General features: G+C 46.1%; 56 protein-coding genes (1 of these 56 running past the window's edge). 19 read left to right on the forward strand and 37 right to left on the reverse strand.

Features of this window, described 5'->3' with window-relative positions; translation table 11 throughout:
- Nucleotides 1-832 precede the first annotated feature (832 nt).
- Nucleotides 833-3,382: a TonB-dependent receptor family protein gene (locus FNE76_RS02350; RefSeq protein WP_185962969.1), complete on the reverse strand. Its 2,550-nt coding sequence runs from the start codon at nt 3,380-3,382 to the stop codon at nt 833-835.
- Nucleotides 3,383-3,685: 303 nt separating this feature from the next.
- On the opposite strand from FNE76_RS02350, the gene hemH reads away from it, so the two are divergent.
- The 16 genes from hemH (at nt 3,686) to FNE76_RS02430 (ending at nt 22,318) form a co-directional block, all read left to right on the forward strand.
- A complete protein-coding gene (gene hemH, locus FNE76_RS02355) occupies nt 3,686-4,648 on the forward strand; it encodes a ferrochelatase (RefSeq protein WP_120955560.1) in 963 nt (320 codons plus the stop codon).
- 43 nt (nt 4,649-4,691) lie between these two features.
- Nucleotides 4,692-5,318, forward strand: a complete 627-nt coding sequence (locus FNE76_RS02360; RefSeq protein WP_120947945.1) for a SoxW family protein — start codon at nt 4,692-4,694, stop codon at nt 5,316-5,318.
- Between the two features lie 6 nt (nt 5,319-5,324).
- Complete coding sequence (gene ccsA / locus FNE76_RS02365) at nt 5,325-8,156, forward strand: cytochrome c biogenesis protein CcsA (protein ID WP_120947944.1); 2,832 nt, start codon at nt 5,325-5,327, stop codon at nt 8,154-8,156.
- 121 nt (nt 8,157-8,277) lie between these two features.
- Complete coding sequence (rho, locus tag FNE76_RS02370) at nt 8,278-9,579, forward strand: transcription termination factor Rho (RefSeq protein WP_120947943.1); 1,302 nt, start codon at nt 8,278-8,280, stop codon at nt 9,577-9,579.
- Nucleotides 9,579-10,343 carry a glutamate racemase gene (murI, locus tag FNE76_RS02375; protein WP_120947942.1) on the forward strand — a complete coding sequence of 255 codons (765 nt, stop codon included), beginning with the start codon at nt 9,579-9,581 and terminating at the stop codon, nt 10,341-10,343. Before rho ends, murI begins: the two co-directional genes overlap by 1 nt.
- A 101-nt stretch (nt 10,344-10,444) precedes the next feature.
- Nucleotides 10,445-13,054, forward strand: a complete 2,610-nt coding sequence (gene alaS, locus FNE76_RS02380; protein ID WP_120947941.1) for an alanine--tRNA ligase — start codon at nt 10,445-10,447, stop codon at nt 13,052-13,054.
- Nucleotides 13,054-13,251 (forward strand): cbb3-type cytochrome oxidase assembly protein CcoS, encoded by a 198-nt coding sequence (ccoS, locus tag FNE76_RS02385; protein ID WP_104758728.1) that lies wholly within the window; start codon nt 13,054-13,056, stop codon nt 13,249-13,251. The genes alaS and ccoS overlap by 1 nt, the downstream gene beginning before the upstream one ends.
- 1 nt (nt 13,252) lies before the next feature.
- Nucleotides 13,253-14,209: an NAD(P)-binding domain-containing protein gene (locus tag FNE76_RS02390; RefSeq protein ID WP_143928359.1), complete on the forward strand. Its 957-nt coding sequence runs from the start codon at nt 13,253-13,255 to the stop codon at nt 14,207-14,209.
- Nucleotides 14,210-14,295: 86 nt separating this feature from the next.
- Entirely contained in the window at nt 14,296-14,844 is a 549-nt protein-coding gene (locus FNE76_RS02395; protein WP_120947939.1) for a YbhB/YbcL family Raf kinase inhibitor-like protein, read from the forward strand.
- 85 nt (nt 14,845-14,929) lie between these two features.
- Nucleotides 14,930-15,412, forward strand: a complete 483-nt coding sequence (gene fabZ, locus FNE76_RS02400) for a 3-hydroxyacyl-ACP dehydratase FabZ (protein ID WP_120947958.1) — start codon at nt 14,930-14,932, stop codon at nt 15,410-15,412.
- Nucleotides 15,409-16,215 (forward strand): acyl-ACP--UDP-N-acetylglucosamine O-acyltransferase, encoded by an 807-nt coding sequence (gene lpxA, locus FNE76_RS02405; protein ID WP_120947938.1) that lies wholly within the window; start codon nt 15,409-15,411, stop codon nt 16,213-16,215. Before fabZ ends, lpxA begins: the two co-directional genes overlap by 4 nt.
- Nucleotides 16,212-17,519, forward strand: coding sequence for an ATP-dependent protease ATP-binding subunit ClpX (clpX, locus tag FNE76_RS02410; protein ID WP_120947937.1), 1,308 nt, complete (start codon nt 16,212-16,214; stop codon nt 17,517-17,519). Before lpxA ends, clpX begins: the two co-directional genes overlap by 4 nt.
- Nucleotides 17,520-17,539: 20 nt before the next feature.
- Nucleotides 17,540-18,577: a rod shape-determining protein gene (locus FNE76_RS02415; protein ID WP_006016944.1), complete on the forward strand. Its 1,038-nt coding sequence runs from the start codon at nt 17,540-17,542 to the stop codon at nt 18,575-18,577.
- Nucleotides 18,578-18,585: 8 nt separating this feature from the next.
- Nucleotides 18,586-19,443, forward strand: coding sequence for a rod shape-determining protein MreC (locus FNE76_RS02420; protein ID WP_120947936.1), 858 nt, complete (start codon nt 18,586-18,588; stop codon nt 19,441-19,443).
- Nucleotides 19,443-21,545, forward strand: a complete 2,103-nt coding sequence (locus tag FNE76_RS02425) for a tetratricopeptide repeat protein (RefSeq protein WP_143928360.1) — start codon at nt 19,443-19,445, stop codon at nt 21,543-21,545. The genes FNE76_RS02420 and FNE76_RS02425 overlap by 1 nt, the downstream gene beginning before the upstream one ends.
- A gap of 2 nt (nt 21,546-21,547) precedes the next feature.
- Complete coding sequence (locus FNE76_RS02430) at nt 21,548-22,318, forward strand: hypothetical protein (RefSeq protein ID WP_120947933.1); 771 nt, start codon at nt 21,548-21,550, stop codon at nt 22,316-22,318.
- On the opposite strand, the gene rlmN is transcribed toward FNE76_RS02430, so the two are convergent.
- The 7 genes from rlmN to rsmA form a co-directional block, all read right to left on the reverse strand.
- Nucleotides 22,302-23,390 carry a 23S rRNA (adenine(2503)-C(2))-methyltransferase RlmN gene (gene rlmN, locus FNE76_RS02435; RefSeq protein WP_120947932.1) on the reverse strand — a complete coding sequence of 363 codons (1,089 nt, stop codon included), beginning with the start codon at nt 23,388-23,390 and terminating at the stop codon, nt 22,302-22,304. The genes FNE76_RS02430 and rlmN overlap by 17 nt on opposite strands.
- Complete coding sequence (glmS, locus tag FNE76_RS02440; protein ID WP_120947931.1) at nt 23,387-25,201, reverse strand: glutamine--fructose-6-phosphate transaminase (isomerizing); 1,815 nt, start codon at nt 25,199-25,201, stop codon at nt 23,387-23,389. The genes rlmN and glmS overlap by 4 nt, the downstream gene beginning before the upstream one ends.
- Nucleotides 25,202-25,210: 9 nt before the next feature.
- Nucleotides 25,211-25,450, reverse strand: a complete 240-nt coding sequence (locus tag FNE76_RS02445) for a DUF2443 domain-containing protein (protein ID WP_013890678.1) — start codon at nt 25,448-25,450, stop codon at nt 25,211-25,213.
- Between the two features lie 9 nt (nt 25,451-25,459).
- Entirely contained in the window at nt 25,460-26,425 is a 966-nt protein-coding gene (locus tag FNE76_RS02450; protein ID WP_120947930.1) for a KpsF/GutQ family sugar-phosphate isomerase, read from the reverse strand.
- Nucleotides 26,425-27,396, reverse strand: a complete 972-nt coding sequence (msrB, locus tag FNE76_RS02455) for a peptide-methionine (R)-S-oxide reductase MsrB (protein WP_120947957.1) — start codon at nt 27,394-27,396, stop codon at nt 26,425-26,427. Before msrB ends, FNE76_RS02450 begins: the two co-directional genes overlap by 1 nt.
- Nucleotides 27,397-27,479: 83 nt before the next feature.
- The gene (locus FNE76_RS02460) at nt 27,480-29,459 is read right to left on the reverse strand and encodes a ribonuclease J (RefSeq protein WP_120947929.1); all 1,980 of its coding nucleotides are present in this window, start codon (nt 29,457-29,459) and stop codon (nt 27,480-27,482) included.
- The gene (rsmA, locus tag FNE76_RS02465) at nt 29,452-30,339 is read right to left on the reverse strand and encodes a 16S rRNA (adenine(1518)-N(6)/adenine(1519)-N(6))-dimethyltransferase RsmA (protein WP_120947928.1); all 888 of its coding nucleotides are present in this window, start codon (nt 30,337-30,339) and stop codon (nt 29,452-29,454) included. The genes FNE76_RS02460 and rsmA overlap by 8 nt, the downstream gene beginning before the upstream one ends.
- 83 nt (nt 30,340-30,422) lie before the next feature.
- Between rsmA and FNE76_RS02470 the strand changes: the two genes are divergently transcribed.
- Nucleotides 30,423-30,977: a phosphorylase family protein gene (locus tag FNE76_RS02470; protein WP_120947927.1), complete on the forward strand. Its 555-nt coding sequence runs from the start codon at nt 30,423-30,425 to the stop codon at nt 30,975-30,977.
- A 305-nt stretch (nt 30,978-31,282) separates the two neighbouring features.
- Here the strand turns inward: FNE76_RS02470 and FNE76_RS02475 are convergent, their stop codons facing one another.
- The 5 genes from FNE76_RS02475 to glyS are packed head-to-tail and all read right to left on the reverse strand — an operon-like array spanning nt 31,283 to nt 39,058.
- Nucleotides 31,283-31,567, reverse strand: a complete 285-nt coding sequence (locus FNE76_RS02475) for a DUF3240 family protein (RefSeq protein WP_120947926.1) — start codon at nt 31,565-31,567, stop codon at nt 31,283-31,285.
- Entirely contained in the window at nt 31,567-34,629 is a 3,063-nt protein-coding gene (locus tag FNE76_RS02480; RefSeq protein ID WP_162983062.1) for an efflux RND transporter permease subunit, read from the reverse strand. The genes FNE76_RS02475 and FNE76_RS02480 overlap by 1 nt, the downstream gene beginning before the upstream one ends.
- Nucleotides 34,629-35,702 (reverse strand): efflux RND transporter periplasmic adaptor subunit, encoded by a 1,074-nt coding sequence (locus tag FNE76_RS02485; RefSeq protein WP_120947924.1) that lies wholly within the window; start codon nt 35,700-35,702, stop codon nt 34,629-34,631. Before FNE76_RS02485 ends, FNE76_RS02480 begins: the two co-directional genes overlap by 1 nt.
- Nucleotides 35,699-36,967 carry a TolC family protein gene (locus tag FNE76_RS02490; RefSeq protein ID WP_185962971.1) on the reverse strand — a complete coding sequence of 423 codons (1,269 nt, stop codon included), beginning with the start codon at nt 36,965-36,967 and terminating at the stop codon, nt 35,699-35,701. Before FNE76_RS02490 ends, FNE76_RS02485 begins: the two co-directional genes overlap by 4 nt.
- A 3-nt stretch (nt 36,968-36,970) precedes the next feature.
- Nucleotides 36,971-39,058, reverse strand: coding sequence for a glycine--tRNA ligase subunit beta (glyS, locus tag FNE76_RS02495; protein WP_235852211.1), 2,088 nt, complete (start codon nt 39,056-39,058; stop codon nt 36,971-36,973).
- A gap of 105 nt (nt 39,059-39,163) precedes the next feature.
- Between glyS and FNE76_RS02500 the strand changes: the two genes are divergently transcribed.
- Nucleotides 39,164-39,970: a hypothetical protein gene (locus tag FNE76_RS02500; RefSeq protein WP_143928361.1), complete on the forward strand. Its 807-nt coding sequence runs from the start codon at nt 39,164-39,166 to the stop codon at nt 39,968-39,970.
- A complete protein-coding gene (gene gpmI, locus FNE76_RS02505) occupies nt 39,970-41,457 on the forward strand; it encodes a 2,3-bisphosphoglycerate-independent phosphoglycerate mutase (protein WP_120947922.1) in 1,488 nt (495 codons plus the stop codon). The genes FNE76_RS02500 and gpmI overlap by 1 nt, the downstream gene beginning before the upstream one ends.
- On the opposite strand, the gene FNE76_RS02510 is transcribed toward gpmI, so the two are convergent.
- From FNE76_RS02510 to FNE76_RS02625, 24 genes are all read right to left on the reverse strand, one after another.
- The gene (locus FNE76_RS02510) at nt 41,454-42,173 is read right to left on the reverse strand and encodes a metallophosphoesterase (RefSeq protein ID WP_120947921.1); all 720 of its coding nucleotides are present in this window, start codon (nt 42,171-42,173) and stop codon (nt 41,454-41,456) included. The two genes, gpmI and FNE76_RS02510, sit on opposite strands and share 4 nt — an antisense overlap.
- Before the next feature lie 6 nt (nt 42,174-42,179).
- Nucleotides 42,180-42,377 carry a sulfur carrier protein ThiS gene (gene thiS / locus FNE76_RS02515; protein ID WP_120947920.1) on the reverse strand — a complete coding sequence of 66 codons (198 nt, stop codon included), beginning with the start codon at nt 42,375-42,377 and terminating at the stop codon, nt 42,180-42,182.
- Between the two features lie 48 nt (nt 42,378-42,425).
- Nucleotides 42,426-42,881 carry a thioredoxin-dependent thiol peroxidase gene (gene bcp / locus FNE76_RS02520; protein WP_120947919.1) on the reverse strand — a complete coding sequence of 152 codons (456 nt, stop codon included), beginning with the start codon at nt 42,879-42,881 and terminating at the stop codon, nt 42,426-42,428.
- Nucleotides 42,882-42,924: 43 nt separating this feature from the next.
- Complete coding sequence (locus FNE76_RS08415) at nt 42,925-43,473, reverse strand: DUF2846 domain-containing protein (RefSeq protein ID WP_205585514.1); 549 nt, start codon at nt 43,471-43,473, stop codon at nt 42,925-42,927.
- Complete coding sequence (locus FNE76_RS02530) at nt 43,455-44,099, reverse strand: LutC/YkgG family protein (RefSeq protein ID WP_120947918.1); 645 nt, start codon at nt 44,097-44,099, stop codon at nt 43,455-43,457. The genes FNE76_RS08415 and FNE76_RS02530 overlap by 19 nt, the downstream gene beginning before the upstream one ends.
- Nucleotides 44,092-45,534 (reverse strand): LutB/LldF family L-lactate oxidation iron-sulfur protein, encoded by a 1,443-nt coding sequence (locus FNE76_RS02535; RefSeq protein WP_120947917.1) that lies wholly within the window; start codon nt 45,532-45,534, stop codon nt 44,092-44,094. The genes FNE76_RS02530 and FNE76_RS02535 overlap by 8 nt, the downstream gene beginning before the upstream one ends.
- Entirely contained in the window at nt 45,531-46,274 is a 744-nt protein-coding gene (locus tag FNE76_RS02540) for a (Fe-S)-binding protein (RefSeq protein ID WP_120947916.1), read from the reverse strand. The genes FNE76_RS02535 and FNE76_RS02540 overlap by 4 nt, the downstream gene beginning before the upstream one ends.
- 49 nt (nt 46,275-46,323) lie before the next feature.
- Nucleotides 46,324-47,433 (reverse strand): DNA type IV secretion system protein ComB10, encoded by a 1,110-nt coding sequence (locus FNE76_RS02545; RefSeq protein ID WP_120947915.1) that lies wholly within the window; start codon nt 47,431-47,433, stop codon nt 46,324-46,326.
- A complete protein-coding gene (locus FNE76_RS02550) occupies nt 47,433-48,398 on the reverse strand; it encodes a TrbG/VirB9 family P-type conjugative transfer protein (protein ID WP_407925309.1) in 966 nt (321 codons plus the stop codon). The genes FNE76_RS02545 and FNE76_RS02550 overlap by 1 nt, the downstream gene beginning before the upstream one ends.
- A gap of 30 nt (nt 48,399-48,428) precedes the next feature.
- Entirely contained in the window at nt 48,429-48,791 is a 363-nt protein-coding gene (rplS, locus tag FNE76_RS02555) for a 50S ribosomal protein L19 (protein WP_120947914.1), read from the reverse strand.
- On the reverse strand, nt 48,788-49,519 hold the full coding sequence (gene trmD / locus FNE76_RS02560) for a tRNA (guanosine(37)-N1)-methyltransferase TrmD (RefSeq protein ID WP_120947913.1): 732 nt from the start codon (nt 49,517-49,519) through the stop codon (nt 48,788-48,790). Before trmD ends, rplS begins: the two co-directional genes overlap by 4 nt.
- 11 nt (nt 49,520-49,530) lie before the next feature.
- Nucleotides 49,531-50,052 (reverse strand): ribosome maturation factor RimM, encoded by a 522-nt coding sequence (gene rimM, locus FNE76_RS02565; RefSeq protein ID WP_120947953.1) that lies wholly within the window; start codon nt 50,050-50,052, stop codon nt 49,531-49,533.
- Nucleotides 50,052-50,345 carry a KH domain-containing protein gene (locus FNE76_RS02570; protein ID WP_120947912.1) on the reverse strand — a complete coding sequence of 98 codons (294 nt, stop codon included), beginning with the start codon at nt 50,343-50,345 and terminating at the stop codon, nt 50,052-50,054. The genes rimM and FNE76_RS02570 overlap by 1 nt, the downstream gene beginning before the upstream one ends.
- Before the next feature lie 3 nt (nt 50,346-50,348).
- Nucleotides 50,349-50,588 carry a 30S ribosomal protein S16 gene (rpsP, locus tag FNE76_RS02575; protein WP_120947911.1) on the reverse strand — a complete coding sequence of 80 codons (240 nt, stop codon included), beginning with the start codon at nt 50,586-50,588 and terminating at the stop codon, nt 50,349-50,351.
- Nucleotides 50,589-50,611: 23 nt separating this feature from the next.
- Nucleotides 50,612-51,601: a beta-ketoacyl-ACP synthase III gene (locus FNE76_RS02580; protein WP_185962972.1), complete on the reverse strand. Its 990-nt coding sequence runs from the start codon at nt 51,599-51,601 to the stop codon at nt 50,612-50,614.
- 10 nt (nt 51,602-51,611) lie between these two features.
- Nucleotides 51,612-52,655, reverse strand: coding sequence for a phosphate acyltransferase PlsX (gene plsX, locus FNE76_RS02585; protein ID WP_120947910.1), 1,044 nt, complete (start codon nt 52,653-52,655; stop codon nt 51,612-51,614).
- Nucleotides 52,656-52,663: 8 nt separating this feature from the next.
- Nucleotides 52,664-52,813 carry a 50S ribosomal protein L32 gene (gene rpmF, locus FNE76_RS02590; protein WP_120947909.1) on the reverse strand — a complete coding sequence of 50 codons (150 nt, stop codon included), beginning with the start codon at nt 52,811-52,813 and terminating at the stop codon, nt 52,664-52,666.
- 14 nt (nt 52,814-52,827) lie between these two features.
- Nucleotides 52,828-53,211, reverse strand: a complete 384-nt coding sequence (locus tag FNE76_RS02595) for a DUF177 domain-containing protein (protein WP_120947908.1) — start codon at nt 53,209-53,211, stop codon at nt 52,828-52,830.
- A gap of 8 nt (nt 53,212-53,219) precedes the next feature.
- Nucleotides 53,220-53,624, reverse strand: coding sequence for a nucleoside-diphosphate kinase (gene ndk, locus FNE76_RS02600; protein WP_120947907.1), 405 nt, complete (start codon nt 53,622-53,624; stop codon nt 53,220-53,222).
- An 82-nt stretch (nt 53,625-53,706) separates the two neighbouring features.
- The gene (locus tag FNE76_RS02605) at nt 53,707-54,744 is read right to left on the reverse strand and encodes a PTS sugar transporter subunit IIC (RefSeq protein WP_120947906.1); all 1,038 of its coding nucleotides are present in this window, start codon (nt 54,742-54,744) and stop codon (nt 53,707-53,709) included.
- Nucleotides 54,745-54,754: 10 nt separating this feature from the next.
- Nucleotides 54,755-55,771: a branched-chain amino acid aminotransferase gene (locus tag FNE76_RS02610; RefSeq protein WP_120947905.1), complete on the reverse strand. Its 1,017-nt coding sequence runs from the start codon at nt 55,769-55,771 to the stop codon at nt 54,755-54,757.
- Between the two features lie 118 nt (nt 55,772-55,889).
- A complete protein-coding gene (locus FNE76_RS02615; protein WP_120947904.1) occupies nt 55,890-56,456 on the reverse strand; it encodes a ComF family protein in 567 nt (188 codons plus the stop codon).
- Nucleotides 56,456-57,634, reverse strand: coding sequence for a capsular biosynthesis protein (locus FNE76_RS02620; protein WP_120947903.1), 1,179 nt, complete (start codon nt 57,632-57,634; stop codon nt 56,456-56,458). Before FNE76_RS02620 ends, FNE76_RS02615 begins: the two co-directional genes overlap by 1 nt.
- Nucleotides 57,634-57,671, reverse strand: the final stretch of a protein-coding gene (locus FNE76_RS02625; protein ID WP_185962973.1) for a hypothetical protein. 1,204 nt of this gene lie beyond the right edge of the window; the window shows 38 of its 1,242 coding nt (coding positions 1,205-1,242); its start codon lies off the right edge, out of view — the gene reads right to left on this strand; it ends in the stop codon at nt 57,634-57,636. The genes FNE76_RS02620 and FNE76_RS02625 overlap by 1 nt, the downstream gene beginning before the upstream one ends.

A 57,671-nucleotide genomic window follows, 5' to 3' on the forward strand; every position in this document is an offset into this window, starting at 1 on the left:
ATACTTTCCTAGCTCTCAAATCTGCTCTACTTGTGGGAGCAACACAGGTAAAAAGCCACTGCACATTAGGAATTATGTCTGTCCTTGTTGTCAAACACACCATCACAGCAGACTAACGCCAGTATCAATATTAGAAAGGCTATATTTCTTTACAGAAGAGGGAAATGTTTTAACCATAGACTAAAATTGCCCACTAAAAATGAATCTCCCGACTTTAATTTTATGGAAAACTATATCAAATCACTGCCCTATTCTAAATCGCTAGAATAATTGTTTGTTCTTAGAAAATAAATCATATATTTATTTTAGTAGAATCAAATAAAATAGAAGCCACGCGGTTAAATGTTTTTATAAATCAATACTTTTTACAGATAGAGCCATTTTATTTTATTGGTTGATATGGTGCTTGATCGCTATGGCTATCAGCTCTAGACTGTGTTGTAACTGACCCTTCACTCAGATCAAGCAGACCTGCAACAAGTGAGGTGCAAAACGTTTGATGAGGGTTTTTGCCATATTTTGCGAAACGCTTTGGCAGATGTGATCGGGGTTTGGGTTTAAGTCTATAGAGGATAGGATAAGGACTCACACCAAGCAAGCCAGGCAAAGTGTGGGCGTTTTGCTTGGCTCTCATCAATCAAAAGTTCCATCCACTCAAAACGCACGCTCAACTCACAAAACACAAGCACAACCCGATCCAACACCAATTTGCAAACAAGTAGCTTTAAACCCTTGTGCGACCTTGATATAGAACTTTTGTATCCAAACCCCCAGTCTGGCAAAATTATAGCACCGCCTCGTAAATTGGGGGCGGGCAGAGCCCAAACAAGATTTAAAAAGTGTAGTTTAAGTAAGCCGTAACCGAGCGTCCGGGGCCGGGTTGCAAGCCAGCCGGGCTAGAGCCAATCCCAGTAAAATAATACTTCATGTTGAAAAGATTATTGACCTGCAAGCTCCCCACAATCTTATGCCGTCCGCTTTCCCAGAAAATTTGACTCACCTCAACATTCCACACCCAATACCAAGGCAAGAGCCCTTCATGTTGGGTCATACACCACGCGGTGCATTGCCCCCCATTAATGGCATTGCTATAAAATTGCTTCCCATAATAACCCCCTGCTGCACTGTTGCCAATCCCGCTATAAGCCCGGCTATAAAAGTAGCTAGAAAGCCCAAAAGTGGTTTTGGCATAAGTGTAGCGCGCATCTAAGATGAATTGATAGGGGCTTACAAAGGGGAAGTGTTTGTTATAGCTAGTCCCGGGTAAAATATCGCCATTCAGGTCAGTCAGTCTGTAATGACTGGTAACACGGGTATCAATGTAGTTAAAGGCGGCATGGAATTGCAAGCCTTTAATGGGTCTGTAATATATCTCCAATTCCACGCCTTGAGAATAGCCATTTACCGGTTGCACCTGACAATTCCCCGCTCCCAGTGTGCAAGGAAGCTTGACAGCAAATTGCCCAGTGGCAAAATTACGCGCCCAAATTCTAAAGAAATCAGCATTAAAGCTAAGCTTGTCTTTGTAGGTGTAGCGTGCGCCCACTTCCACGCTGTCAAAGTGCTGGGTGAAGTATTCGGCTCCCCCATAGCTCAACACATCTAATTGCGGGGGGACAAAAGAGCGTTGGTAGTTAAAGTAGGTAAGCAAAGTGTGATCACCTTGCACAGGGATAAAGCCAATATTGAGCGAGGGCATCCAGTTATTCATGTGCTTGATTTTGGCTAGATCGGCTTTGGTGAATGATGCTGCCCAATTAGAGGCGTTCTCATTGTTATATTGCACGAAAGCATAACGCAACCCGGGCACGATGAAAAAACGCCCATCCCATGTTTCAATGCGATCGCTCAAATAAACGGCCGTGTAATTGTTGCGCCAGTTATTCCAGTTATGATATTTGCCATGCTTAGTATGGGGGTGCCAACCACTCATCACATTCGCTCCATCGCACAAAACCCCCGCCCCTTCTCCGGTAGTTTTGGTCGCACACTCATTGGTGTTAAAGTATTGGCGCTGTAAAAAGGTTGTTGTCATGAAGCGCAAGCCGGCAATAAAGGTTTGTTTAACCTTGCCGGTATTAACCACTAAATTTACTTTAGGCTCAAAGGCGTTATTGATAGAGCGCACAGGGTTTTCCACCTCCGTCCAGCCAGCATAATTGGTAGCGTAATAGGGCACGGCGGCTGTATAGCCGGGTAAGCCTTGAGCCGCACAGCTTGTTGCGTCATAACAAGTAACCATGTTGGCACTGTTATAACTGGAACTCACTTGGAAGTCCCTAGTCATGAACTGTCCGTAATAGGTGAAGCTAAAAGTCCCCCCCACTTTATCCAAATCCCCAAAGCGGTTTTCATACACGATCCCAAAGCGTTGGGATCGCCCACCTTTGGCATTAAAGGGGCGCAGATTGGCAAAGCGGTTGATCTTATAATCTTGCTCGCTGAGCGATCCAGGTTGAGCGATGTTGAATTTGTAGTACTGGTAATAGGCCTTGATCCCATTGTTTTCATTGATGTCATAGACCCCATCTAACCAATAGTTTTGGATATTAGTAGGGCTATTATCCCTAAAGCCCTGCCCCATCACCCAGTTAGCTTGGGCTTGCACCCCAAAATGCTTATTGATCATCCCCCCACTTCTAACATAGGTGTTGTAGAGTAAGTTGTTGCTCAAGGACTTTAGAAAAGAGGAATTACTGTTATTGGGGCTATTAAAACCCGCAAAAGAGGAATCGCCCGCATGGGTGTTAGCAAAACCCGCATTTCTAGCCTTAGCCCAAAAAGTCATTCTCTCAGCCACTTGGTTTTCCCAGCGTTTAGGGATGGGTTTTGTGATGATATTGACAATACCCCCATAGGTGTTAGGTCCATACTGCACACTCCCCCCGCCCTTGATCACATCGATGCGATCGATGGCTTGGAAAGTTACCGGAAAAATGTCCAACTCAATGTGGGAATAGGGAGCCATGTACACAGGGATACCATTAACTAGCATAAGAGTTGCGTTACTATGCCCTGAGCCCCCCGCCCCAAAGCCACGCACTTGGATGGTGGGCATGGCCCCCACACCGGTGACGTTCCTAACCTGCATGCCGGGCACATTCTGCAAGGCTTCTTCAATGCTTTGGTTGGCTTGTTGGGTGAGAGCTTTATTGGAGATCACCGTGCGGCTACCGGTGTATTTTTTAACTTCCTCATCTTGCCAACTCTTAGGGGCAGTAAGCCCGCTATAGCCCAAATTAACCTGCCCAGAATAATCTGTCCTGTCTTTTTGCCCCGCTGTGGAAACCTTGCCCAAGGTGTAGGTTTTATCTTCCTTGGCGAGCAAAGACTCAGAGCAAACCAAGCTAGTGCTTAACGCCAGTAGAAATTTTTTATGCAACATAAACTCCTTAAAAATTTCACACAAAATTTAAAAAACAGAAGAAGGCGTAAATCAAAAATGCACACTTTTGATACAAAAACGGTTAAAAACTCAATGTCTAGTAATAAAAACAAAAGACTGTTAATAAATTGGATGGATTTTACCATGTGAAACTTAAAGAGCGACCCTATTGGCATGGAGTTGGCAAATTTTGACCACTAAACCTAATTAGTGGCTTTGGTTATCCTAAGAACTACCCAGAACTTATGGCATAATTAGTATAATAATAAATCCATAATGCATAATTGATAGGCTGTGATGATGACTGAAGCTGTTGTGCTGTTGAACATGGGCGGACCCAACAATCTCTATGAGGTTGAAGTGTTTTTAACAAATATGTTTAACGATCCATGTATCTTGCCCATTAAGAGCCATTTTTGGCGCAAAATCCTAGCTAAAATCATTATCCAGAGCCGTTTAAACAAGTCCAAAGACATTTATAAAAACATCGGGGGCAAATCCCCCATTAACGAGCTGAGTGCCCAGCTCGTCCAAGAGCTAAGGGAGCTAGACCCCACGCGGCACTACACCTATGCGATGCGCTACACACCGCCTTTTGCACCCATGGTCTTTGCTGAGTTGCAACAACAGGGTTTCCACTCCATTTTGCTTTTTTCCATGTATCCCCAATATTCCACCACCACGACCCTATCTTCCATGCAAGATGCCCTGCAAGCCCTTAAAAACCTCAACTACACGCCCACTCTCTCTAGCATTGATCGCTTTTATACCCACAATCTTTATAACCAAGCCATTTTAGCCAGCATTGCAGAAACCATGCAAGGCCATAACCCCCAAGAATTTGTGTTGGTTTTCTCTGTGCATGGCTTGCCCGTACGTATGGTTGAGGAGGGCGATCCTTATGAAGCCGAATGCCGCCACCATGTGAGTTTGCTCAAGCGCGCCTTGATCCCCTTTGGCTTTAAAGCCATTGAATTATCTTACCAATCCAAGCTAGGTCCTTTAAAGTGGTTAGAACCCAGCACTCTAGAAATGATTGAGCACCACCGCAAAAACAAAATCCTCATCTACCCCCTTGCTTTTAGCATTGATAATTCCGAAACCATCTACGAATTACACATCCAATACAAATGGGAGGCGATGCGCCTAGCCGTGCCCAAGTTTTTGGTTTGCCCATGCTTGAATGCTAATTTGGCTTTTGCAAATGCCATTTTAGATTTGATTCAGTATGGCGATCGCAAAACACTTTCTCTAAGCGAATAATTAGCACAAAAAGCTACAATGAATGAAAAAACAAGGAAGATTGATGAAAAAAAGTGGTCTTTATGCTCTCTTATTAGCTCTTTTTGCCCATGTGGCTTTTGCCAGCAGTGATGACAAGATCGATGAATCCATGATCAGCTCAGGGGCGATCTCCCCTAAAAGCGCGCAAGAAGATGCCAACAATTTAGACAAACAAAGTTACGCCGGCTTAGAAGATGTCTTTTTAGATACCAAGACCATCACCCCCAATGGCAAATACATGCTCTTAGTCTTTGGGAAAAATGGGTGTGCTTATTGCGAATTGCTCAAAAAAGATATCAAACAACGCCAAGACCTGAAAAGCTTTATCAAACAGCACTATAGTGCCTACTACATTAACATTAGCTACACCAAAATGCACGAGTTTAAGATCGGCACCAAGAAAAAGCCTAGAAATGTCGTCCTCTCCACCTCCCAGCTTGCCCAAGTCTATGATGTAAGCTCCACACCCACCATTGTTTTAGCCGATTCCAATGGCCAAACCATTTACGAGCTCCCCGGTTATATGCCCTCTAAGCAATTCTTGGCGGTTTTGGAGTTTATTGGCAATGGCCTATATAAGGGCATCACAGATGATAAGGTTTTTGTTGAAAAATTACGCGACTACATTTTGAAAAAATCCCGAGCTTAATTTGATATGCAAGTCAAGCAGATATTTGGTTTCTTTTTTGGCTCTTTTTGGATCGCTATTCCCTTGATGATCGTTTATGCCACAGCTTGTGCTATGGCAACCTTTATCGAAAATGACTATGGTACGCCCGCTGCCCAAGCGGTGGTTTATGGCACTTGGTGGTTTAGTGCCCTGCATGTGTATTTGCTCATGGTCATCATTGGCACGCTGATCACCTCTAGGGCATTCCAAAGAAGGCGTTATGTGAGTATCTTTTTCCACAGTGCGCTGGTGTTGATCATCTTGGGTGCTGGGATAACGCGTTTTTTTGGTTTTGAAGCCACCATGCATATTCGCGAAAACCAAACTTCTAATTCCATCACCACTACCGCAACTTATTTGAACTTACACATTGACAAACCCGGACAAGCCCCGCTAGATTTTTCCTTTAAAAGCAATCTCTCGCCCTTTTCCAAACACCTTTCCAACCAAGAGGTGATGGTTTATGATAAACCCCTTTTGTTAGAGCCCCTCAAAGTCCTCAAACAAAGTGCTGACAAGAAAGATAACCGCGCGTTGTTAGAACTCAAGGCAAGTTATGATGGGGAGAGCCATGTCTATCAGATTATCGGTGGGCATGGGATTGAAAGTCAAAGTGTAGTAGCCACCCTTAAGGGTGTGCAAATCGCCATTAGTTGGGGCGTAACCCAAAAAAAACTGCCCTTCAAGCTCAAGCTCAAACGCTTTGAATTGGAACGCTATCCCGGATCGATGAGCCCCTCTTCTTATGCCTCTGAAATTGAAGTTTTGGATTCTAAGGATCAACTCATCATGCCCTACCGGATTTTTATGAATCATGTTTTGGATTATGGCGGATACCGCTTTTTCCAATCCTCCTACGATCGCGATGAAAAGGGTACAATTTTATCGGTCAATCGGGATCCGGGTAAAAATCTAACTTACTTGGGTTATGCCGTGCTGATCTTGGGCGCATTGCTCATGCTCTTTAGCCATAGTGGGCGTTTCCAAAGGCTCTCCCGTTTTTTAAAATCCCAAAAAATCAACGCGTTTTTGTTAGTCTCTTTAGTGGCCCTGAGCTCCCACACTTTGCGTGCTGATGACTCCAAGCAGGGCAAGATCGACATGCACGGGGGTAAATCGGTTGCTACGCCTTTGGATAATATGGGAAAACTCAGCCTAGAAAAAGAGAAAATGGCTAATATCAACGCCCAAATTATCCAGCGCATGAAAAATCTTAAAGTACACTCCAAGGATCAACTAGGGCAGTTCCAACGCCTGCAGATTCAAGGCTTTGAGGGGCGTATCAAGCCTTTAGACACCCTGAGCATGGATTTGATCCACAAAATCACCCACCAAGATGGCTTTAAGGGCATGGATAATATCCAAGTGATGCTGGGCATGATGCTCTATCCGGATGATTACAAGAGTATCAAAATGATCTACACCTCCACACCTAGACTACGCACCATGCTGGGCGTGCCCGCCAATCAAAGACGCATTGCCTTTTTAGATGTCTTTGGCCCGCATGGGTATAAGTTGCAAAACTATGTAGAAGAGATCAACCAAAAAGCCCCCAAGGATCGCGATGAATTTGATAAAGATGTGCTCAAAGTCGATGAGCGCATTAACCTAGTCTATATGATCTTTAGCGGGAGCATTTTAAAGATTTTCCCCGAGAAAACTTCTCATGCATGGCTTTCCCCTGCTGAGGCGATCAAGAGCAGTGATCCCGAGCTTGTCAAGCAAGCCACGCATTTTTTGCGCGCGCTGTTTGTGGGCTTTGATGCGGGGGTGGAGAACAATAAATGGGATGGCATCAATCAAACTTTAAAAGAGCTAGGGGCTTACCAAAAGGCCCATAGCAAGCTCTATTTGCCCGCCAGCCGCATTAGCTCCGAGATTTTCTTAAACCATAGCAATTTTTTTAACTCCCTGACTATCCCCTATCTTTTGCTGGGTGTGGTGTTATTGATCGTGGTGCTGGTGGGGACTTTCAAAAACCAGGCACCGCGTGCGTGGTTGCATTGGGGATTTTACGGGCTATTGCTCTTATGCGCCCTAGCCCATAGTACAGGCTTGCTCTTAAGGTGGTATGTCAGTGGGCACTCGCCTTGGAGCAATGCCTATGAATCCATGCTCTATATTTCTTGGGCGGCTGTGGTGGCCGGACTCATCTTGCGTTCCAATTTAGCCTTGTGTGCCTCTAGCTTTTTAGCAGGCACGGCGTTATTTGTCGCGCATTTAGGCTTTATGGACCCCCAAATTAGCAATCTTGTGCCCGTGCTCAAATCCTATTGGCTCAATATCCATGTGTCCATCATCACGGCTAGTTATGGCTTTTTGGGCTTATGTTTTATCTTGGGGCTTTTGACCTTGATTTTATTTGTGTTGCGGAGCAAAAAACGCCCCCATATCGATCAAACCATTCTCTCTTTGAGCGCGATTAATGAGATGGGCATGATCTTAGGGCTTTTCATGCTCACTGTGGGTAACTTTTTGGGGGGTGTGTGGGCTAATGAATCTTGGGGGCGTTATTGGGGCTGGGACCCTAAAGAGACTTGGGCACTCATCTCCATTGCGGTCTATGCGGTGATCTTGCATTTGCGCTTTTTACGCTTTGAGTTCATGCCCTATGTCTTTGCCTCAGCTAGCGTGTTGGGCTTTTACTCCATTTTGATGACTTATTTTGGGGTGAATTACTACCTCTCTGGCATGCACAGCTATGCTGCTGGCGATCCTTTACCCATCCCTGGTTTTCTCTATCCCTTTGTGGCCTCGACCTTTATCTTAATTTTGCTAGCGGGCTTGAAGCGTAAATTAGTGATGGCTAAGGTCTAGCCAGTCCTTGACTTTTGCCCATTTTTTCACTAGAATTTGGGCATACCTGTTTTCCTCTTAACCGATTTAATAGCGTTGCCAGTCTGTCAAAACGCAAAACCAATGTAAGTTAAGGATATTAATGGCGCAAGAGCACCACAAGCAAAAGACACACACCCCTGTGAGCGGGTATCGCATCGAGGAGTTGCGTGCCCAGCCCACCGAAAAACTCCTAGAGATTGCCAATGAATTAAAGGTGGAAAACCCCCAAGAGTTCAAACGGCAAGATTTGATGTTTGAAATCCTCAAAAATCAAGTGAGTCAGGGCGGGTATATTCTTTTTACCGGAATTTTAGAAACCGCCAATGAAGGCTATGGCTTTTTGAGAGGGATGGATGGGAGTTTTTCAGATAACCAAAATGATACTTATGTGAGTCATTCCCAAATCAAGCGTTTTGCGCTTAGAAATGGCGATGTGGTAACCGGGCAGGTGCGGCCACCAAAAGATCAGGAAAAATATTACGCCCTGCTTAAAATTGAAGCGGTCAATTACTTGCCCCTAGATGAAATCCGTAACCGCCCGCTGTTTGATAATCTCACCCCGCTTTTCCCCACCGAACAAATCAAATTGGAATACGAGCCTATCAAAGTAACCGGACGCATGCTCGATCTCTTTAGCCCCATTGGCAAGGGACAACGCGCGCTTATTGTCGCCCCACCCCGCACGGGCAAGACCGAATTGATGAAAGAATTAGCCCATGGGATCACCTCCAACCACCCCGAAGTGGAATTGATTGTTTTATTGGTGGATGAACGTCCTGAGGAAGTGACCGACATGCAAAGGAGCGTGCGCGGGCAGGTTTTTAGCTCCACTTTCGATCTGCCCTCCACTAACCATATCCGTATTGCTGAGTTGGTGCTAGAGCGGGCTAAAAGGCGCGTAGAAATGGGTAAGGATGTGGTGATCTTGTTAGATTCTATCACCCGCCTAGCCCGTGCTTACAATGCCGTAACGCCCTCTAGTGGCAAGGTGCTCACCGGAGGCGTGGATGCTAATGCGCTACACAAGCCCAAGCGTTTTTTTGGAGCCGCACGCAACATTGAGGAGGGGGGGAGCTTAACCATCATTGCTACCGCCCTGATTGAAACCGGATCGCGCATGGATGAGGTGATCTTTGAGGAATTTAAAGGCACAGGCAATAGCGAGATCGTGCTCGCACGCAGTATCTCCGATCGGCGCATTTACCCCGCCTTTGATGTGCTTAAATCCGGCACCCGTAAAGATAATATCTTGCTGGGCAAGGACAAACTCACCAAGGTTTGGGTGTTGCGCAATGTCATGCAACAAATGGACGATGTGGAAGCCCTCAATTTTATTTACTCTAAAATGCAAACCACCAAGGATAACCAAGAGTTTTTGAATCTGATGCATGAAAACACCTGATGCGTGTGGGGGTTTTTGATAGCGGTATTGGGGGCTTGAGCGTGCTTAAAAGCGTGCTGGAGGCGCGCTTATTTGCAGAGGTGATCTACTATGGCGACACCGCCCGCGTGCCCTATGGCCCTAAGGATCAGATCACAATTGAACGCTTTTCCCTAGAGGCATTGGACTTTTTCAAGCCCCACCAAATCGATTTGTTAATCGTGGCGTGTAACACCGTGAGTGCGTGGGCACTGCCGGCTATGCGCGCGCGTACAGACATGCCCATTGTGGGTGTGATTGAGCCCGGGGTACTGGCTATTACACAGGACACACCCAAAAATGCGTCTATTTTAGTTCTAGGCACCAACGCAACCATTAGCTCAGGACGCTATGAAAGAGAACTCAAAACACAGGGCTATACCTCTATTAAAAGCCTAGCCACTGGGCTTTTTGTCCCCTTGATTGAAGAGGGAATTTTGCAAGGTCCTTTGCTGGAGGCTTGCATGCACCATTATTTTCAAGATCTCCAAAATGCCCCCGATGTGGTGGTGCTGGGTTGCACGCATTTTCCCTTGATCATCTCTAGTTTGCAAGGCTACTTTACCCACTATTTTAAGCACGCTTGTAAGTTTGTACATTCCGGGAATGCCATCGTGCGGCATTTGCAAGAGCACCACCACCTAAGCCCCTTGTCTAACCCTCCCAAAGTGCGCTTTTTTGCCAGTGGAGATGTGGTTATGCTTAAAGCCCAAGCCAAAGCGTGGTTGGGTTTGGAACAAATGTAGGCCTACCAAAAGCACCAAAACGGGGTCAAGGTTACGACCTTATGCTGAAACTAAGTTTTTTTGGGCTAAAATCGCCCTTATTTTAAGCAATATGGGAAGTAATGGAGATCAAGAGAGCTTTTTTAGATCATTTCAAGCATCTCGATCACATGGAGGTGCCAAGTTCTAGCCTCGTGCCTGTGGATTCTTCTTTGCTCTTCACCAATGCGGGCATGGTGCAATTCAAAGATATTTTTTTGGGCAAAACCAAGCCTTTTACCAAGCGCGCCACCAGTGCCCAGCTGTGCATGCGCGCGGGGGGCAAGCACAACGACTTAGAGAATGTGGGATATACCAACCGCCACCATACTTTGTTTGAGATGTTAGGTAATTTTTCCTTCTTTGACTACTTCAAAGAGGAAGCCATCGCCTATGCTTTTTCTTTTGTCCAAAAGTTGGGTTTTAAGCAACAAGATATTTATGTCAGTGTGCATGAAAAGGACACACAAGCCTATGAACTTTGGCAAAAATTTGTCCGCCCCGATCACATTAAAAAAATGGGCGATAAGGATAATTTTTGGCAAATGGCGGATACGGGGCCTTGTGGGTATTGCAGTGAGATTTATATTGATCAGGGGGATCGTTATTTCCACTCTAGCGAGGATTATTTTGGGGGTGAGGGGGATCGCTTTTTAGAAATTTGGAACTTGGTTTTTATGCAATATGATCGCTCCGAACAGGGGGTCTTAAACCCATTAAGCCAGCCTTGCATTGATACGGGCATGGGTTTGGAACGTGTGCAGGCTCTTTTAGAAGGCGTGCATAATAACTTTGATAGCTCACTCTTCAAGCCCTTGATGGCTAGCATTGCCAATGTATTTGATCTCAACTATAACGACCATTTGGAATCCTTTAGGGTGCTAGCCGATCACGCTAGGAGCGTGGCGTTTTTGCTGGCGATGGGGGTTTATTTTGAAAACACGGGGCGGGGGTATGTCCTCAGACGCATTTTGAGGCGGGCACTCAGGCATGGGTATTTGTTGGAACTTAGTAAGGGCAAGGAATTGGATACGCCCTTTTTCCATAAGATTTTAGGGGATTTGTGCGATTCTATGCCTGATTATCCGTTACTCAAAGAGCACCAAGAGAGTATCCAAGCCGAATGCCGTGTTGAAGAAGAATTGTTCTTAGCCACGCTCAATAAGGGCATGCATTTATTTGAAAGTGCCTTGCAAGAGTGTAGCGGGTCGAGCTTTAGCGGGGCGGTGGCTTTTAAACTCTATGACACCTATGGCTTCCCCCTAGATTTAACTATGGACATGTTGCGCGATAAGCAAATGCATGTCGATATGGCAGAATACCAAGCTTGTATGCAAGAGCAAAAACAACGCTCCATGCATAGTTTTAAGCAAACAAATGCCAAAGATGGTTTAAAGGCGTTGGATTTAAGTGCACTTGAGCCCAATGAATTTGTGGGCTATGACTATGATGAGGTGCGTGCTAAGGTTGTGGCACTCTACATGGGTGTGGATCGCAAAGCATATGTTGTGTTGGATAGAACCCCTTTTTATGCGCAAGGGGGCGGGCCTATTGGGGATAGGGGGGCAATCTTGGATACCAACCATGTTTTGTTGGCTCAGGTTTTGGATACCCAAAAGGTGGGGGGAATCAATGCCAGCTTAATCGAACTTGAGTCTAGGGCTAGCCTGGAGGTGGGCGATGAAGTGATCGCCCAAGTCTTTGATCGCGCTGAGATTGCCAAACACCATAGCGCGACCCACCTTTTACACCTTGCCCTAAGAGAGATTTTAGGGGCTGTGGCTAGACAGGAACATAAAAACGCCCAAATCCAGCAGAAGGGTAGCCACATTGAGCCCCACCGCTTGCGCTTTGATTTTAGCTTTTATCGTAACTTGGAGGACACCGAGATTGCCCAAATTGAAGCTTTTGTGAATGATAAAATCTGTGCGGGGGCAAGCACCGCTATAGAGAGTATGGGGGCTGAGTGTGCTAAGAGCAGTGGGGCGGTGATGCTCTTTGAGGATAAGTATTTAGAACAGGTGCGTGTGGTGGAGATCGCCGGGAGCTTGGAGGCATGCGGGGGGGTGCATGTGAGTAATAGTGCGCATATTGGGGGCTTTGCGGTAATCAAAAGTGCGAGCGTGAGTGCTGGAGTGCGCCGTTTGGAGGCGGTATGTGGGAAGGCTTATTATGACTTTGTGGCTAAGGAGCGTGCCGTGCTCAAAGAAGCGCGCCAAAGGCTTAAAAACCCCGATCTGCTAAAAGCCTTGGAGCAAAAAGAACAGCAAGGGACAAAATCCAAAGGGGCGAATGCTTGCCTAGAAGCCCTCAAGCTCTATCCCATTGCCCATAAAAAGCTCCAACTAGCAGTGTTGTTGGCACAAAAACAAGATTTGAACACTTTCTTTGCCTTTGTGGATCAGTATAAAAAAAATCAAGAGCCCCTGGTGGCGATTTTTAAGCACCATAACGCCCAAAAACATGCGCTAGATGTGGTGCTTAAAAGCGTGGGGGCTCATGACATGCTAGCTTTGCTAGAGGTTTTAAAAACGCATGTGCAGAGTTTGGGCTACACGACAAAGGGTGGGGGCAAAAAAGACCATGCGTCTTTGAGTATTAGCAAAAAAGATCAAGCAGAATGGGGGGCACAAGAAATCCAAGCCCTAGCCCAAGAGTTGTGCCAAGTTGCGCTCAAAAGTTTGGAGAGCTAGTGCATACCAATACTCTTTTTTTAATGCTCTTTGTGTCCTTGATCTTGGGGTTGGTGGGCTTGCTCATTTTCTTGTGGGGTTTGAAGGGCAAGCAATTTAGCGATGAGAAAAAAATGTTAGAGTCGCTTTTGTACGATGGTCCAGATGATCTTAACCTTGCCAAACAAGAAGAGGAATTGAAGAAAAAGAAAGGGTAATATGACTACAATTTACGATGTGTTGGTCGTGGGGGCAGGACCTAGCGGGATTGCCACCGCTGTAGAGTGCCAGTTGAATGGAATCCATAAAGTTTTGTTGTGCGAAAAAGAGGAACAATGTTGTGGCATGTTGCGCAAATACTACAAAGCGCATAAGAGGGTGGATAAAGATTACCGCAAGCAAGTTGTGGATATTAGGGGGCATATCCCCTTTGTGGATACGGACAAAGAGGGGGCTTTAGCGGTTTTTGAAAAGGCATTAGAGGAGCACCAAACAGAGGTGCGTTACAAATGCGGCATTGAAAGCGTGCAAAAAAAAGGCGATCTCTTTGAGGTCGTAACGGGCAACAATGAAATCTTGCAGGCGCGCGCTGTGGTGATCGCCATTGGTAAAATGGGGCAACCCAATCGCCCCTCTTATCCCATTCCAGTGGGGGTGATGCGCCAAGTGGTTTATACGATCAATGATTGCAAGGAGCGGGAGGAATTGTTGGTGGTGGGTGGGGGCAATTCAGCCGTGGAATACGCCATTGCTCTAGCCAACACTAACCACACCACTTTAAATTACAGGCAAAAGACTTTTAGCCGTGTGAATGCGGAAAATTTAAGTGCTCTAGAAGAGGCTTTTGCGCATAATCTCAAACAAAAATTGGGCGTGGATATTGAAGGTCTAGAGGCTTTGGAGGGGCGTATCCAAGTGAATTTTAATGACGGATCGCATGGAGTCTATGATCGGATTTTATTTGCCATTGGGGGTTCTACGCCTTTGGAGTTTTTGAGAAAATGCCAAGTATCCTTAAATGCGTCCAACTTGCCCATTGTGGATGATAAACACCAAAGCAATATCGAGCATCTGTACATCGTAGGGGACATCGTTTATAAATCGGGGGCGAGTATTGGGATCGGACTGAATGCGGGTTTTGATGTCGCCCAAGTGCTTAAAGAGCAATTAGCCTAGTGTTGAAAACGCGAGTTAGGGCGGGGTGGCTACTCTTTATTGGGATTTTAATGTTAGGCTCAGTCCAATTTAGTCAAGGAGAACACATGCAGGTTTTTAAAGTTTTTATCAAAACAGATGATCGGGGGTTTTTGGACCTTAAGTTTGGGGGGAATGCAGAGGTAGCGTTTTTAGATCGTGGCTTACCCAAGCGATCCCCTAAAATTAGCTGGGAGAAAGTGCCCGGAGCTAAGAGCTATGCCCTAGAGATCGTGGATTATGATGCCAGCGCGGTGATGGGCAAACCCTTCATCCATTGGGTGGTGGGCAACATTATGAGCACTGAATTGCCTGAAAATGCTTCCAAAGAGGACAAAAACATTTTACAAGGGATCAATTCGCTCACAGAGGGCTATTGGCGCTCCTCTTTAAGTCCAGAGCAAAAGCAGGCTTCCAACCTAGACAATAGCGACTATATTGGACCCATGCCCCCCGATCGCGATCACCATTATTTAATTCAAGTCTATGCCCTCGATGTGGCGCATTTGGATCTAAAACCTCCTTTTTTTATTAACCACTTACACGATGCCATGCGTGGGCATATTTTAGGCTTGGGGCGTGTAGAGTTCAAATACCCCCAAATGCGTGCGCGTTAGTCTCATTGGGTTTTAAACTTAGGTATGTTAGGATCGGGGGCTATTTACATTTGAAGTGGTGCTGAAAAATAAAAAAGGGTTGGAGATGCAAGAGGGTTCTGTCTTTGATTTTGACATCCATGCGATCAGTCAAATTCTCCCACACCGCTACCCGTTTTTGTTGGTGGATCGGGTGGTGCACTTGGAGACTTTTAAAGATGTGCATGCATATAAGAATATCACCTATAACGAAGAGGTGTTCGTGGGGCATTTCCCGGGCAAACCCATTTATCCGGGTGTGCTGATTGTGGAGGGCATGGCGCAAGCAGGAGGGTTACTGGCTTTTATTAGCCTCTTTGGATTTGATCCGGGTGTAGCTAGTACCAAAATCGTCTATTTCATGACTATTGATCGGGTTAAGTTTAGAAATCCGGTGATCCCGGGGGATCAATTACATTATCATTTGACAGTCCAAAAACACAAGGGCATGATTTGGCAGGTAGCGGGCGTGTCCAAAGTGGGGGACAAAGTTGTCGCTGAAGCTGAACTTAAAGCAATGATTGTGGATCGCAAGGAGGAAAAGGCATGAATATCGCTCCTAGTGCCATTGTGGATCCGCGCGCGCAAATCCATAGCACGGCTAAGATCGGGCATTTTTGTGTCATTGGACCCGATGTGGTGCTAGAGGAGGGAGTGGAACTTTACAACAATGTTACTTTGCTAGGGATCACCACGATCAAAGCACACACCACTATTTTTCCTTACGCCACTTTAGGCACAATCCCCCAAGATTTAAAATACGAGGGCGAATCCTCTAAGCTCATTATTGGGGAGCATAATTTGATCCGTGAGTATTGCATGATTAACCCGGGCACTAAGGGTGGGGGGAATCAAACCATTATTGGCAACCATAATTTACTGATGGCTTATGTGCATGTTGCCCATGATTGCAAAATCGGGGATCATTGCATCTTGGCTAATGGGGTAACCTTAGCCGGGCATATTGAGATTGGCGATCATGTCAATATTGGCGGATTGACTGCAATCCACCAATTCACAAGGATCGCTAAAGGGTGCATGGTCGCTGGGGCGAGTGCTTTGGGTAGAGATGTCCCCCCTTATTGCAATGCTGAGGGCAACCGAGCGTTCATTAGAGGGCTAAACAGATACCGCATGCGCAAACTCTTAGAAAGAAGCGAGATTGACTTTATCAGCGTCCTTTATAAAAAACTCTTTGATCTCAAAGATACTTCGATCCGCAACAATGCGCTTAAAATTTTAGAGCAATACCCAGATAACCCACATGCCCAAGAGATTTGTAATTTTGTTTTGCAAAGCAATCGGGGCATTGCCATTAAAGAGGGATACTTCCAAGATGAGGAGGCAACATGAATACCCGTTATTGTAGTTTTTGCAATAAGCCCGAAAGCACCTTGCACCACCACCGTCGCTTGGTTTTTTCTTCGCGCAAATCTGGCAAAGACACCCACATTTGTGAATATTGTGTAGAATATCTTTATAAGGAACTCCACGCAGAATTGCCCACTCTGCACACGCGCAAATTCGATCACATTGGGGGCATGCTCCCCCCAAGCAAAACCCCCTCCATGGCTTTGATCCCCTCCCCTAGCACGCTCAAAGAAGCACTAGATAACTATGTGATCGGGCAAGAGGAGGCTAAGAGGGTTTTAAGCGTTGCCGTCTATGATCACTACAAACGGCTCAATTACCAAGAAAAGCACACGGAAAGCACCGCCCTAGAGGTGGAGATTTCCAAATCTAATATCCTCTTAGTAGGACCCACGGGGAGTGGTAAAACCTTGATGGCACAAACCCTAGCGCGCTTTTTAAATGTGCCCATTGCCATTAGCGATGCGACTAGCCTAACTGAGGCAGGTTATGTGGGCGAGGATGTGGAGAATATCCTTACGCGCTTGTTACAGGCTAGCGATGGGGATGTAGAGCGCGCCCAACGCGGGATCGTCTTTATTGATGAGATTGACAAGATCGCCCGACTCTCAGAGAATCGCTCCATCACGCGCGATGTGTCTGGGGAAGGCGTGCAACAAGCTCTTTTAAAGATCATTGAGGGGGCGGTGGTGAATGTGAGCCCTAGAGGCGGGCGCAAACACCCTAATGAAAATTTTGTGCAAATTGATACGACCAATATTTTATTCATCTGTGGCGGGGCATTTGATGGGATCATTGACATCATTAAAAGACGCGTGCATAGCAATGTCTTAGGCTTTGGGAGCGAAAAAAAGACCAAAGAACAACTTGAGGATATTTTGCACCTTGTAGAACCAGAAGACTTGATCTCCTATGGTTTGATCCCCGAGCTAATTGGGCGTTTGCCCGTGATCTCCGCACTCAAACCCATTTCCAAAGAGGCGATGATCGATATTTTGCAAAAACCCAAAAACGCCCTCATCAAACAATACCAAGAGCTGTTTAAAATGGACGATGTGGAATTGGTGTTTGAAGAAGATGCTGTAGAAGAGATTGCCAATTTAGCCATCAAACGCAAAGTCGGGGCTAGAGGCTTAAGAGCCATCATGGAGGATCTCACTTTAGATGTTAGATTTGATCTGCCCAGTCTCAAGGACTATCAGGTTATCATCACTAAAGAGTGCGTGCTCAAGCAGGAAAAGCCCTTGTTGATCAAAAAAAATAAGCCCTTGTTGATGCCCTCTTAAAATCCAAAAGAAAGAGTTTCATGATCCTAGATAAAATAATCGGTGTCTTTTCTCACGATGTAGCGATTGACTTAGGCACGGCTAATACCGTGGTATCTGTCAAGGGACAGGGTATCATCATCAACGAGCCTTCCATTGTCGCCGTCAAACTCAACAAATACGACCGCATGGAAGAGGTGTTAGCGGTGGGGAGCGAGGCTAAGGAGATGATTGGCAAAACGCCTGCTGGCGTGCAAGCCATTCGCCCCATGAAAGATGGGGTGATTGCTGATTTTGACATCACCGAGAAAATGATTCGTTATTTTATTGAAAAAGCCCACAAACGCAAATCCTTGATCCGCCCCCGAATCATGGTATGCGTGCCCTATGGGCTAACCAGCGTGGAGCGCAAGGCGGTTAAAGAGAGTGCAATGAGTGCGGGAGCTAGAGAGGTGTTTTTGATTGAGGAGCCCATGGCTGCAGCCATTGGGGCGGGCTTGCCGGTTAAAGACCCACAAGGGAGCTTGATTGTGGACATTGGCGGGGGCACAACAGAAATTGGGGTGATTAGTCTTGGGGGGTTGGTGGTGAGTAAGAGTATCCGTGTGGCGGGTAATAAGTTAGATGCTAGCATTGTAGATTATGTCCGCAAAACCTACAACTTGCAGATCGGGGAGCGCACGGGCGAGGAAATTAAAATCGCCATTGGGTCCGCCATTGAACTAGATCCCCCTTTAAAAATGGAAGTCAGCGGACGCGATCAAGTGAGCGGGATTTTAAACACCATTGAGCTCAATAGCGAAGATGTTAGAGAGGCGATCAAGGAACAGATTAAAGAGATCAGCAACGCCTTAAAATCTGTTTTAGAAGAGGTTAAGCCCGACTTGGCTGGGGATATTGTGGAAAATGGGGTTGTGCTCACAGGTGGGGGGGCTTTGATTCGTGGGCTAGATAAATATTTGAGCAATATTGTCAAGTTGCCCGTTTTTGTGGGCGAAGAACCACTTTTAGCGGTGGCTAGGGGCACAAGTAAAGCCATTGAAGATTTAGATTTATTGAGCAGTCTAGGGGATTTGTAGGATCAAGTTTGGTTGGTAAGCGGGGCATTTTAGTTTTAGGCGTTTTCTTCACTATCTTGTATTTGCTAGACATCCGTGGCTCTAGCAGTTATTTAAGCGATAAAATCAAAGTCTTTTTTTTAAACACCAAAGATTATTTTGTTTTGGGCTACCAAAAGCACTTCCAGCAAGCCCAAATGATTGAGGATTACCAGCAACAACTACAAGATTATCGCGATCTCAAATTGGCCTATGCTGACCTCATCAGCAAAAACAAAGCTCTAATGGTGGCGATTGACAATTTAGAAAATCTCCAAAAGACCTATGCGCCCAACACCTCAAATCTGTCCGCCCTCCTTTCTAACACCACTAAAAACCCACATGTTTGTACAATCCCCCTAGAGTCGGCCTTGATCCCCTCTCCGCTTTTTACACTCACGCGGGTTTATGGCTTTGCCAAGTTGGGCGATACCCACCAGTTACTCTTAGATGTCAAAGCCTCCTATCCCAAAGATCAGATTTTGGGCATGGTGGCATTTAACCGCACCATAGGGATTGCTGTGCAAAGAGATGGGCGTTTTGTGGGACTCTTGCATGGTGATCCGCAGACTAGCTATAGTGTGATGGTTAAAAATGGCGGGAAAGTCTATTATGGTTTTATCACCAGCGAGTCGTTTAATACCTATGTGAGCTTTTTGCCCGCCTATGCGCCCATCCAAGTGGGAGACCCCGTTTTTACCAGTGGCATGGATCACATCTTTAGCACGGGAATTTATGTCGGCAAAGTCGCCAGCATAGAAGATCACTACCTTTATAAAAGAGCCTTGCTCCAAGTCGATCCCCTCGATCAGATGATTTTTTACACCACCTTAGTGAGTATGCCATAATGCCAGATTTTGCGCGTTTTTACCAAGATTTGCTCTTGAGCGAGGGCGCATTTTTTTTAGAAAATAGTTTAGATGCGTTGCTAGATACACCCATCCCCCAAGACAAACAACTAGAAATTTTTAAGGTTTTCACTTCTAAAGCCCTCCACTTGTTTAAAAAAGGTGAGGTGTTGGGAATCAAATATTTGTATTTGGGCTTGTTGATTCCAGATATGATCGCCCTAGATATGGACTTTGAACGCTATTTTAGCCTCGCCCAGCAAGCCATGCAAGCTAGCAACAACCCAATCGAGACACGCATGTTTTTTGAGCTGGCTTGCATTGCCAAGTTGATGAGCGGGGCAAAATTAGAGGCGTTGCACTTTTTAACCGAACAACTTTGTTTGCAAGATAGTGCCTTTTTATGCCACTACAATGCCTTGATAATCGATCTTTTTACAAGATTAAAAGTCCCCTTTAGCACACCTAAATGCGTGCTTGACAAGCTCTTAAACCCTGCCTACTTTTTAGCCCACAATCACAAGACCCAACGCAACATTTTAAACGCCCAATTACATTTGCTTTGGAATGTCCCGCATTTTTTCGCCTCTAAAGAATGGTTAGGACTCTATGGAACTTACAAAGTTTTATTTATGGCTCTTTTGGAGGCAAATGCCCTAGATCATGCCCTATTTTTGCAATTTCTCATCTACCATGTGTGTGGGAATGCCTTTAGTGATGAGGCGCAATGGGAGGATTTTAATACCCATATCACTTTGATCGCCTCCAAGCACTACCCCCGACTCTTCCAGCAATACCTAGCCTCGCACGCCAAAAGCTACCCTTATTGCTTGGATCGTAGCACGCCCATTGTGATTGGTATTTTGCGGGATCGCTTGGTGGAAAACTCACCCTTCAAGGTGGAATGTTCGCTAATGGCGATGCTCACCAAGCACCCTGCCTTTAGCGCACGCTTTAAAATCAAGGTCTTTAGCATGGACTATGATGAAAAAAGCCCCAATGACCCCCAAGCGATCGCGTTGTTGCAAAATTTGGGCGAGTGGGCTAGCTTTGAGGGCGGGATTGAGCTCATCACCCTCCCAACAGGCGATGCCTTCTATCAAAGCCACCTAGAAAAAGCCTTGAGGCTAAAAGAATTGCTCCATGCCCACCAAGTGCGTGTTTTGATTAGCCCCAATAATGGCTATGGGATCAGTGATTTTTTGCTTGCCACCCGTTCCAGTGCGGTGCAAATTTACTATAGCCATGGCAACAAGGCTTATCACTTGGATACTCTAGAGGGTTATATGACCCACATTGCACCCACCATAGGGGCTTATAGCGAGTCAAATCTGCCCTATCTGGGTATTTTTGTCCCTATGCTCTCTTTTTTTTATAACCCCCCTCTAGATGCCTATAGCCAACACCTCATTAAAAAAACCCGTTCGTTTTATGTGTCTAATCCCGATGCGCTGATTTTGGGTACAATTGGGCGACTCACTAAACTAGATAGCCTAGAGTTTTTGCACAGTGTGTTAGAAATCCTGCACCAAGTGCCCCAAAGCGTGTATTTGGCATGCGGGATTGGTCCTAACCAAGCCATCCAAGAAAAATTAGAGCAACTCATCCAAAAACACAGTCTCCCGCCCTCTTTGTTGGAACGCTTTAAATTTGTGGGCTATGTAGATGCACATTTGTATGGGCATGTGATCGATTTGTTCTTAGATACTTTCCCCATGCAACAAGGCGAGAGCAAGGCGGAGTTTAGTGCTAAAAATAAACTGGTCTTAACCCTCTCAGAGAGCACGCCCCAAGCACGCCAAGAAAATTTTAATGCCTTTGTGCGCACCCACATGCCTGCCATTCAAGAACTTTGCGTTGCACATGCCATCAGTCTAGAGGATTACCAACGCTATTACCACCAAGAAGCCCAGAGCGTGATCGCCTTTAGCCCTAAGGATTACGTGGGCAAAGCCCTAGAACTCTTAAAACTCTGGCAAAGTCCCGATCGGCTACAAACCATGCTAGAGGAGCGATCGATCTTGCGCGTGATCACCCAAAAAATCAAAGCTAAGCAAAGCGCGGATTTAGTGGTAAAATACTTAGAGCAACTTTTGGGGTAGGCATGCGTTTGGTGTATGTGGCATTTTTAAGCCTTGTTCTTTTGGGGTTTTTGGGGTGCATGGGGATGTTTTTGCCCATGTTTTTTTCCTCCCTTTCCCAAGATAACCAAAACCAGTTAGACCAATTTGGGGATGATCCCATCAATGGCGATCGCCAATCCCAAGAAGTGCTTTACTACACTCGCTTAGAGCCACCAATGTTTGAAGATCCTTCAGGACACCCTATCGAACAAGATGTGGGCTTGTCTTCCCAAGACATTAGGGGCACGGCGGTGAATGGGGTTGAAATCCAAAGAAGCGACTTACTCCAAGAGGTTAAAGATAGCGAGCAAAAACGCAAAGACAAGGCAAACACACCCGAGACTTTCCATGCGAAGTTAAACGACTGTGCCAAAAACGATCTTTTCAATGAACTAGGAGCCCAGCTTAAAATCAAAACAGACGAGCAAAAACGCTGTATCCGCTTGCAAAACCACTACTTTAGCGTGCTCAACAAACATTATGCTACCATCAACCAAAAAAAAGCGCGGGTTTTAATCCTCTTGCAAGATCTAGTGAGTGCTTGCAACACCTACCCAGAAAAACAAGCCTTGCTAAAAAGCCCCTTTTTCAAACGCCTAGCCCCCCATATCAATACACGCAGAGAAAAATTACTTTATAAGCAACTGGGCAATGCCAAGCCCTTGAAACGCGATGGCTTGCATGCACTTTTAACCGATCCGAAACTGGGCGAACGCTTTTATCGTTGCCAATATTTTATCCATGCTCCTTAAGCCGTTTTTCACGCAGTTGCCCGCAAGCCGCACTGATGTCTAGCCCCTTAGAGATGCGGATTGTGCAAAGCAAACCCTTTTGATTCAAAAAGTCCGCAAAAGCTTGCACTTTTTCTGGATCGGGACGCTCAAAGGGGCTATTTGGCATGGGATTATAGGGGATGAGATTGACCTTAGCTCTCAGTCCATTGAGCAATTTTAACAACGCCCTAGCATGCTCTAAGCCATCGTTAAGATCTTTTAAAACGAGATATTCAAACATGATGCGTTTGCGGGTGTCTAAAGGAAAACGCCTGATGGCATCAATCAAGGCTTGGATGTTATAGGTTTTATTAATAGGCATTAATTTGGAGCGTAAAATATCATTGACCGCATGCAAAGAGATCGCCAATTGCACGCCCAAATTGAGCGCGCCCAACGCATCAATGAGCGGTGTAACCCCGCTTGTGGAGATGGTGATGCGTCTAGGGGCAATATTTAGTCCTGCTGGATCACTTAAAATCTGGATGGCGCGCACGACTTGTTCAAAATTATGCAAGGGTTCGCCCATGCCCATAAAGACTAAATTAATCCCCTTCGTGGGTTCTAAATTGTGATCGCGTTTGAGATACACCACTTGTTGCACGATCTCAGTGGCTGATAAATTACGCACAAAGCCCCCCTTAGCGGTTGCGCAAAACACACAGCCCACCTTGCAACCAATTTGGCAACTCAAACAAAAGGTCAGCTTTTCTTGGGCGATTAATTGCCCATGACCACCAAATTGTTTGTCTTTCATCACCATAAAGACACTCTCAAAGGTGTGATCATCGGGGGTTTTAAACAAGTATTTTTGGCTTTGATCGGCACTGCACTCATGAGCAACTGCCTCTAGCGTGCCTAGATCAAAATCTTGCATGGCTTGTTGTCTAAAGCCCTTGGGGAGATTGTGCATCGCCTCAAAACTAGAGACATAGCGTTGGTAAAGCCAACTAAAGATTTGTTTAGCCACAAAGGGCTTGAAATTGTGTTGGGCACAATAACTTTTGAGTTCCTCTAAAGGGAGTCCGTATAAAGAGGATTTCAAACTCATTCCACCGTAACGCTTTTGGCTAGATTGCGGGGTTTATCCACATCTAATCCCTTGAGTTGCGCCATCTCTAGCGCAAAGAGTTGCAAGACCACGAGCATGCTAAAAAATTCAGGCATGTAGTGTGGGTAGGGCTTGGTTTGGATTTGGAAGGTGGCGTTATCAATAGGCGTGGGGCTAATGGCAAAGATGAGTCCGTCGCGGGCGCGTAACTCCTCAACATTGCTTAGATTCTTGGAGAAGAGGAGATTTTGGGGCAAAAGGGCGATGCTCAATAAACTGCAATCGGCTAGGGCAATGGGTCCATGTTTCATCTCTGCACTGGCATAACCTTGCGCATGCACATAGGCTAATTCCTTGAGCTTGAGCGCACCCTCTAGGGCTAGGGGGTAAAACACCCCCCTACCCATGAAAAAATACCCCTTGGGGTTTTGCTTTAAAATCTGCGCGCTTAAAATTTGGATTTGGGGGTGCAATTCTAGGGCATCTTGGATTGCTTGCATGCTCGCATGCAGGGCTTGGATTTGCTCTTGCAAGGCTTGCTTGGACAATCGCTTGTGCCCTAACTCTAGGGCCAAGAGCCACAGCGTTAAAATTTGACTCACAACGGCTTTTGTGGAGGCTACACTGCGTTCCAAACCCGCATGGGTTAAAAGGGTGGCATGCGCTAAAGCACTCATGGTGGAATTTTGCGTGTTACAAATGGCAAGCGTGTTTAGGCCCAAACTTTTAGCCAACTTTAAAGCCTCTAGGGTATCCGCACTCTCCCCACTTTGAGAAATGGCGATCAGAAGTTCTTTGGCTTGGGTGGCAAAGTGGGCATAGCGGTATTCACTGGCTAATTCAACCTGCACTTTAAGCTGGGCTAGGTCTTCAATCAAGTATTTGCCCACCAAACCCGCATGGTAGCTCGATCCGCATGCAACTACACTCAAACACGATAGATTCTCTAAAAATCCTTTGGGGAGTTCTAAATGCACCCGTTGGGCTTTGATTCGTCCTAGCAATGTGAGCACTTTATATTGCTCATAAATCTCTTTTTGCATAAGTGTCTGGAAGCCCTCTAAATCGCTCTGTGTGCTATCTTGGATCACGGCAGAAGGCGTACCTAAATCCTCCAGCTTAAAGGGCGTGTGCAAATCCAGCACGCCTATAGACCCATCCTCTAGGCGCACCATCTGGCTAGCTTGGCTTAGGGCACTGGGCGCGCTGGCAAAAAAGATACCTTGTTTGGCAAGAGCTATGAGCAAGGGCGATCGCTCTTTGGCATAAAAAATACAAGTGGGAAAATGGGTGTTGATGAGCAAAATCGCATATGCCCCCTCTAGCTGGGCGATAGTTTTTTGGAAGGCTTGTAAAGCCTGTTCTTTGGTGGGTGCACTTTGCAGGTTCTGGGCTTGCAATTGGGCTTCAAATAAATGGGCGATGATCTCACTATCGGTTTGACTACTAAAAACATGCCCCTTTTTTTGCAATTTTTCTTTGAGGGTGGCGTAATTTTCAATAATCCCATTATGCACAATCGCACTACCTGCATAAACATGTGGGTGGGCGTTGGTGGCACTAGGTTTACCATGGGTTGCCCAACGCGTGTGGGCGATTCCAACACCCTCTCCCTTTGAAGTGAAATCCTGAGTCAGATTCTCCAGCGCATTGATTTTCCCATCGGTCTTATAAATCTCTAGCACCGGACATTTCTTCTCCAAAGTGGCTAACCCGGCACTATCATAGCCCCGATACTCCAACTCTTTGAGTCCTGCAATCAAAAGGGCTCTTTTTTCTTGCTTGCCAATATAACCAACAATCCCACACATGGCAATCCCCTAAAATACCAGCATTTCGCGTTTGTATTTGTTGAGCGCGTTAATGTGCTCCTTTAACTCCTCCACATGCTCGCCAATTTGGGTGTAAAAGGCCATGTTGAGCGTGTCGGGGATGTCTAAGCTCCCCCGTTTCATCAAAATAAAATCACCCAAGCTGATATTGGCGATCTTTAAGAGCACTTCAATCTCTTCTTTGGAATTTTCAATATTTTTAATGATAAGTTCCAATTTTTCAAACATGTTTCCTCTTTAAGTGGGTTTGCTAAGCCCTAGGGCTAAAAGTGTGTGTAGGTGCAACACACCTAGCACCCTTTGTTGGGTGTCTAGTACGATTAATAGCGAGATTTGGTGGGTTTCGATGAACTCTAGAGCTTGGATTAAGGGCATGTGGGGGTTATCGATACACTTAGGCTCTAGGGTGGCAAAATTTTTGGCCGGGGCATTGAGATCAAAACTTGCGGGCTGGAGCAGAGCGCGGCGGATATCCCCATCGCTGAGCACGCCCACCAACCTTTGCTCTCGATCCAAGAGCAGGGCATTGCCCAAGCCCTTATCATTAGCGCACAACAAGGCTTGGTGCAAAGAACAATCTACGCCCACTAAGGGCAGGTTTTGGGTACGATAAACATCCTTAACTTGCAAGCGTAATTGTTTGCCCAGTAACCCCCCCGGGTGGGTGAGTGCGAAATCTTCTTTTTGGAAGTTCTTATGGGCCATCAAGCACACCGCCAACACATCACCCAGAGCTAAACTTAAAGTGCTAGAAGTGGTCGGCACAAGGTGGAAGGCTTCTTGCTCAATTTCTAGCTTTAAATGATAGGTGGCCAGTTTGCCCAAAGAACTTTGCGAATCTTTACTCATGGCAATCAAAGTTTTGTAGGGAATTACCCGCAAGGCATCGAGCAATTCCACACTCTCGCCCCCATAGCTAATGGCCAAGATGACATCTTGACTCCCCACAATCCCCATATCTCCATGCATTGCCTCTGTGGGGTGCAAAAAGATCGCCTTTGTGCCCGTGCTAGTCATCGTAGCCGCAATCTTGTGCCCCACATGCGCACTCTTGCCAACCCCCATCACCACGACCAAAGGTGCACCGGCTAGGGCGTGGATTATGGGCTCTAGAATGGGGTTACTCAGTGCCCCCATAGCCTTTAAAAGCGCATTGGCTTGTAGCTCTAGGGTGTGGCGCGCGTGGCTGGCATAATCTAGCATTATTTTTGACGCACCTCACGCTTGAGCATGGCAGCCTTGAGAGTGGGGATCAAATAGCCATAACCCTCTTTTTCCATGTCCTCTAAGGGTACAAATTTCAAGGCAGCACTATTGATGCAATAGCGCAAACCGCCTAACTCTTTGGGACCATCTTCAAAAACATGCCCTAAATGCGCCTTGCCTACACGGCTACGCACTTCAGTTCGCAAGCGATTTAAGCTCGTATCATCGTGGTAATTAACCACATCCTTAGCAATGGGCTTACTAAAGGCAGGCCACCCACAACCGCTATCAAATTTATCGGTGCTTAAAAAGAGCGGTTCGCCTGTGGTGATATCCACATAAATGCCCGGTTTAAAGAGTTTGTCATATTCATTATCAAAGGGGCGTTCTGTATGGCTTTCTTGGGTAACTTGGTATTGCAGGACACTAAGCTTGGCTTTGAGCTCACCATCGCTGGGTTTGTGGTAGTCATTGGGATCGATCAAGGGCTCATTAGCTTTTTTCAAATCAATATGGCAATAACCTCCCGGATTCTTTTTCAAATAATCCTGATGGTATTCCTCAGCCACCACAAAGTTTTTCAAGGGTTCTAGCTCAATTTGGATTTTTTGTTGGTAGTGTTTTTGTAGTTGCTCTAGGGCTTGGGCGATGATGGGGCGATCTTTGGGATCGGTGTAGTAAATCCCGGTGCGGTACTGCCTACCGCGATCATTGCCTTGTCTATCAATGCTGGTCGGATCAATGACTCGAAAATAATAAAGTAAGAGTCTATCCAAACTAATTTGAGCGGGATCAAAGGTAACTTTGACGGTTTCGGCATGATCGGTGTTGTGTAGTTCATGGTAATTGGTCTGATCGCTCTTGCCATTGGCATAGCCCACTAGAGAATCTTTGACCCCATAAATGCGTTCCATATAGGCTTCCAGCCCCCAAAAACACCCCCCCGCTAAATAAATCGTATGTTGCATAGGTTTCTCCTGATGGGTTTTAGCAAATAAACCAAGAGGGACAAGGCACAAGAGCCACAAGAGAATCGCGCGCATGGTAACCCCTAATGCACAAAAACATGGCTGACAATAGCCGGATATTTCTTGGTGTGCTTGAAAAGAGCCTTGCGGATAAAATTACGCACACTCTCATCTAGGCTCTTGTTATTGTTCAAGACATCTTGGCGCAAGGCTTTGATGTGCAATCCCAATGAGCCTTGCAATTCAGATACAAAGGCACGCTCCTCTTTGAGATTGGCGATCCCCACACTGGTGATCTTGGAATGGGGCATTAAATCCTGCCCCTCTTTGGAGATAAAGAGGACGGCACTTAAAAAGCCCGCACTGGCGATCTCCAAGCGTTCTTGGACAATCTTTTGCTCAATACTCACATTATTGGTGTTATCCACATAGCTTTTCCCGCTTTTCACGCTTTTAACCTTGCGCATAAAATTGGGATTGACCTCCACTTGATCGCCATCTTCCATGAGGTAGATATTTTTTTCAGGTACGCCACACGCAATCGCGGTTTCTTTGTGTTTGGCGACATGGTTATACTCCCCATGTACGGGCAAGAAAAATTTAGGCTTGATGAGGCGCAACATCAACTTTTGTTCCTCTTGGGCGGCATGCCCGCTGACATGAACATCAAAGGCTTGATAAACCACTTGGGCTTCTTTTTTCATCAACAAGTTTAGAATGCTAGACACACTGGCTTCATTCCCCGGAATGGCTTTAGCCGAAATGATAATGAGATCGCTAGGCTTAATGCTAATGTGGCGGTGCTCATCAGTTGCCATGCGATAAAGGGCACTCATGGTTTCCCCTTGTGAGCCCGTGGTAACAATGAACACTTCATGATCTTGGAGTTTTTCGACCTCATGGGCTTCAATGAAGGTTTTAAAGGGCAGGTGGATATAGCCCAACTCCCTAGCAATGTCTAGGTTTTTCTCCATGGAACGCCCGATCACAGCGACTTTGCGGTTGTGGTTGATGGCATGTTGGATCGCCTGATACACCCGATGGATATTAGAAGAAAAGGTGCTCATGATCACGCGCCCTTTGGCATTCTTGAAAAGATTTTCAAACACGGGACCAATGCTACTCTCAGAGGGGGTGATCCCGGGTTTATAAGAGTTGGTGCTATCACTGAGCAACAACATCACCCCTTGTTCGCCATAGTGGGCGAGGCGGTAAAGGTCCGTGGGGATATTATCCACGGGGGTATGGTCGATCTTAAAGTCGCCCGTGTGGATGATCGTGCCCACTTTGGTTTGAATCGCTAGCGCGCTGGCATCAATGATGGAGTGGGTGATGTGAATCCACTCCACGATGAACTCCCCGATCTCAATAGGCTGGCGTTTTTGCACGATCTTAAAATAGCTTTTGAACTTTTTTAGTCCATGTTCATCAAATTTATTCCCGATCATCCCCAAACTTAAGGGTGTGCCATAAAGGGGGAATTGTAATTCCTTAAACAAGTAGGGCACCGCTCCGATGTGATCTTCATGCGCATGGGTGATCAAAATGCCCACGATCTTATCCTTGATGCTGTGTAAATAGCTAAAATCAGGGATCAAAATATCCACGCCATGCATGTCCTCGCTGGGAAAACTCATCCCCACATCAATAATAATGGCTTGTTGCATGGTTTCTAAGACCATCATGTTCCCGCCAATTTCACCCAAACCGCCTAAGGGTGTGATCTTGACACGTGCCTTGACATTGAGGTCTAATTTGTAATGGGGGTTTAGGTGGTTGATGTGGATTTTGTGGTTGGTCTCCACGCCCTGCTTTAATTCCTTATGAAAGCCCAAATTCCCCCGCTCGTTGGCTTTTGTGATGTTTTTAACGCCCTCTTGTTCTTGCATGTGCGGATGACTCATAGCCGGGTTGCCCGCTTGTTTCCTGCCATGCTTGATGCGGTTTTTGCGCCCAAATTCCCCAAAATTCTTGTTCTTGGGTTTGTGCGTGTTGGGGTGGGGTTGTGCGGACTCTTTGCTCAAATTAACTTTGGGGGGATTATCTTTGGAAGGATTATCCATGTTGTTCTCCTGTGAAATTTTGGGAGAGATGTGCCAAGCCTAGATAGTGGATAGGGTTTAGCTGGTGGGGTCTAAGAGTGGGATTAAGCTGGTGCTTGGCAAAGAATGCTTGCACCCACTCTGAGGAGTAGGTGCTTTTGAGGTTGTTAAAAAGAGTCTTGCGGTTGGCTTTAAAGCAAATCTTAAGCACGCTTTCTAAGACCTCCAAAGAAGGTGCACCAAAATCAGGACCCAAAGGGGCTTTGAGCAAGCGAATCACAGCCGATTGCACTTTGGGCGGGGGGTTAAAGGCACTAGGAGGCACTTCAAAGAGCAAGGATCGCTGGTTGCACACACTAGAGGCCAACACGCTTAGAGCTCCATAATCGCTACTGCCACTTGACGCACAAAATCTAATGCCCACTTGCGCTTGCACCATCACGACCATTCCTAAACATAGAGAGTCCCTAAGTGCTTGGGTGATGATGGGTGTGGCGATGTAGTAGGGGAGATTAGAGACCAAGAAATAGGGTCCATCATGCAAGAATCCCCAAGCAGACAGGGCAAGGGGGTAACCTTTAAAAAGTTCCACTTGGTATTTTTCCTGCTGTGATCCATCTTTAACCCTTTTGCGTTCCATCACATCGCCCACCACGAGTTTTAAACGCGCCAACAAAGAGGGTGTTAGGCAAACCTTTAACCTCTGAGCCAATTTGCTATCCACTTCATAGGCTAACAGACCCTTAGGTAGTCTCCCTAAAAGTCTGGTGGTGAGATCTCCCAAGCCAACCCCTATCTCTACCATTTGCACATGATCACCAAAGTGCTCATAGGGGATGGATTGCAAAATCTGTTCTAAATAGCGGGCATCATGTAAAAAGTGTTGCCCTAAAAGTGCCATCTTCCTAACTTTAAACCTTTGAGGCGCATTCTAGCACAGGCTAGCTTAAAAGTGGTAAAATAAAGAAAATGATAAGGATTAGCATGTTTGTGTGTGCCGGGAAAATGGAGAGTTTTAGTTTTGCCAAAAGTATCGGGGTGGGTTTGGTGCAAAGTGCTTTGGAGCTGAGTCGTCTGTGCTTACTAGAAAAACCGGCCTCTTTAATCTTTATTGGGAGTGCAGGGACCTATGATTTTGATCTACCTTTGTTATCTTTGTATAAAAGTGCCCACGCCTTCCAAATTGAAGAGAGTTTTGTTACCCAACACAGCTACACACCTATAGAAAATGCCCTAGAAATCCAAACAAATGACTTTGAAGCTCTAGATTTGCCACCCATCAAGGTCAATTCGAGTAATTATATCCACACAAATGCGGAGTTTGCAAGACACATGTGCCATTTTGGGATTGCACTAGAAAATATGGAATTTTTTAGCGTCCTAAGCGTGGCTAGAGCGTTTAATCTACCCAGCTTTGGGATTTTTTGCACCACCAATCGGGCTGATCAAAATGCCCATGCCCAGTTTTTAGAAAACCACGCTAAGGCCTGCGCCAAGTTACAAGCATGGGTTGCGCAAGGTAACTTGTGTTATACTTGAGCACGGAGGTGTAATCTTCCAAAATCTTAGAAAGGAGATAGTTATGAATAGCAACAACAATAGCTGTAGCAACCACAACCATAGCAATAGTCAAAACAACAATAGTTGCAACAACAGCAACCAAAACAACAATAGTTGCAACAACAGCAACAAACAAGACTAAGAGCTATCCCCGCTTGTCATAAGCGGGGGGCTGGGTCTACCCCAAAAACTCCTGATGTTGCCGTCCTAAAATTCTCCAACACATCATTCCCAGCGCAATCTTTCCGTTGTGATGGGGCTAAATAAGTTGAAAAATAGCAATACTAATGGCGTAGAGCCCTAGAGACGGGCAAGAGATAGAGCGCGATCTCTTGGCTCAAGGTTTGCAATTCTTGAGCTAGACTATCTGCCTGCTCCTCTTCAAGGTAGAGTTTAAACAAGCCATAGTCCTTACGCCCGCTGACCTGCTCTTTTTCACTCTTTAACAAAGAAATAGCCGCGTACTCAAAGCACTCAAAAAAGTAAAAGTAATCATAGCCATGCTCTAAGAGATAGTCCACAATCATGTCTTTGAGTTTCATATCCACATAGACTTCTAAGATCACCATCAAACGACCTTGATTTTTTTGGCCACCAGCATAAACATCGGGGGCAAGAGCAAAAGCGTTAAAATGCTAGAAGTTACAAGCCCGCCTAAAACCACGATGGCTAGGGGTTTTTGTACCTCAGAGCCCACGCCATGGGAGAGCAACAAGGGGATGAGCCCCAAGCCCGCAATGCAAGCAGTCATTAAAACGGGGCGCAAACGCCGCAACGCCCCCTCAAACACACATTCTTCTACGCTCTTACCCTGATTTAAGAGTTCTCTAAAATACCCAATCATCACCACGCCATTTAAAACGGCAATCCCAAAGAGAGCGATAAAGCCCACGCTGGCAGGCACAGAAATATATTCTTGGGTTAAGAAAAGGGCGATGAGCCCACCAGTGATGGCAAAGGGGATATTGAGCAAAATGAGTAACGAGAGAGGCACGCTTTTGAAGGTGAAAAATAAAATAAAGAAGATCACCACAATACTAATGGGGATCACCGTGGATAGGCGTTTGTTGGCGCGTTCTTGGTTTTCAAACTGCCCGCCATAGGTGATGTAGTAGTTGGGGGGGAGTTGCACTTTTTGGGCAATTTTAGCCTTGATCTCATCTACAAATCCGCCCAAGTCCCGCCCCACAACATTAGAGCGCACCACGCTCATGCGCGTACTATTTTCCCGCGCAATCGCCACGGGACCATCCACTTCTGTAATGGTGGCAATGGAGGTGATGGGCACGGCAATCCCACGCTTGGAGGTCATCTCTAAACTTTTGATGAGGGTAATATTGGTGGAGATGTCCTCTTTTTGGCGGATAATGACAGGAGTTCTTGAGATACCCGTTGGGATAAATTCCACAATGATCCCCTCTAAGGCAGATTTAAGAAACTTAGCAAATTCATCGCTGGTGATCCCCACGTTAGCCATCGCATCCCGATCGGGGGTGATGTAAAGGTAGTTTAGTCCTTTGTTAAGAGCCGTAAAAACCTCACTAGAGCCCCTAACCCCCCTAATCACCTCCACAATTTGCGCGCTCAACTCATTGAGCTTATCAATGCTATTCCCAAAAATCTTAATGGCTAAATCGCCCCGCACACCCGTGAGCATCTCTGAGATACGCATTTCAATGGGCTGGGTGAAGGCAAAGCTAATCCCCTTGTAATCCTCCAAAACCTTTAGGATTTTATCTAAAAGCTCTTGTTTGGTTTTGACACTCCACTCTTTTTTGGGGATGTAGGAGATAAACATATCGGTTTGATTCAACCCTCCTAAATCCAACCCCAGTTCATCCGAGCCCGTGCGCGCCACGATTGCTTTGACTTCCTTGACATTCTCTCTAATGGTCTTTTCAATGCGCAAGATCAAATCCTTAGACTGATTGAGTGAGATAGAGGGCACGCTATCCACACTCAGCACGCTATCTCCCTCATCTAGGCTAGGCATAAACGCCTTGCCCACAAAGGGGAAGAGCGAGAGACTCCCAGCTAGAAAGATCAATGCGCCTAAGAGCATGGTTTTGGGGTTTTTTAAGGCAAAACGCAAAGCGGGAGTGTAGATAAAATAGAAAAAGCGTGTGAGGTAGGTTTCTTTATGGGGCTGGGTTTTGAGCACCATCGAGCTAATCACGGGCACCACCGTGATAGAGAGCACCAAAGTGCCTAGTAGGGCAAAGACAATACTAGAGGCTAGGGGGCGGAACATCTTGCCCTCAATGCCCTCTAAAGACAAAATGGGCGTAAAAAAGACAATGATGATGATGATCCCACTCACCACTGAGACCGCAATTTCTTTACACGAGCGATATATCGTGTGTAACTTAGTGGTGGTGCGGTTGTGGCTTAATTTCTCAAAGGCATTTTCTACCACAACCACTGCCGAGTCGATGAGCATGCCAATGGCAATGATGAGCCCGCCCAGACTCATTAAATTGAGCGTGATCCCATTGAGTTTAATTAAGATAAAAGCCACGCTCAGACTTAGGGGCAAGATCACCCCCACCGCCACGCTGGCGCGGAAATTACCCAAGAATAAAAACAAGGTGATCACAATCAGCACGACCGCCTCTATAAGGGTTTGGGTTACGGTATCAATAGCCTTTTGGGTAAATTCTGAGCGATCGTAAAAGACATGGGTATGCACGCCTGCGGGCAATAAGGGCTTGATGTCTTGATCGAGTTTTTGGCGCACCTGCTTGATAATTTCGCTGGAGTTTGCCCCTTTCAAGGAGAGCACAAGCCCCTCTGTGGTTTCATCAATGCCATTTTTGGTAACAAACCCTAAGCGGGTGCGGTAATGCACCACCACCTTAGCAAAATCGCGGATGTGCAAAAAACCCATTTTGGTTGAGATGGCGATATCCCCGATCTCTTTGGGGGTGAGTGCCATGGTTTGGATTTTGACTAAAAAGGTCTCCCCATCGCGATCCACACGCCCAGCCCCGCTATTGCTCAAGTTGGCTCTAAGTGTATTTTCCAAATCGCTAATGGAGATGCCCAAGCCTGCCATGTCATTAAAATCGGGGATCACTACAAAGGCACGGCTAAACCCTCCAATAGAATTGACATCAGCCACCCCCGGGATCGTTCTTAGCATGGGGCGGATCACAAAGTCTAAGAGCTGGCGTTTTTCCACCTCGGGCAAATTCCCATCAATGGTGAACATGAAAATATCAGATAACGGGGTTACAATGGGGGCAATGCCTCCATCCACCTCTGGGGGTAAATCTGGCATCACAAGGGCGAGTTTTTCATTGACAATATTGCGCGCTAGGTAAATATCCATGCCATCTTCAAAGTCAATTGTGATGTCACAAATGGCGTATTTAGAAGTGCTCCGCAAGGATTTTTCCCCTTTTAAGCCTAGCAACTCCAGTTCTAGGGGGCGCACCACATTGTTTTCCATCTCCTCGGGCGAACTACCCGGAAGCTTTAAGATGATCTTAACTTGGGTGGGGGACATATCAGGGAAGGCATCAACAGGGGTGGTGAAAAAGGCATACAGCCCAGAGAGCAAAAGCAAAAAGGCACAGATGAGGATAATCAAGCGTTGGCGCAGAGAAAACTCAATGATGGGAGCCAACATCAATCATCACCTAGATTATTGAGAATGCCCTTCAGGCTCACCAGTGCTCCTGCCGCAACTTTGGCATGCGGGTCGATATTTTTATTGCTAATCACAAAAACGCGGGTGCGTTCCTCAATAATTTGCACAGGGGTGGGCATAAAGCCCTTGGGTGTGCGCACAAACATCAAGTAATCTTGATCATTGCGGATAATCGCACTAGAGGGGACGATCAAAGAGTTTTTAGGCTTGATCCCCTCAATGTAAATATCCACCACCTCACCCACATGGTAATTATGTGCATCAATAAAGGCGGTGGCTAAAATGGTGTTAGAGTTGCGATCCAGCACCACAGAGATACTCTGAATCACCCCAATTTTATTCCCCAACGCGTCTAACACATGCGAGCCTTTTTTGATGTACCTAGAGAGACTGACGGGCAATTTGATTCGGGCGATCAAGTCGTTATTTTCAGCGATGCGGATGTAGGTGGTGAAAGGGAGGATTTTTTCTCCCAGCACTTTGGGGGCAATGGATAAAATACCACTATTGCGTGCAATGATCTTAAAGCCATAAAGCCCCATCGGGCGTTTTGGGTCAATCCCAAAGTTGCGGAAAGTGTCTTCTAGTTGGCGCACCCTTAGGCGCATCTCTTCGCTGATCAAATGGCTATTTTGATACTCTCTTTTTGCGATCACGCCTTGTTTATAGAGCTTGTAGTCTTTGGAGCTCACATCTAGGGCAACCTTGAGCTTGTTTTGGCTATTTTGTAATTGGAAGTAAAGGTTACTCAAATCAATGGAGCTAATCTCACAGATGAGATCGCCCTTTTTGACATATTCTCCCTCGCTTTTGTAAATGGCCACCACAGTGGCGTTAAAACTCAAGCTTTGAATCACCGTGTGCTTAGGGTTAGAGTTATTAAAATCAATCACGGCGTTAAAGGGCAAGCCCCTTGTGCCAAATTTCTTATCCAAAGGCACGACACTAATCCCCAAGCTATCAATCTGTTTTTGGGTCAAAACGATTTCATCATAAGCCCCCAAAGCTCCCAAAGCTCCCAAAAAGAGCAACAAGCAGACCCAGATTTTCACTGGGGTCCCCTAATACGTGTGAAAGTCTGGCCTAGTGTCTCTTCTAAAAGCGCAGTGATATCCACATATTCGATCTTAGCCTCTGCCAAAGCGATCAGCGCGTCCATATAAGAGTTTTGATAGATCAAATATTCAAAGAGCCCGATTTTTTGGGCTTCATAGGCAATGCGCCCCATCTCCATCAGCTTTGCTTTGTTGTCGATGGCTTCAATTTGGATTTTCATGTATTTTTCTTTGGTCTGGAGCTGGTTGAGGTAGGCATGGGCGTTGATCCCTATGTTGCGTTTCATCACTACATTTTTAGCCCGCGTACCATTTTCTAGGGCCAAAAACTTGCGTTTCAAGTGGATATTTTTAGGCGTAACGGGCAGGGGGATATTAAACTCAATGGAAAAATTGGTCGCCGAGTTATAACTCTCCGCCCCCAAACCAAATTCAAAGTTTTTGAAGACATCTCGATTAGCCAGATTCGCATTCACTTTATAATCTTTTGCGCTCAAGTCCAGCACTTCCACATACAAGGAATGATCCAAGATTCGCTGTAAGCCATACTCCCCAATGCGGACATATTCAAATTGCAAACCCGGAATCTTGATGAGATGATCTTTGTCTAAAAAAGTGCTAAAATCGGCATTTTTGGAGACGACAGGATGCACAATGGCTAACATGGTGTTGAGCGTTTTTTCTTGATTGATGATCAAGGTCTCCATGTTGATTTTGGCTAATTTGGACTCCAAGTAGGAATTTTTAAAGTTGATATAGTCCTTTTCAGACATGCTCCCTGCTTCAACTTTGCGCTGGGCAGCATTGAGCTGGGATAAAAAAATCTGTTCGCGACGGGCGTAAATATTGTGTTTTTCAATGTTTAAAATGTAATTCAGGTAGAGGCGTTTAGCCCCAATAAAGGCAAGATTGCGGCTCAATTCATAACTCTTGCGGTATTGCACATTTTTAATAGAGAGGCTTTGGGCAAGCAGACGGCTAACCCATGGGAGTTTGGGTTTGATCATCAACACGGTTCGAGGCTGGGCCTCAGCGATACCTTGGAAGTTACGCACCATAGAGGTTTCATTGGATATAAAGGGAAAATCCCAAGCATTGGTGGATTTTTGCTCCTCCAAAAGGCTAATAAACTCGGCCTTTTTTTGGATTAATTCCATAGAGTTATGCTCGACTCGCTTGAAAAATTCCTCTACAGAAAAGGTTTTAGCACTTAAAAAGCTGGCTAAAAGACCCGCAGTTAGCCAAAGAATTTGGAGATACAAGCCCTACAATTCCTTAATATCTGCCACACTCAAAAATTCCCGACAAATTAAAAAGAGTAAGCTTTTGCGGTTATTTTGGATTTGGGGGTTGGGATCGTTGATGAGCACTTTTTCAAAAAAGAGTTCTAGAGGGGTTTTGAGGGCAAATAGGGCGTGGATTTTATCGCCCAAATGGGCAAATGTGCTTTTTTGCAAGTTTAAGTAAGCTTCATAAAGCCCTTGCTCGCTCGTATCTTGAAAGAGGTGCGGATCGGGGTTGCTGGCTTGTTGTATATCTTGGGTGATATTAGCCACGCGCTTAAACACGCTCACCAATTGCCTAGAATCCTCCACCTGGTCTAAAAAATCTTGCAAAGCATAGAGCTTACGAGCCAATTGGCAAATCTCATAATCTTGCCCCCCCAAGGCTTCAATGCCTTTTAGTACGCTTTTGTAAAGATTGGGGGACTTGACACTTAAAACATGGGAGAGTCGTTCCAACATGAACTCCCTTAACAAAGAGAGATCAAAGGGGGCATAGTGGGTGCCAAGCATTTGCAAATCGGCTTGGAGATTGAAGGGCAAATTGTAGTGCAAGCAAATCCGCAACACGCCATTGCACGCACGGCGCAGGGCAAAGGGGTCTTTAGAGCCCGTGGGAATTTTGCCCACACTAAAAAGAGCCAACAAGCTATCTAGCTTTATGCTCAATGCCAACAGCGCACTTAAAAAAGTGCTGGGCAAGGGCGCGCCCTCAGCAATGGGGTAATATTGTTCTTTGAGTGCGGTGCAAATATCGGGGCTTTTGTGGTGGTGCTTGGCATAGTAAGAGCCCATAACGCCTTGTAACTCGGGGAACTCATAGACCACCTCGCTCAACAAGTCCGCCTTAGCTAGGCACAAGGACTCTAAAAGTTTGGCTTGCAAAATCTCTTGGGATTCTTGAGCGTGGGGGGCATATTTTTGGGCTAAAAAAAGGGCGATTTTTTGCTCACGCTCCACCTTGTCTTTCAAACTCCCCAAACCCTGCATAAAAGCGATCTTGTCTAAGGCTGGAGCCACATTTTCCCATTCCATGGATTGCTCCAAATCGTTTTGGTAAAAAAACACCGCATCGCTCAAACGCGCGCGCAAGACCTTTTGGTTGCCCACTAAAATGGTGGCAAAATCTTGGGGGTGTTGCAGGGGTGCATTGCTCACCACAATAAAGCCATTGTTGAGCACGCCCTCTTTAAAAGTGGCAAAATAGCGTTGGTGCTCCTTCATGGAAGTGGTGGTAACCTCTGTGGGTAAATCCAAAAAGGCGCGATCAAAAAGCCCATAAAGAGCTGTGGGGTAGGCAGTGATGGCAACCACCTCCTCTAAAAGTTCGGGATCAATCTGGACCTGCACGCCATGTTCTTGCTCTAGAGTCTTAATCTCATGCAAGATTTTTTCTTGGCGTTTGTTGGGGTCTAAGATTACAAAGCCTTTTTGCAGGGTTTGAAAGTAATCCTCTATGCTGGGTGTCTCATGGTAGGCAAAACTCTTAGCTGCATGGATTTTGGTCGCACGCCTAGCGGTGCAACCATAAGCTTGTTGGCAAGCCTCTAGAGACACAGGCTCATCTGCAAAGATCACGCAAAGATTATGGATGGGGCGGATGAAACGTTCTGGCACGCTACCCCACGCCATGCTTTTACCAAAATCTAGCGATCGCAAAAACTCCAACAAAATACCATCTAAAAGCGTAGCAGTGGAGATGGGCGGGCTGTGTAAAATGGCGTGCAAGACTTCCTTTTGGTTTTTTAGCACCGTACTAAAGGCTTGCAAAGGGTCTAAGCCCAACTTGGTATAAAACTTCTGCCCAATGGGATTAAGCTGGTTGTCTTCCATAGCCACACTTAAGGGGGGACCAAAGTGTTCGACTTGTTTAGCTGGGATGTGGGTGGGGAAATCTAGGGCATGGAGGACAAGGCGTGTGGGTGCGTAATAGCCACGCAGGTCGCCTTTAAAATCCACTTGATGGTTTTGTAGGGCTTGGTGGAACTTGTCTAGGATGTGTTTAAATTCTGCCAACAGAGCCTTAGCGGGCATCTCTTCAACTAGAACTTCAATGAGTAATGGGTTCAAGTAAGCTCCTATGCGTGAATCAGGCTAGCCATTAATAGTTATCAAGGGTTACTTATGTTAAGATTATAGCAAAACTTAAAGTGAAAAACTCTTAAAGGTTTGTCAATGTGGGCTTGGGGATTCTTCCGCCATGTTTTTGTTTTGGCAGTTTTGAGTGGTGCGGTGGTGAGTGGGGTAGTAGCCAAGCCAAACTTGGCAGAGTGTATGGATCCTAGTCACTTTAATTTGGAGCAAAAAAAAGTCTTGGTCTATGCCTACCATTATGGTTCTAAAGAAAATTTAGGCTATGAGATGGCGGCCATTGCATGGAAAGAGTCGTGTGCGGGAGCTTATCGAGTCGATTTTGATGAGACGAGTGCGGGGATTTACCATGCCTATATCCCAGCTGTCTTAAAGTTTTACAACGAGGGGCAGACTCCTTTTATGAAAAGTTACTATGGTGATCTACTCATTAGGGATCGCAATTTTGCCTCCCGAATCGCCCTAGATACTTTGGTCAGTTTCAAGCGTATCCACAAAGGTAACCTCAAAGAGATGATTCGGGCCTACTATATCCAAAGAGCCAAACACCCCGCTATGGCTAACCAAGAAGCCGATGAATATTACCAAGACCTCCTAATCAAGATCAAGACCCTACAAAGCCTTATGCCCACCTTAGAGCATTTTGTTAAAGAACATGAGCATAAGCCCAAAACCCCCCTCTACGCCCAATCTGAATTGCCCTACCAGCCCCCCAAACAAACCAAAAAAAAACCGCCTAGAAAAACCTATAAAAAACCCTCTAAACCCAGAACAACCCAGCACCACAAACCCAAGCCTAAAGTGGAGCAAACCCACCACATACAGCCCAAACCTAAAAAGCGTCAAGAAGACGATGGAATTTTCTTGATGCAAGAAGCCCCGGTATTTTAATGCAAAAAACATTGTTGATCATCACCGATGGGGTGGGGTATAGCGACATAAAAGAGGGCAATGCCTTTTACCATGCCAAAAAACCCACCTATGATTGGATGTTGGCTCATTTGCCCCATAGTTTATTAAGCACGCATGGTCTTAGCGTGGGTCTGCCAGAGGGGCAAATGGGCAATTCTGAGGTGGGGCATATGTGCATTGGGGCGGGGCGTGTGCTCTATCAAGATTTAGTCAAAATTTCAAAGGCGTTTGAAGAAGATTGTATGGAGGATAACCCCGCCTTTAGGCATGTGGTGGAAGACTCCCACATTGTGCATGTGCTGGGCCTGATGAGCGATGGGGGCGTGCATGCCCATATCGATCACCTCATTGGCATGGCATTACTCTTAGAGCGGGTGGGCAAGAAGGTATGGTTGCACTTGATTACCGATGGGCGCGATGTGTTGCCCACCAGTGCACTAGAATACCTCAAATTAATCTCTTGCATTTGCAACCACAATATCGCCATTGCCACGATTTCTGGACGCTTTTTTGCCATGGATCGCGACAAACGCTATGAGCGCATTTTGTCAGCCTATGAAAGTATCGTGCATGCCCAAAATAAAACCATGTTGAGCCCCTCAGCCTACATTGAATCCATGTACGCACGCAATATTTACGATGAGTTTATACAGCCAGCTAGTTTTGGGCACTACAAGGGCATGTTTGATGGCGAGGGGGCTATTTTTGTGAATTTCCGCAGTGATCGGGCTAGGGAGCTCACCCAAGCCTTAAGCGGGGATTTGGACATGTTTAGGGGGCTAAAAGAATGTGGAGCGGGTGCACCCGAATTGGTGATCGCCACGATGACCAGTTATAGTGCAGATTTTAAGCATCCGGTATTTTTCCCTAAGCTGGAGATTACAGATACGCTTGCCCAAGTGGTTTCTCAAGCCAACTTAAGCCAAGTACATATTGCTGAGAGTGAAAAATACGCCCATGTGAGTTTCTTTATCAATGGCGGGATTGAAGAACCCTTCCCCAATGAGGAGCGCATTTTAATCCCTAGCCCCCAAGTCCCCACCTACGATCTCTGTCCGCAGATGCGCGCACCTGAAATCGCTCAGGCGATCATCTCTAGCATGCGCGCAGGCAAGGATTTAATCATCGCCAACTTTGCCAATGGAGACATGGTTGGGCACACCGGCAATTTTGAGGCTTGTATCCAAGCCATAGAGGCTTTGGACAGTGCGCTAGGTCAGGTGCTCAAAGTGGCTCAGGAATTGGGCTATGCCATGCTTTTAACTAGTGACCATGGGAATTGCGAACAAATGCACAGCACCAAAGAAGGCGTGCTCACCAACCACACGACCAACCCGGTTTATTGTTTTGTGATGGGTCAAGATGCCAAACAGATCAAGTCCGGGGCACTCAACCATGTCGCTGCTAGTGTCCTCAAGCTGATGGGTTTGCCCATTCCTAGCGTGATGGACGACCCCCTATTTTAGGGGATTGTGCTAATCACCAGGCCCTTGGGCGTGAAGGTAGCAATTTGCTTGGTGCAATAAAATGCGGGCAGGGGACAATACAGGCTATCTTGTGGGGCGTTTTGGATATGGAAATGCCCCTCAATGACCCCCTCTTTACCACACACACCTTTGTGGTAGTGTTTTAAACGCTCTTGCTTAAAGCATATCCAGTCTGCCGGACTTAGATGCCATTCTCTGATCTTTTTCTTTTTGATGGGGCGGGCAATGTAGGGGTAAAGTTGCCTGATACGATCCAAAAAGCCTAAAATTTTGCATGATAGCCGGTTAGATAAAAGACGGATATACAATTCATACCCCCAGCCTAGGAACAAATCGCCATGGGCCAGTAGGTAGGTTTTGTCTTGGTAGGAAAAGGCTAGAGGTTGGCAGTTGCGTGGGTAAATTTGGGCATGTTGGGCTAGACCTTGCCAATACCTTAGTCCCATATCGTGATTACCCTCTAAGTAAAAAAGAGTGCTTTTTTGGCTAAGGACACGCAGTTGCTCTAAAATTAAGGCATGGGGCTCATAGCTACTGCGCACACTCCCCATTAAAATTTGGAAAATATCCCCCATCAGGAAAAACTGGGGAGGAGGGTTGGCAATTAAGCCATCAAGCAAACAAGGGAGGTGGGGGCTACCCTCTTGGTGGTGTGCATCGGCAACAAAGATCGCCCCCTCCGCCAAAGTCTCCACAAAGGCTCATCCCCCGCCCATGAATTGCAAACACTCCAAGCGATCATTTTCTTGCAAAGAGGTGTTGCCCCATTCTTCTTTTTTGACAACCCTTTCATTCAAAGCCACCGCACAAACGCGTTTTTCAATGCCCAAGGTCTGGATCAACGAGTCGATATTGGATGCAATGACCTCTTGGGCTTGCCCGTTAATGAAAATTTGCATACACTGCCTTTATAAAATAATGCACATTATAACAAAAACCCCGTCCATTCAAAGCAAAACAAGCACTCTTTTAGCGTGATCTTTGGCACGGACATTATAGAGTGCATGCAGGATCACGCCCTCTTCATCAATAACAAAGGTTGAGCGGATCACCCCCTCGATCTGTTTGCCATACATGTTTTTGACCCCATAAGCCCCATAAGCCTTGATAGTTTCCAAATGCGGATCGCTTAAAAGCGTGATCCCTAGTTGTTCAGACTCAATAAAATGGCAATGACTCTTGGTATCATCGGGGCTGATCCCGATAATCACCGCCCCTCTTTGTTGGAACTGGGTTTTGAGCTGGGTAAAATCGCGTGCCTCAAGGGTGCAACCCGGGGTGTTATCTTTGGGGTAAAAATACAACACCACTTTTTGCCCGCGTAAATCCTGCAAAGAAACTTGTTTGCCTTGAGAATCCAACAAACTAAAATTAGGGGCTTTGTGCCCAAATTGTAAAGCCATATACACTCCTTAATACAAGATCACTGCGACCGCTCTATAAAAATCACTTTGGATGTGGATCGCTACAATGTCCCGGTTCAGCCATCTTTAATTTGGCTACCGCTACCCGACCTTTTTCTTCATCAACTAATTTCAAATTCGCACCCCCGACAAATACCCCGACTTTGATATATTGGCGGACAAAATAATTTTTGCCAGATTCCATATCAAGGCTTAAGGCATTGGGGGAGAATTCGGATTCGGTTGCAATGGTGTGTTTGCCTGCTGGCAACCGCATAAAGAAAAACACTTTAGGTGCCGACTCGCCCAAACATTCGCCATCAACCCAGATATCTTTTTTTAGAATGCTACCAAAAATACCATCACGATAAACATAGAGTCCGGCTTGACCCATTTCAGGCGCAACAAATTTTTTAGCTTCTTGAGCAAGTGATGATGGTGCTATTCTCACTGTAGCACAACCATAAAACAACACCAAAATAGAGCCACATAAAAACAACTTTTCAGTGCCACATAGATCATTTTTCCCTCTGCTTTGAGCGTGGTTTTTGCTTGCAAGCACATCATTTCTCCTTAATACAAAATCACGCACACCACCATAGGTCCATGCACGCCAAAGACGGTTTTAAGCTCAATATCGGCTGTGCGGCTAGGCCCGCCAATGAGGAGCATATTAGTCGCCAAGCGATCGGGGTTTTGGGCCTTGAGGGTTTCTATGCCTTCATGGAGGCTTTTAACCAGCGTGCTTTTTTCCAACAAGAAAACACATTTGAGTGTAATAAGCGAAGTTAATCTGGGCGCAAAGCTTGAAGAGAGCACGCCCACCATGCCCAAGTTAGCAATCCCGCATGTGGCTTTGAGCACCGAAGTATCGACATGAAAAAGAGTGTCTTTAATCTCCTCCACACTTTGGTTATAGGGGATTTTCACCCATGCATGCTGGCTATCTAACTCATCTAAATCTAGTGGCAGGTCAGTAGCGTGCAAAATCTTTTCACTCTCAAAACCCACCAAAACTTCTTTTAAATCTTGAGCCAAATTCTCTGGGCTAGATTGCACCACTTGGGCGCGATTCAAGGTTTGGAAGTGGATATACTCCTCGAGCAAACTCTCTTTTTCATCGCGTAACATATTTTTAAAATGCACTTCCTCATGGGCGATGGTGTGCCTTTTGAGGGCATTTTGCACGCGCTCTAAGACAACAGGCTTGCTACTCATAAACCACTCCTTGTAACTGCTTGACTTTAGCATGCAGACCGGCGTTAATGGCGGGCATGTTGCGATGTTTGAGCCAAATTTTAAGCACTGGAGTATAACCGCCTAACCATTTGCCCAAAGGTGCTAGCCAGCCATTGATTTTTAAAAACGCCCGCCACAAAGCTCCATTAGAAGCCATTTTGGCAAAAGCTTTCATGGCTAACTCCTCTAGCTTGCTGTGTTTGGTGTCCTTGTAGCCACGTACCACGCCCCGCCCTTCATGGGCTTTCTCACAACGCAAATCCCTAATGAGTTCAGGCAAGGGGATCTTCACCGGGCAGACCTCCCCACACCGCCCACACAAACTACACAAATTAGCAATGTGATCGTAATTATCCAGCCCAAAGAGTTGGGGGGTGATCACCACGCCAATAGGTCCGGGATAAGTGGCCAAGTAGGCATGCCCGCCGATTTTGTCATAAACTGGGCAGTGATTAAGGCATGTCCCACAGCGAATACAACTCAGTGCACGGTAATATTTTTCATCAGCTAGGATATTGGAGCGGTTGTGATCCAGCAAAATGATATGGGCTTCTACGGGTCCGTCTAAATCCCCCTTTTGGCGCGGACCAGTGATGATATTTTGGTAGCAGGTAATGGGCACACCCACCGCACTAGGTCCTAGCAAACTTACCAAAATAGAAGCATCTTCAAAACTCTCAACTAGCTTTTCAATCCCGCAAATAGCGACATGGATATCACAGGCGGTGGTGGTCATGCGCCCATTGCCCTCATTTTCCACCAACCAAATTGCCCCCTCGTTGGCAATGGCAAAATTCACACCCGAAATCCCCATTTTAAAGCTTTTAAACTCCTCGCGCATGTGTTTTCTGGCAATGCCGTTGAGCTTTTCAGGCTCGCTCTCCAAAGGGGCGTTTAATTTTTGGTGGAAAATCTCGCCCACTTGATAGCGGTTCTTGTGGATGGCGGGCACCACGATATGCACGGGGTGTTCATCAATGAGTTGGATGATCAGCTCGCCCAAATCGGTTTCTTTGGCGATGATGCCTTTTTCTTGCAAGAAATGGTTTAATCCGATCTCCTCGCTCGCCATCGACTTACCTTTTAAGATGCGATCGACCTTTTTTTCTTTGGCTAGATTATAGATGATCTCATTGGCATCTTTGGCACTGCTGGCATAATGCACGATAAAGCCATTGGCTTTAGCCTTTTCCTCAAAGGTTTGCAAGTAGTGATCCAGCCTAGCCAACACCTTGAGTTTGGCATTTTTGCCCAACTCTCTGAGCTCCTCCCAATCGTGGTAACGATTAGCGATCAAGTTTCTGCGGTTTGTGATGAGGGTGTCCATTGCCGATCGCAAATTCGTGCGTAACTGCTCATCTCCTAGCTTTGCCCTGATCGCCTCTTCATACTCTTGTGCGCTATGGGCTATCATGCTAGACCCCCCGGAGCAACCCCCACCCTTTGTGCTAAAAAGTCATAAAAATGCATCGCTTTAGTCTGGCTTTGCATTTTGCTCATCGCCCCACTGATGTTTAACAAACAACCCGCATCGGCGGCTAAGACATACTCTACTTGCCGACTCTCAATGTCTTTGATCTTATCTTGCACCATTGCAAAGGAAATTTCGGGTTCTTTGATTGCAAAAGTCCCCCCAAACCCGCAACACTCCTCCTCGCGCTCCAACTCCACCAGTTCGACATTTTCTAGTTGGGCGATGATTTTTTTAGCACTCTGAATCACCTTGGCCACCCGCAAAGCATGGCAATTAGAATGCCAAGTGATTTTGACCGGTGCACCAGTATCGGTGTAGCGCACCCCTAATTTTTGATCCAAAAACTCCGAGAGTTCAAAAACACGCCCTGCAAAGTGCGCTACCTCGTCATAATGGGGGCTATCCTCAAAAAGTTCTTTGTAATCATGCGCCATCATGCCCACACAAGACCCGCTAGGCACAATGACGGGATAATCCTCGTTAAAAAGCTTGAGGTTGTGCAAAATGACTTGTCTGCTCTGATCGTAGTATCCCGAGTTGTAACTGGGTTGCCCACAACAGGTTTGATCCTTTTTAAAGATCACCTCCACCCCCTCTTTGCGCAACAACTTGATACAATTCACAATGGTTTGACTATAGACCACCCCACCTAGACATGTGGCAAAAAAATAAACTTTCATAACCATCCTTAAAAACTCATCATATCCCTAATTATAGCTAATTTGTGTTTCAATTGGTAAAAAATTCTGCCAAAATTTCTCCCTCTTTGGGAATAGGAAAAAAGATATCGAGGTTGGGGGAGATAAAAACGCGACTACCCTCCCTAATCACCACAACGGGTTTTAAATTGCTCTTATCTTTGAGGATTTGGGCGACAATTTGGTTCAAACCCATGCCACTTTGGCGGGTGAGTTGCATCAAGAGATAATCCCCAAAAAAGTTATTACGCCCGGTTTTGTTAGCAATACCCGCTGTGAGCGCAATTAAGAGTCCATTTGAGAGAGTGGAGACTAAAAGAGGGAGTCCATAGCGTTGGAAATTATGGGTCATCATCTCGCCGACTAATCCGCTATAACCCTTTACATCTGCACTTTTGGCATTGGTAAGCATGATGTTCACGCCATGTGGGGTGATGATGCGTGTCCAAACAATGTCTAGACGGTATTCTCCAATTTTGTTGGTGTTATTGTAATACCCAATCACCTTAGACCCTTTGGGGATGAGCACGGCTCTGCCCATGTTGGCAAAAACATCGCTCTCTACTTGGGCGATCACCTTGCCAGCCAATTGGGAGCTAATTGGGGTGATGAGAAAAGCTGGGATGAGCTTATCAGCTGTCATGGTCCTCAATAGTTTATTCTCATGGGTCGCTGTATCTTTTTGGGAGAGATTATCAAAGCCATGTGTACCATAGTCGGTTAAATCTATCGAGTCGGTTGTATGGGTCTCTTCTTTATGGGATTGGGGCTCTAGGGGGGCAAATGGCTGGATACGCGTAGCTAGAACCTCTAAAATTTGGGGGTCTTCTAAGGGCTCTGGCTTTTGGGGCGGGGGCTTAGAGGGCTTTGGAACGGGGGCTTTGCGTTGGGCTTCTAGCTGGGCTTGGAGCTGTTCTATTTTGAGTGCATCGGCTTTTAGTTGCTCTTGGAGGCGTTGGTAATCTTGGGGCATGGGAGCTGAGGCTGTGAGTTTGGGAGGGATAAAAATATAATCGGAGAGCGGATAGCTCACTTCTTGTAACTTGGGGGCTTGGGGAGGCTTGGGTTTATGATGGATGACAAGAGAGGCACTAAAAATACCCACCCCGGCTAAACTCCAAAGGAATATTTTGCGCCACATTAGGGTTTTTTCTTAAGATTGCGCCTAATACAGGTGTGTTGCTTGCCCTCTCTTAAAGTCCATTTGTCCGCAATATCCTCAGCGACCAAATAATCCCCCACAATGCGCGTGTTGATGGGGTTATCATACCCATCAATCACCTTATAAGCGACAGGGAATTTGATTTGGGAGGCGCGGTGATCAAATTTGAAGTAAGTAAAGTGTGCGTCATTAAAAATCTCTAGAGGCTTGATGGGCTGGGAGGTGGCGACTTTGCACAGCCACAGACAAAACCAAGCGCGTTTTTTATGCCCTAAGATGCGATACCCACGTTCAATCTCCTTTTTGGGGATCAATATCGTATGCGCACCCTTACCAATTTTAAGATAATGCGCTTCATCATCTAAGCTAGGTTGCTTTTCTTTGGGCAAATTCTCTGGAGTTTCTGTCTCTAGGGGTTCTTCTTGGGGTTCTAAAATGGCTAGGGGTTGCTGGACCTGAGAAGCCTGATCCAAAAAATGTTCATTAGAAATATAGACATGGAGTGTGGGGTATTTAGAGCTAGTAAAAGTGGTGGAAAAAATATAAAAAGAGTAAATTTTACCGCTCTTGCCAATGATGGTTAAATTCGAATCAATGCCAATTTGTAAGGGCTTGACCAATAAGACATTGCTTACTTCGTGTCTCTCCTCGCCTAGTAACTTTGTGCTAAAGCCCACATGATCGCCTAAGATCACCTCTTGGATAGGCTCGCTAAAAACCAGCGTGGTTACCATTGCATAGCGCAGGCGGATCTTATAAGTCTGCCCCAAGTGGTAATCAATAAAAAGCGTGTTATCAAGCTCTGTACGCTTTTTGTGGAAAAAACTCCCCTGAATAGCTTTGAGGTCTTGCATAGAGGGGGTAGGGGATTGTTCCTCTTCTTCGGACACAGACTGGGCACAAAGCCTAAACACGAGGATACTCAAAGCCCCCAAGAGGCGCAAACCTAGCACACAACCCTCCACAAAGGCAAATTAGGCCTCTTTTTTGCGCACCTCTTTAATGCGGGCGGCTTTGCCTTTGCGGTGGCGTAAGTAGTAGAGTTTGGCACGTCTGACTCGCCCCACGCGTAAAACCTCAATGCTAGCTAGACTTTCAGAATAAAGGGGAAAAATCCTCTCCACGCCGACTCCATTTGCGCCGATTTTGCGTACGCAAAAAGTGCAACCTACGCCCGATCCACGTAAACTAATACAAACTCCCTCAAAAAACTGAGTCCGCATTTTATCACCCTCTTTAATGCGGATCCCCAGTTTGAGCGTGTCGCCGGCTTTAAAGCGGGGGGGTTGGGTTTTGATTTGGTTATCCTCAAAATGCTGGATATAGCGGTTTTTCATACTTGGCCTTTTTGATAAAGTGAATCGAATACCATGCGTTGCGACCTATTGAGACGATACAGACTAGGGCGGTAGTATTGGGTCTTGCAAATAGATAAATCACGCATAACCGATCTCATTTTAGCATGGTTGCCCTTTGAATACTCTGAAATAGTGGGCATATCTGCACAACTAGGCGTATTTAAGCGATCGGTATTGGCAAAATGGGGGGCTTCTAAGAGATGTTCTTCAAAGCTCTCATGTTCTAAAGATTGGCTATTGCCCAAAGTGCCCTCTAAATGGCGCGCCACGCTGTCGCACACACACAGTGCGGCTAATTCCCCCCCAGTTAAAATGAAATCCCCAATGCCCAACACTTCATCGCCATAAGTCTCAATCGCACGCTCATCAAACCCCTCGTAACGCCCACACACCAAGACTAAATGTGGATAGGTGGCTAGGCGTTTGGCATCGCTTTGATTATAGGGCTTGCCACTGGGGCTTAAAAAGATCACATGCCCTTGCCCCACACTCCTTAGCGCATTTTCCAGCATATAGGGGTCTAAAATCTGCCCAGCCCCCCCGCCTATGGGCGCAAAATCGGCGCGTTGGTGTTTGTGTGGGGAAAAATCCCGTATATTGGCAATCTCCAAGCTAAAAACCTGCTTGTCTAAAGCACGCTTTAAAATGGAAGCTTGGAAATAGGGGGCAACCAGTTCGGGAAAAAGGGTTAAAATGCTAAAACGCATACCAACAACTCTTAGGATTGTTCTAAAAGCCCACGGGCGTGCTGGGTGTAGATACGCCTATTTTCTAAGTCTGTGTGCAGAATATAGACATCAATGTAGGGGATTAAAAATAACTTTTTAGGGGTTTGCACATACAAATAATCCGTGCCAGCCAGACGCTCAATGCTAGCCACCCGACCCAAGACCTCCTCCCCGTCCAACACCTCTAGGTTTAAGAGTTGGCAGTATAAAAACTCACCCTCTTGCAAGTGGCAATATTTTAGCGTCTCTTCTTGACTCATCGCCAAAGTGTGCAAACTGAGCAACCTTGCCTGCTCCCTACTGGCGATCTCATCAAAAAAAATCAGTGCAAGGTCATGACTGTAGTTTCTGATTGTCAGGGCATGTACAGGGCTTAAAGATGTGTAGGCATAAACATGGGCTCCAGCCACTAAGCACTCCAAACAATCGCTTTGCAAAAAGAGTTTCAAGCCCCCCAGCAACCCCACACTACGCCCTAAGCGCCCCACCACCAATAAATCATCTGTTTGCATCACAAAACATAGGGGTTTTCAGAGGCGAGCACCACAATCTTATAATTCAAACCATTCTTGGCTTTTACCCCCGAGATAAAAGCCTTGATCGCGCTCACCATCTTGCCATCCTTGCCAATGACCCGCCCCATATCCACTGGGTTAGTGTAAATACAAAGCTCCTTAGTGCCTTCTTCAAGCATCTTTGATTTGACCTCTAAAACCTGTGGGTAGATTACAATCTTTTTGCAATACTCTTGCACGAATTTTTCGACAAAAAAATCCCCCTCTATTTTGCTCTCTTGCTCTGGCAAACCTTAAGCCTTTGAGCCTTGAGAAGCCAACTTTTCCACCCTCTCGCTCATCTTGGCACCCACACCCTTCCAATAATCCAAACGCACATGGTCAATCTGCACCACCTTAGGATTACTCAAGGGGTTGTAGTAACCAATGGATTCAATCCAACCCCCATCGCGACGTTTTCTTGAATCAGTAACCACCACCCGGTAAAAGGGCTTTTTTTTACGCCCCACGCGCGTTAATCTAATTGTTGTCATCCAAAACTCCTTTCATGCTAAAATTAATCTCCGCCATAATAAACCAATGCTGACCCCCAAGTCAAGCCCCCTCCAAAAGCATCCAAAAGCATCAAATCGCCCTTTTTGAGCTTCCCTTGTTCGTAAATTTCATTCATCGCCATGGGGATGCTGGCTGCCGAAGTGTTACCATACTTTTGCACGGTGAGCACCACCTGTTCTTGACTAAAGGCTAGCTGGTTTTGCACGGCTTGGATGATGCGCAAATTGGCTTGATGGGGGATAAAATAGGTGATCTGTTCGGGGCTAATGTTATTGGCACCTAAGATATCTTCAACATCTTTAAGCAAAGTTTTAATGGCTAGCTTAAAAACTTCATTGCCCTTCATGCGTAAAGTTTGGCTTTGATCGCAAGATTCAATGAAAGCACTTTGTTTGAGTGTTCTGGGCGTGTAAAGATAGTCCGCATAAGCTCCGTTAGAGGCGATCTTAACATCTAAGATACTCTCTTTAGGGTTGTCTGTGCGCGCAATCACACATGCCCCCGCTCCATCACCAAAAAGCACGCAAGTGCTACGATCCTCAAAATCCAAAACACTACTACACTTCTCCGCCCCCACAATCAAAACATGCGCATACATGCCACTTTCTACAAAGGCTTTGGCAGTGGCTAAAAGATAGATAAACCCACTACAAGCTGCCACAATATCCATGCTAGGTGTGTTCTCTAAACCTAATTTAGCACTCAGGGTACAAGCCGTCGAGGGCATGGCTAAATAGTCTGGGCTGAGCGTACCCACCAACACTAAATCAATTTCCTCTTTGCTTAAGCCAGCCCGCTCAATAGCGGTTTGAGCAGCTTTGACACCTAGATCGCTACTTTTTTGCTCGGGCGTGGCAAAATAACGGGTCTTGATCCCTGTGCGTTTTTGAATCCACTCATCGCTTGTGTCCAACAAGCCCTCAAAGGTGCTGTTATCCACGCACTTATCAGGCACATACGCAGCGACAGATTTTAGCATCGCATAGGGCATGTTTCTCCTTTCAAGACTCATGGGAGGCTTCCTCATCTAAAGGCTTATGGCTAAAGGCTAGTGCCATTTTTTCGCACACATTGCTTTCTTTGGCTTTAATGGCTTGGTAAATAGCACACTCGATTGCACGCGCGTTGCTCTTGCCATGGCTGATGATCACCGTTTTATTCACACCCAGCAAGGGGGCACCGCCATACTCGGCATAGTCAGTTTTTTGCCTAATGAGGCTAAAGGCCCCTTTGAGCAACAACGCCCCCAACTTAGCTCCCAAGCCATTTTTGACTTCATTTCTAAATACAGAACTGATCGCGCTAGCCACGCCCTCTGTGGTTTTCAACACCACATTCCCTACAAATCCATCGCACACCACAACATCGACGGCATTGACAAAAATATCATTCCCCTCCACATTGCCCTTAAAAGCCGAGGCGTTAGCGTTGTTGGGCTCTCTGTGAAAAAGTGGATATTGACTAATGAGTTTAAAAGCCTCCTTAGTGGCTAAAGACCCCTTGCTATCCTCCTCCCCGTTGGACAACAACCCCACACTAGCGTTCTCATAGCCCAAGACACTCCTAGCATATTCATAGCCCATAATGGCAAAATCCAACAAGTATTCTGGCTTGCAGTCTGTATTGGCCCCCACATCTAATAGGATACTTGCGCGTTGCCCCACAGAGGGCATGAGCGTGCAAAGTGCTGGGCGACTAACCCCTTTAATGCGCCCTAACTTGAGCGTAGCTAGCCCCATAGTCGCCCCACTATGCCCAGCAGAAACCAACGCATCCGCCCCGTTTTTTAAAATGTCCATGCCCACAAAGATCGAGGTTTCTTTACGCTTGAGCGCATCGGTGGCCTGCTCTTCCATGCGGATATAATCGGGACAATCAATAATCTCGACCTTAGAGGCTAAATCTTTGGAGATCAAAGCCTTTGCTTTGGTGGCATCACCCACCAAAACCGGTTCAAACACTTGCGTACCTAGAGCCTTAGCAACGCCCTCAACAATGGGGAGGATACCTAAATCCGCTCCCATGAGGTCAATCACAATCCTCATACTAGACTCTATTTGTAATTGCCCGTAAATTTGTTAATAAAATGAGGGAGCTTCCAGCTCCCATCTTTATCTTTAACGGGTGTTGCCAATTTGGCAGTATAATGCGTGCGTCTCTTCCTCGCTCTTGTCTTGCTCACGCGTCTATCAGGAACAGCCATTGTTTCTCCTTTGTTTATGAATTAGGCAAATAGTGGTAGTCCGCTTGGATGGACTGCATTTCGGAGTCTAATAAGGCCTCTAAATCAATGCACCCATCTAAACTTTCTACCACATCCATTGTTTCCATACAGAACCCATTTTCTAAGTAAATTGGCTCTTGTGCCTTTGCGGGTTTGTAAATGCCATCAGAGATAAGCAAGCGCAAGTCCTGAGAAATGGGCTTATCAAAGATGGTCCCACTCAAAGCGCATGGCACGCTCAAAACCCCATGCAAATGACCCTCTAGCAAGTAAAGCTTGCTCCCCACCCGACTGACAAGCCCTTCTAACTCTATGCGTTCCAACTGGCAGGTAAAGGGCTTGGCACGCATGCCTATTTTCCTCATCTCTAAACGCAAAAAACCCTCTAGTTGCCAAAGAAAAAGGCGATCTCTTGCTGGGCATTTTCTTTGCTGTCACTCCCATGCACCACATTGGCATCAATGTTATCCGCAAAATCCGCACGAATCGTGCCCGGATCTGCTTTTTTAGGATCGGTAGCCCCCATTAATTTTCTGTTTTTTTCTACCGCTTTTTCCCCCTCTAAAACCATCACCACCACATCCCCACTGGTCATAAAAGCGATCAAATCCTTGAAAAAGGGGCGATCTTTATGAATGGCGTAAAAATCCTGCGCCTGGGTTACACTCAAGTGCATGCGCTTGATTTTAACCACTTCCAAGCCCGCTTCCTCAAAACGGGTAATGATCTTCCCAATGATTTTCTTTTTCACACCATCGGGCTTGATAATAGACAGGGTCCGCGTCATCATGGTCCTTTAAAATCGCATTCAAGCCGGGCATTATAGCAAGTCTTAGCTTAAAAAAGGGCGGGCTAGCCTCCCGCCCCTATTTTTAGGCCGCCTGCTGGAAATAATAAATCTTATGGTGGTAAGCCCTAAAGAGTTTGCAACACAAAAGGTGTAAGATAATCGCCCCCACAAAGGGTAAAACACCATAGGTGAGCACCACGCGCATTAAAGGTAAATCCAGCTGGTTTAGCAACGCCTCTTCATAAGCTTTGATGGGTCCTATGAGTCCTACAATCCCAAACCCCGCACTCTTGGCATCACCAGTAATTTGGAAAAAATAAGTGATAAGACCTGCTAGCACGCCATTAGCAAAAACACAAGTGCTCATAATGGGAGATTTGAAAAAATTGGGGATCATCATTTTCATCGCTCCTAGCAAGATCGCCACGCTCACTCCTGCCCTATTCTTAGCCAAGAGCGAGCCTACAATGAGAACGGCTGTCGTGCTCACAACGCCCATATTAGCCGCTCCTGAAGCCAAACCGCTAATGCCAATGATTAAGCTCACCGCGACCGTGGAGATTGGCGAGATGATGATGAAGGCATAAGAGATAGAGATGAGTATGCACATTAAAAGTGGGTGTAGCTGGGTGAAATACATGATGGCTTGCCCAATTTGCAGAGTTACGCCAGTGGTGTAGGGCAAAATAAGCAAGCCTACAAAGCCACAAAAAACCCCCACGGCAATGGGCTGTAAAATAATGGTGAGCGATCCAAACCTATCGCCTAGCCATTGTGTGATTTTCACAGCCAAAGCGACCACAACTAAGACGGTGAGCAAATCCCCCACGCCGGCTAGTACAAGTCCATTGGGCGTGTGTTTCACCACTCCAGAGGCAATAAAGGCTGCTGCTCCGATAATGCTGGATTTTAGGGGATTAAAGTTAAAATTAAGCCCCACTAACACGCCGGTAATGAGTGAGAGCAAGGCTTGCAAGATCACCAGCGCATCTACAAAGAGCCCAACGGCATGGATATGGGCATAGGGCTTGAGCAAGCCCCCCAAGATTGCATTGGGTGCTAGAGCGATCACCACGGCTATTGCCATCCCCGATAAAAGCTTGAGTAAAAAATCTTTCATCTAAGCTCCTTTAAGAGACCTTAACAATCCAACCCTCGGGCGCAGGCGCATCACCTAACTGGATATTCACAAGGGCGTGGTAAAGCTGTTTGGTAACTGGTCCTGCCTCTGTTTGGCTATAAAAGACATGCATTTTGTCTTTGTAAAAAATCCCGCCCACAGGCACAATTACCGCAGCCGTCCCACACACTCCTGCCTCGCTATATTCATCTAAGGAATCGATATAAACATCACCTTCTAGCACTTCGATCCCCAATTGCTCTTTAGCCAAATACAAGAGGGAATATTTGGTGATACTAGGCAAAATAGAGGGCGATGCGGGGGTTACCAACACACCCTTTTTAGAAATCGCATAGAAATTAGCCGCCCCCACTTCTTCAATTTTGGTGTGCGTGGCGGCATCTAAATAAACACAATCGCTAAAATTTTGCTCCTTAGCCAGTTTGGCCGGGAGTGCGCTAGCTGCGTAGTTGCCCCCCACTTTCACCGCTCCTGTGCCTTGCGGTGCAGCGCGATCATAGTCAGAAACAACAAAATTAGCCGGTTGCAAGCCTCCCTTTAAATAAGGCCCTACAGGCATACAAAAGACAATGAATAAAAACTCTCGTGCGGGAGCCAAACTGATCTCAGCTCCCACGCCCAAGACTAATGGACGGATATAGAGTGTCGCTCCCGAACCATAGGGACCTACCCACTTAGCATTAGCCTTAGCCACTTGGATACACGCATCAACAAAAAAATCAACGGGCACGGGTGCCATTAAAAGACGTTTGCAAGAAGCTTGCAAACGTTTGGCATTCTCTTCAGGGCGGAATAGATTAATCGATCCATCTTTACAGCGATAAGCTTTAAGACCCTCAAAACATTGTTGCCCATAATGCAGGGCGGGGGCACATTCATGTAAAGTAATTTGGTTATCCTCAATTAGTTCTCCAGCAGACCATGACCCGTTCTTGTAGCGGGCAACAAAACGAAAATCAGTTTTGACATAAGTAAAACCTAGGTTGTTCCAATCTAAATTGGACATACATCTCCTTTAAGTGATTGTCGTGGGAGATTATATAAGACCATCCCACCTCTTTAATGATAGCAGATTTTTAATCCATTAGTCCAAAAATCTTATGGGGTAAGCAAATTAAAGGGTTTTAGACGTGCGCCAGTGTGCAGGCAAAGACAACGCGTGCCCCAACATTTTTGAGAGTTTCTATGGCTTGTTGCATGGTACTGCCCGTAGTGAGGATATCATCAACTAAAAAATAGGGCAAGTTGGGATCGCCTTTAAAAACAAAATTTTTCTTGTTCTCTTGGCGGAATTTTAAACTCTGCCCAGCGTAAGTGATGGGGTTTGTGGCTTTAAGTTGGTTGTATTTGGCTTTTAGGTAAGGTTTGAGAGCGGCACAGAGAGCGTGCAAAATAACGGCAGTGTGCGCATAACCCCTTTTGACATGATCATCAATCCCCACACCATAAAGAGTGGTCTTAGGCAGGTGAGGGGCTAGCTGCACAGCACAACGGCGCGCCAAAAGAGCCAAAACACGGCTACCCAATGGCTGGTACTTGCTTTTAATCAGCCACTCAATTTCCTCATACACATAAAAGCTATAAATGGGCACGCCCTCCAAGGAGCGCACCACCAAAGAGGGGCACAAGTCTGCATAACAGCGTGCACACATCAAAGTTAAAACCCATTTCCCACACACCAAACAACGCATCACAGATCGCCTAGAAAGCGGGCTAGCTTAGGCAGTTGGGCTTGCATGCAAAGTACCTTAGCTGCTTGGCTGGCTTGTTGCTTGTAGTGTCGGATTTGATCCATGTTCAAACCAGCCAAGGTCTCTAGCAAGCTAGCATGGCTAAAATCAAGGCTGGTTATACCCATTTGGTGGGCTTCTAGCAGGGATTTTACTTCCATTAAGGGTGTGCTGATCACACCCAAGGCACTTTGAATGTATTCAAAAAACTTATTGGGGAGGGCATACAAGTGATTAAGAGAATTGTTGGGCAGGCTTAAAAGTCCCAAATCAAAGGGTTGGCTTGCAGGGATGATCTCTAAAAATCCCACAGGTTTAAGGAGTTTGATGGGCACACCTTGAGCTTGCATGCGCGTAGCCCTAGCCTTAAAATCTTGAAAAAAGGTGGGGTGTTTGCTTAAGACCATCAAGCTTAAATGATAGGGTAGGGGTAAATCTTTTAAATTTTGAGCCAAATCTAAAAGATTGTGCGAATCGCGTTCTTTAGCGATTAGCCCATGGTAGAGCAAGCGGATAGGGGAGCTTAGGGGGCTAGGGCGCAGATTCGCATAAAAAGGGGTCGAATGCCAAATCAAATTATGGGCGGGGTTAAAGTGGGGGTAATTTTGGGCATAAAGCTTGGCGATGGAGGCATTCACACTAAGACTCTTGTGGGCATAGCTTAAATAGTGGGTGCAGATATGGTGGAAAAGGGGCGCGCTGAAGTGCTGGGGATTAACCAGTGCGGGGTAAAACTCGCGCAAATCCACAATGAGGTTTTGCAGGCGTGTGTGTTCTACAAGGGTGGGCAACAAAGCCAAATCTTGCACAAAAACAGCCTTGAGATAGATTTTTTGTCTTTCTAAGCGCGCTTCAAGTTGGTTGAGTTGCCGCGCAAGTTCTAGGCGGTTGGGCGTGAAAAGCAGGGGACTAAAGTGTTTTTTGGCAATGCAGTCAGTGATTTTTTGGGTTTTTAGCAGGCTTTTATCTAAGGGGGGGAAACTCAAAAAGGTTACCGATGGGGATAGAGGGCATGGAGGGGGGGATAACACAAATAGGGGCGTGTGGGGGTAGAGGGCTAGTAGGGCTAGGCTCAAGCGGTAGGCTCTAGGGCTAACACTTAGGGGGTTTTCAGCGAGCAATAAAAAAGCAGGATGCATTAGGGTTTGTGGTTTGTGATCGCATAGGAAGCCACGA

It is taken from the genome of Helicobacter mehlei, assembly GCF_007280785.1.
Classification (GTDB): Bacteria; Campylobacterota; Campylobacteria; order Campylobacterales; family Helicobacteraceae; genus Helicobacter; species Helicobacter mehlei.

Coding starts and splice junctions, on each gene's coding strand:
- FNE76_RS02475 (WP_120947926.1), bottom strand. CDS start 31,567: ATGGTGATCTTAGAAGTCTATGTGGATATGAAACTCAAAGACATGATT.
- FNE76_RS02615 (WP_120947904.1), bottom strand. CDS start 56,456: ATGCGTTGTTTGGTGTGTGGGAAATGGGTTTTAACTTTGATGTGTGCA.
- FNE76_RS02430 (WP_120947933.1), top strand. CDS start 21,548: ATGCGTTTGGTGTATGTGGCATTTTTAAGCCTTGTTCTTTTGGGGTTT.
- bcp (WP_120947919.1), bottom strand. CDS start 42,881: ATGGCTTTACAATTTGGGCACAAAGCCCCTAATTTTAGTTTGTTGGAT.
- FNE76_RS02360 (WP_120947945.1), top strand. CDS start 4,692: ATGAAAAAAAGTGGTCTTTATGCTCTCTTATTAGCTCTTTTTGCCCAT.
- FNE76_RS02480 (WP_162983062.1), bottom strand. CDS start 34,629: ATGTTGGCTCCCATCATTGAGTTTTCTCTGCGCCAACGCTTGATTATC.
- trmD (WP_120947913.1), bottom strand. CDS start 49,519: ATGCGTTTTAGCATTTTAACCCTTTTTCCCGAACTGGTTGCCCCCTAT.
- FNE76_RS02415 (WP_006016944.1), top strand. CDS start 17,540: ATGATCCTAGATAAAATAATCGGTGTCTTTTCTCACGATGTAGCGATT.
- ccsA (WP_120947944.1), top strand. CDS start 5,325: ATGCAAGTCAAGCAGATATTTGGTTTCTTTTTTGGCTCTTTTTGGATC.
- murI (WP_120947942.1), top strand. CDS start 9,579: ATGCGTGTGGGGGTTTTTGATAGCGGTATTGGGGGCTTGAGCGTGCTT.
- FNE76_RS02390 (WP_143928359.1), top strand. CDS start 13,253: ATGACTACAATTTACGATGTGTTGGTCGTGGGGGCAGGACCTAGCGGG.
- rpsP (WP_120947911.1), bottom strand. CDS start 50,588: ATGACAACAATTAGATTAACGCGCGTGGGGCGTAAAAAAAAGCCCTTT.
- FNE76_RS02450 (WP_120947930.1), bottom strand. CDS start 26,425: ATGCTAGATTATGCCAGCCACGCGCGCCACACCCTAGAGCTACAAGCC.
- FNE76_RS02535 (WP_120947917.1), bottom strand. CDS start 45,534: ATGATAGCCCATAGCGCACAAGAGTATGAAGAGGCGATCAGGGCAAAG.
- lpxA (WP_120947938.1), top strand. CDS start 15,409: ATGAATATCGCTCCTAGTGCCATTGTGGATCCGCGCGCGCAAATCCAT.
- msrB (WP_120947957.1), bottom strand. CDS start 27,396: ATGCAACATACGATTTATTTAGCGGGGGGGTGTTTTTGGGGGCTGGAA.
- plsX (WP_120947910.1), bottom strand. CDS start 52,655: ATGAGGATTGTGATTGACCTCATGGGAGCGGATTTAGGTATCCTCCCC.
- FNE76_RS02395 (WP_120947939.1), top strand. CDS start 14,296: ATGCAGGTTTTTAAAGTTTTTATCAAAACAGATGATCGGGGGTTTTTG.
- fabZ (WP_120947958.1), top strand. CDS start 14,930: ATGCAAGAGGGTTCTGTCTTTGATTTTGACATCCATGCGATCAGTCAA.
- rsmA (WP_120947928.1), bottom strand. CDS start 30,339: ATGGCACTTTTAGGGCAACACTTTTTACATGATGCCCGCTATTTAGAA.
- FNE76_RS02530 (WP_120947918.1), bottom strand. CDS start 44,099: ATGAGTAGCAAGCCTGTTGTCTTAGAGCGCGTGCAAAATGCCCTCAAA.
- FNE76_RS02470 (WP_120947927.1), top strand. CDS start 30,423: ATGTTTGTGTGTGCCGGGAAAATGGAGAGTTTTAGTTTTGCCAAAAGT.
- glmS (WP_120947931.1), bottom strand. CDS start 25,201: ATGTGTGGGATTGTTGGTTATATTGGCAAGCAAGAAAAAAGAGCCCTT.
- FNE76_RS02540 (WP_120947916.1), bottom strand. CDS start 46,274: ATGAAAGTTTATTTTTTTGCCACATGTCTAGGTGGGGTGGTCTATAGT.
- thiS (WP_120947920.1), bottom strand. CDS start 42,377: ATGCAAATTTTCATTAACGGGCAAGCCCAAGAGGTCATTGCATCCAAT.
- FNE76_RS02610 (WP_120947905.1), bottom strand. CDS start 55,771: ATGTCCAATTTAGATTGGAACAACCTAGGTTTTACTTATGTCAAAACT.
- FNE76_RS02620 (WP_120947903.1), bottom strand. CDS start 57,634: ATGCATCCTGCTTTTTTATTGCTCGCTGAAAACCCCCTAAGTGTTAGC.
- FNE76_RS02580 (WP_185962972.1), bottom strand. CDS start 51,601: ATGCCCTATGCGATGCTAAAATCTGTCGCTGCGTATGTGCCTGATAAG.
- gpmI (WP_120947922.1), top strand. CDS start 39,970: ATGCAAAAAACATTGTTGATCATCACCGATGGGGTGGGGTATAGCGAC.
- FNE76_RS02545 (WP_120947915.1), bottom strand. CDS start 47,433: ATGTGGCGCAAAATATTCCTTTGGAGTTTAGCCGGGGTGGGTATTTTT.
- rplS (WP_120947914.1), bottom strand. CDS start 48,791: ATGAAAAACCGCTATATCCAGCATTTTGAGGATAACCAAATCAAAACC.
- rpmF (WP_120947909.1), bottom strand. CDS start 52,813: ATGGCTGTTCCTGATAGACGCGTGAGCAAGACAAGAGCGAGGAAGAGA.
- FNE76_RS02460 (WP_120947929.1), bottom strand. CDS start 29,459: ATGGATAATCCTTCCAAAGATAATCCCCCCAAAGTTAATTTGAGCAAA.
- alaS (WP_120947941.1), top strand. CDS start 10,445: ATGGAGATCAAGAGAGCTTTTTTAGATCATTTCAAGCATCTCGATCAC.
- rho (WP_120947943.1), top strand. CDS start 8,278: ATGGCGCAAGAGCACCACAAGCAAAAGACACACACCCCTGTGAGCGGG.
- rlmN (WP_120947932.1), bottom strand. CDS start 23,390: ATGAGTTTGAAATCCTCTTTATACGGACTCCCTTTAGAGGAACTCAAA.
- FNE76_RS02605 (WP_120947906.1), bottom strand. CDS start 54,744: ATGAAAGATTTTTTACTCAAGCTTTTATCGGGGATGGCAATAGCCGTG.
- clpX (WP_120947937.1), top strand. CDS start 16,212: ATGAATACCCGTTATTGTAGTTTTTGCAATAAGCCCGAAAGCACCTTG.
- rimM (WP_120947953.1), bottom strand. CDS start 50,052: ATGCAAACAGATGATTTATTGGTGGTGGGGCGCTTAGGGCGTAGTGTG.
- FNE76_RS02500 (WP_143928361.1), top strand. CDS start 39,164: ATGTGGGCTTGGGGATTCTTCCGCCATGTTTTTGTTTTGGCAGTTTTG.
- FNE76_RS02445 (WP_013890678.1), bottom strand. CDS start 25,450: ATGTTTGAAAAATTGGAACTTATCATTAAAAATATTGAAAATTCCAAA.
- ndk (WP_120947907.1), bottom strand. CDS start 53,624: ATGATGACGCGGACCCTGTCTATTATCAAGCCCGATGGTGTGAAAAAG.
- FNE76_RS02425 (WP_143928360.1), top strand. CDS start 19,443: ATGCCAGATTTTGCGCGTTTTTACCAAGATTTGCTCTTGAGCGAGGGC.
- hemH (WP_120955560.1), top strand. CDS start 3,686: ATGACTGAAGCTGTTGTGCTGTTGAACATGGGCGGACCCAACAATCTC.